This window comes from Bacillus sp. V59.32b (assembly GCF_003429085.1).
In the GTDB taxonomy this organism is placed as follows: domain Bacteria; phylum Bacillota; class Bacilli; order Bacillales; family DSM-1321; genus Peribacillus.
The window spans coordinates 1-57,671 of the sequence record NZ_QVTC01000042.1 but is presented as its reverse complement, the minus strand read 5'-3'; the positions used below and the strand labels follow the sequence as shown (position 1 = coordinate 57,671).

Genomic DNA, 57,671 nt, shown 5'->3' with positions numbered 1-57,671 from the left:
TCCTAACGATAATATGAACAAGGGGGATACGATGGATATAATTGAAGCAATCAAGACAAGAAGAAGCATTGGGCTGATGAAACCGGATCCGGTGCCCCAAGAATTAATTGAACAAATTTTAGAGGCCGGAACCTATGCTCCCAATCATTTTCGGACCGAACCGTGGAGATTTTTTGTCATCACGGGTGAAGGCAGAAATCGGCTCGGGGATGTTTTCGAAAAGATCACCACGGCAAAATGCCCCGATCCCCTCTCAGAGGAAGATTTAAAAAAAGTAGAAAAATCGAAGAAAAATCCTCTCAGAGCACCGGTTATTATTGCCGTTGGCGTAGAACCGACTGAAAAAAAGAATGTCATAAAAAATGAGGAATATGCGGCTGTGCACAGCGCGGTACAGAATATGCTGTTAACTGCCCATTCGCTTGGGTTAGGAGCGATCTGGCGCACGGGTGAAATTTGTTATCATGAAAAAGTGAGGGATTTTTTCGGTCTATCTGAAGCTGGTGAAATCCTAGCTTTCATTTACCTCGGATATCCTGATATGGAAGCACCAAAAGTGAAAAAAACTAATTTCAAAGAGTTGACGACCTGGATGGATTAAAAAATAGCTTATTAAAGAACCCTTAGTCCACCCGGACTAAGGGTTCTTTAAAACTATTACAGAGCACACTGAATTGAGTCAGTTATTTTTCATTTATTTTGCTGATTTTATATTGCTAGATGTATTGTGAACTGAGAGTAAATTGGCTCGCTTTTTATTTGTTGCGATGATGTATATTGCAGCTATAGCAATACCTGCGGCCACAAATGAACCGATATTGAAGATTCCCTTTTGTGAATACCACACAATCGAATATCCGACTGAACCTGCAAGCAACGCATAATAAGTGAAAGGAAATAACGTTTTACGAATAACTGCTCCTTCCTTGCCTACTAATCCTACCACAGCAGACGCTGCCACGACGTTATGGACACAAATCATATTTCCAGCTGCTCCCCCTACTGCTTGAAGAGCAACGATCCACGTAGGATTTACGCCAATTTGTGAACCAACATCGTATTGGAATAACGCAAACATCATGTTGCTGACCGTATTGCTTCCCGCGATGAATGCTCCTATTCCTCCAATGAAAGTAGCGAAGAATGGCCAGAATTCTCCTGCCAATGCAGCAGCTCCATTTGCTAATTCAATAGGCATATTTTCGTAGCCTGCAGCACCGCCACCTGTATTTGTGAAAACTTGGACCATAGGTACTGTAAATATTAGTGCTGTCGATGCTGCAAGCGTTGTTTTACCAGATTGTGCCCAGGCACTCTTGTATGCGCTTCCATTCATGCCGTGAATAAAAAATGTAATGAGTGATACGAGAATAAAGATCGTGCCCGGCAGAAATAGTGGCTGGAAACTTGCAGTTATTTCTGAACCAAAAATATTTTCAAACTTAACCGTCCAGGACTGGAGCCACTCTATAACTGGAAGCGATTTCAGACGGGAAATAACTAAAAACACACCCACTAAAACATAAGGTGTCCATGCACGGACCATGCTCATGCTTCCGCTTTTATGGGCAATGTCCTGAATTTCAAGTTTGCCGATCCATTCAGGATCCCATTTTGACTTCTCCTCAAAATCCCACATGTCCTCTTTTGGCGGCATAAGGAAACCCTTTTTCGCCGCATATACCACGATTGCCAAACCAACTAGGCCGCCGACCATTGATGGGAACTCAGGACCAAGCACATTGGCAACAATAACATATGGGATTGTCATAGCAAACGCCGCAAATAAAGCAAACTTCCAAACTTTAATTCCTTCGGTGAAGGATTTATTTTTACCAAAAAACTTGGTCATGAGAGCGACCACAAAAAGAGGAACCAGTGTCCCAGCAATCATATGCAGGATTGCAACTTGACCCGCAATCTCCGTTACTAAGGCCAAAAAGTCATTGGTAATGCTGCCATCAGCCGATAAGCCTGTTTGAACCCCAACCAACATAGGTGTCCCTACGGCTCCAAATGAAACAGGTGTACTCTGTATGACCATTCCCGCAACAACCGCCGCCATTGCCGGGAATCCCAAGCCAACTAGCAAGGGCACTGCAACCGCCGCGGGTGTCCCGAATCCGGAAGCCCCTTCAATGAATGAACCAAAAAGCCAGGCGATAATTATAACTTGAATACGGCGATCCTCGGAAATATCCGTGAAACCCTGGCGGATCGTTTTAATTCCACCACTTTCCTGTAGCGTATTCAATAGTAATATCGCACCAAAGATTATGTATAGAAGTGTACCTGCTACAACAAGTCCGTTGACTGATGCGGCTGCAACAGTGGTGCCTGGTACCTTCCACACATAAAGCGCGAGACCGATTGCAATTAAATAAGAAATCGGCATCGCTTTGCTTGCAGGCCATCTAAGACCCACAAGAAAAATTCCAACTGCTAGAATAGGTAGTAGAGATAATAACGCTAATACCCCAGTGCTCATAAGACAAATTCCCCCTTTTGTATTATATTATGAAACAATTGAATGAAATTGTTGCTGATTATGCAACATTGTTATATAACAATATCTTTATTGTTATATAACATATATCATTCTACATCTCATTATACGGATTAATTTCTCAATTTCAACATTTTTTAGAAAATTAAATATATTAAGAAACATAAAAAAATTTGCCCGATATATCTTTATTTAAAAGAATTCAAGCAAATTTTATGATCGTTTTTTAACTGATTCTGCTTTCGAACCCAAGCCTGGCTGAAATTTGTTTTCCGATTGGAATCATCCTTGTTTGAAGTTCCTTCAACCGTTCTTCCGTCATCCGTATCGTCGGCCCAGATACGCTTACAGCCGCAATCGCTTTTCCCAGATGGTCAAAGATCGGAACGGCTATGCAAGTGATTCCAGTTTCATTCTCCTCCAAATCAAGCGCGTAACCTCTTTGTTTTACTCTCGCAAGCTCCTTTAAAAATTCGGCTTTATCGGTTATTGTTTTTTCTGTATGCACCGACATGCCTTTTCGGTCAAGAATATCAATCACGATACTGGAAGGCAAATGAGCAATAATAGCCTTGCCTACCGAAGTGCAATGCATCGGAGCCCGCTTTCCGACCTTGGAATGCATGCGCAATGTTTCATTGCCTTCCAATTTCTCAATATAGACAACTTCCCCTTGATCATATACGACCAGGTGGATGACTTCATTCGTAAAGCTCTCCAATTCCTGCAAAAACGGCCTTGCTTCCGATCTTAAATCAATGGAATCCAGCAGCTTGGAACTAATCTCCAAAAATTTATAGCCAAGCTTATAACGGCCCGTCTCCTTATCCTGCTCCACATACCCATACTGGACAAGTGTAGTCAATATGCGATAAACGGAGCTCTTATTGATATCTATTTGGTTGGCTATTTCGGTTACACCCAAACCGCCCTTTTTGGAGCTGACCAAGGTAATAATATCCAATGCCCGGCTTACGGACTTCACCATATTCTCTCTTTCCATAATTGCTCACCTCGAGTGTAAAACTTATAGACTGAATTATAGCACAGAAAATGCCGGGCATTTGTTAGATGATTAATACGTTTTAGCGCCTTTTTGTGCTGTTGCAAATGTATTCCGGAGAGTCCCAATCTCTTTTATCTCGCACTCAATGACATCTCCCGCACCTACAAGCTCTGCTCCAATGGGGCTCCCTGTCAGGATTACATCTCCAGGCTTGAGTGTCATCACATTCGTCAAATAAGAGACCATTTTACGAATGGGAATGATCATCAATTCAGTTGCGCTGTTTTGTTTTTCTGTATCGTTCAATTTCGCTTCTACATTCACGTTAAAAGGATCGAGTTCGGTTTCGATTACAGGACCTAATGGAGTAAATGTGTCAAATGATTTCCCGATCGTCCAGTGGCCATCACTATGAAAAAATTGAGGCGCCGTAACGTCATTTCCGACCGTATACCCGAATATATAATCCAATACCTCAGATTCCGGGATATTTTTTGCCTCTTTGCCAATAACGATGGCTAATTCTGATTCGAATTTTACTTGATCGATTCCTTCCGGGATCCTAATTTCTTCTTCGGGACCAATTACCGATGATGTTGGCTTGAAGAAGAATACTGGAATTTCCGGAAGTTCTTGCGGGATATCTACCACTTTGGACACGTAATTGGCGCCGATTCCGATGATTTGGTTTGGCTCGAGCGGTGCCAGGAGTTTCACTTCACTCTCGGCGTACGTTTGGCCGGTATACTCCCAATCACCAAACATATCACCTTTAATTTCTCTTATCGTATCCTCTGTTATCACACCAGTATAAATGGCAGAGTTTGTTGTAAATCTTGTAAACTTCATCGTTTTTCTCCTCTCAAGCCAAATTTTCCAGTTCTGTTTTTTTGCGGGCGACTCCAGATTTAACGGCTGCATCAGCAACAGCATTGGCTACTGCTTCAGCCACCCTTTCATCAAAGGCATTTGGAATCACATAGTCATATGAAAGCTCATGCGGCCCGATTAAACCCGCTATCGCATAAACGGCTGCCACTTTCATTTCTTCATTAATCTCTGAAGCGAACACCTCTAGTGCTCCTTTAAAAATACCCGGGAATGCAAGCACATTATTTACTTGGTTCGGCAAGTCTGAACGCCCTGTTCCGACAACAGCTGCTCCTGCTGCCCTTGCAGCATCCGGCATGATTTCCGGAATTGGATTAGCCATCGCAAAGATGATAGCATCTTTGTTCATCGACTGCACCATCTCCGGCGTTACTGCATCAGCTACGGATACGCCGACAAACACGTCAGCTCCGTTGATGACTTCCTTTAGCGAACCTGTCACCCTGCTTTTATTAGTAATTTCTGAAACGGCTTCCTTCATCGAATTCATGCCATTCTCCCGGCCTTCGTAAATCGCTCCCTTTGTATCGCACATGATGATGTCCTGGACGCCCAGACTAATCAGCAATTTTGTAATCGCAATACCGGCAGCGCCTGCTCCATTTACCACCACCTTGATGTCTTCAATCCGTTTGTTCACTACCTTCAAAGCGTTGGCTAAGCCGGCCGCTGTCACAATCGCTGTTCCATGTTGATCATCATGAAAAACGGGGATGTTCATTTCCTTTTTAAGTCTTTCCTCAATGATGAAACAGTTTGGTGCCGAAATGTCTTCGAGATTGATTCCGCCGAATGTCGGTTCCAATGCTTTTACTATGGAGATAATCTCTTCAGCATCATTTGTGTTTAAACAAATCGGGAACGCGTCAATATCAGCGAATGCTTTAAATAAAGCAGCTTTCCCTTCCATAACAGGCATTGACGCCGCGGCGCCGATATTGCCTAGGCCTAGCACAGCAGATCCATCTGATACTACCGCCACCAGATTGCCTTTTATCGTGTAATCATAAATCTTCTCAGGATTTTGAAAGATTTCTTTACAAGGCTCTGCTACCCCTGGTGAATAGGCTAAACTCAAATCATATGCATCTTTTACAGGTACCTTGGCGTTCACAGTTATTTTTCCTTTAGACCGCTTGTGTAGTTCTAGCGATTCTTCCCGAAGGTTTCGCATAGCCTCAACTCCTCCAATCATTTTTATGGTTGTTGTTGAAACTGCTGTTCTTCGGCAAGGGGGTAGTCTCTTCATTTCAACAGGTAAAATAGAGTGATACACCGGAACATCCTAAAAACTAGAATGTTCCGGTAATTTAGTCTGGTTATTGATTAACGGCAAACTTGGCCTTTGCTTCAATACGGCGGCGGTGCAGGATTGGCTCAGTGTATCCGCTTGGCTGGTCATAACCTTCAAAAACCAAATCGCAAGCTGCCTGGAAAGCTACAGATTCTTCATAATTCTTGGACATCGGACGGTATCCGGCGTCAGCAGCATTTTGCTCATCGACTATTTTAGCCATCCGTTTTAAAGTCTCTAGCACTTGTTCTTTCGAAATGATTCCGTGGTGTAGCCAGTTCGCCATATGCTGGCTGGAGATTCTGAGTGTAGCACGGTCCTCCATAAGTCCAACATCATTGATATCCGGTACTTTAGAGCAGCCCACTCCCTGTTCCACCCAACGGACCACATAACCAAGCATCGTTTGACAATTGTTGTCGAGTTCCTCCTGGATTTCTTCAGGGCTCCATTGTGGATTTTTCTCGACTGGGAACTCCATGATTTCATTTCTGAGGTCTTTTGATTCTTTGATTTTCTCATTTTGCACTTTTTTAACATCCACTTGATGGTAGTGAAGAGCATGCAGTGTAGCAGCGGTCGGTGATGGCACCCATGCTGTATTTGCGCCGGTTTTCACATGGCCGATCTTCTGTTTCAGCATTTCCTCCATCATGTCAGGCATGGCCCACATTCCTTTACCGATCTGGGCCCGGCCCTGGAACCCACTCGCAAGGCCTGTATTAACATTGGATTGCTCATACGCCTGCAGCCATGTTGATGATTTCATTTCATTTTTGCGGATCATCGGGCCCGCTTCCATAGATGTATGGATTTCATCGCCGGTGCGATCAAGGAATCCGGTATTGATGAATACAACCCGGTCTTTAACCTGACGGATACAAGCTTTCAAGTTCAAAGATGTACGGCGTTCCTCATCCATAACACCAATTTTTAGAGTATTGCGCTTCAAATCAAGAATGTCTTCAACCCGGTCAAACAGCTGATTCGCAAATGCTACTTCTTCTGATCCGTGCATTTTCGGCTTTACGATATAGATAGAGCCCTTGGAAGTATTTTGATATGGCCCACTTCCTAAAAGCGTATGCTTGGCAAGAAGGCTTGTTAAGACTGCATCCAGAATTCCTTCCTGAATTTCCTCGCCTGCTTGATCCAATATCGCATTATTCGTCATCAAGTGTCCTACATTGCGGACAAACAAAAGCGAACGGCCTGAGAGTGTTAATTCATCTCCTGTTGGCGATGTATAGCTACGGTCAGGATTAAGGGTTCTCGTCATTGTCTTATTGCCTTTTGAAAAGGTGGCAGACAAATCCCCTTTCATCAAGCCTAACCAATTGCGATAAACGAGCACCTTGTCTTCAGCATCAACGGCTGTCACGGAATCCTCGCAGTCCATGATTGTCGTTGTTGCAGCTTCCATAAGTACATCTTTCACACCGGCTTCATCCGTCTTGCCGATTGGATGATTCGGATCAATTTGAATTTCAAAATGCAGCCCGTTATTTTTCAATAATATCGCTGCTGGATTTTCAGGTTGGCCTTGGAAGCCGGCAAATTTGCCAACGTGTTCAAGTCCGGTTTTGTCTCCGTTGCGAAGTTCAACAGACAATTTTCCGCCATCAATGCTATAACGCACGGCATCTATGTGGGAGGCTTGCTTTAAAGGAGCAGCTTGGTCCAGAAATTCCCTCGCAAATTGAATAACTTTCTCTCCACGGACAGGATTGTAACTGCCTTCCCGATGGGCGCCGTCTTCCTCACTGATCGCATCTGTCCCATAGAGAGCGTCATACAGACTTCCCCAGCGGGCGTTGGCAGCATTAATCGCATAGCGGGCATTATTAACCGGAACGACCAGTTGCGGGCCTGCCTGGACAGCAATTTCATCGTCCACTTCTTCTGTCGTGATTTGAAAATCTTCCACTTCCGGTTCCAGATAGCCCAACTCTTGCAAAAATGATTTATACTCTTCTGAATCGAAGCTCTCTTTATTTTCCCGATACCAGGCGTTTATTTTGTCCTGGATTTGATCACGGCGGGCCAATAATTCTTTGTTTTTCGGCGTTAAGTCATGAACCAATTTCCCAAAATCAGACCAGAATTTATCCCGATCCAATCCGCTTTCCGGCAGAGCTTCTGAATTGATAAAATCAAAAAGTTCCGTAGCCACCTGAAGATTCCCTGCTTTTACATAGTTTGTCATTGAAGAATTCCTCCTCTGAATCAATTGCTTCTTAAACACTTCTGTTTGTTATTACAAAACGATGTTTCAATAATAAATATAAAAAAATAATAGCATGGAATTCTGTATTTGTTAACAATTTTCATAAAATTTGTTCAATTAATCTTTAACATCCGTACAAACCGTGAAAAAAACAGGCAGACTGTCCGCTTAACGTCTGCCTGCCAACAGAAGTTTCTCTTTATGAAATAACCGTTTCTCTTTCTTTAAGGTCTCTCTTAATTTCCACACAACGTCCCGGCATTGGAAATAACTTGCCTGCATTTAGCAGATTATCAGGATTGAACACTTCCCGAATATTAGTCTGAGATATGATTTCTTCATCAGTAAAGACAAACCGCATCTCTTCTATTTTCTCAATTCCAACACCATGCTCACCGGTGATTGTACCGCCCACATCGGCACACGCTTGCAGACAGGCACTTCCTGCCGCCAATGCCTTTTCGCTTTCGCCCGGAATCCTTGCGTCAAAGAGGACTAACGGATGAAGATTTCCATCTCCCGCATGAAATATATTGGCGATTCGGAGGCCTGATTCTTCGCTGATTTGGTTGATTTTACTTAGCACCTCAGGCAGCTTGCTCCGCGGGATCACGCCGTCCTGCACTAAGTAGTCCGGGGAAATGGCTCCCATCGCTCCAAAACCTGTTTTGCGGTTCGCCCACCATCTGCCCCTTTCCAGTTCATCCTCGGCTACTTTCACTTCACGGACGTTTCTGCTGTTGCAGACATCAAGAATCTGATTGATCTGCTCATCAATACCAGCCAGGATTCCATCGACTTCGATAAGCAGGACTGCTTCAATATCCTTGGGATGTCCTACAGGAAACGCAGCCGCCTCCACCCCTTCAATCGCTGTTTTATCCATCATTTCAAGAGCGGCAGGAACGATGCCGGCAGAAATAATATCCGACACAGCCTGGCTACCGTCTGAAACTTTATCAAAATAAGCCAACACCGTTTGCTTCGCTTCAGGATTCTTTAGAATCCGAACCGTTATTTTGGTTACGATACCCAGGGTACCTTCAGATCCTGTCAACAGCCCTAGCAAGTCATAACCAGGTTCGTCTTGGATGCCATTTTTGCCAATTTCAACAATTTCCCCATTTGGCAGGACAACCTCAAGCCCAAGAATATGGTTTGTCGTGACCCCATATTTAAGGCAGTGTGCTCCACCGGCATTTTCTGCGACATTTCCGCCGATCGTACAGCACGATTGGCTTGAGGGATCGGGCGCATAATAATAGCCCTTGTCAGCGATCGAATTCGTCAGCTTCAGGTTGACAAAGCCCGGCTCAACGACCGCTCTCCTGTTTTCAAGATCCACGCTCAACAGGCGTTTCATCCTGACTAAGCTAATGATTACTTCCCCATTTAATGGAATCGCTCCACCGCTTAAACCTGTGCCGGCTCCGCGGGCAAGGAAAGGCAAATTATTTTCGGAGCAGTATTTTACAAGCTTCGCGACTTCCTCGGTGTCCTTCGGAAACACGACCGCTTTAGGCAAATGCTTATGCAAGGTGAACCCGTCGCAATCATAGGCGATCAGATCCTCGTGGTGATACAGAATGGATCGCGGTCCTGTAACAAGGTTCGCCAGGTTCTTAATATGCTTATCCTTCGTTTTGATTTTTAAAGCCATTACTCTCCCTCCTTTAGCTCGCCCTCTTTTTGATAAGCCCAGTCAAGCAGCTGGATCGTATGGACGACTTTTTGATTTCTTCCGTATTTTTGCACACCCATTGCCATCTGAAGCATACAGCCGGGATTCCCCATCGAGATCATTTCCACATCCTCAGGAACATTTTGCATCTTGCTCTCCAGCACGGCTCCAGCCATTTCCGGATTAGTAATATTGTAGATGCCCGCACTGCCACAGCAACGGTCCGCGTTCGGCATATGCACCATTTCTACTCCCGGGATATCAAGCAGGATATCCCGCGGCTCCTTGCGCACTCCCTGTCCATGTGCTAAGTGGCAGGCATCGTGATAGGTAATGCGATTATTCAGTTCCGCTTTTGGTTTTTCATAACCTGTATCATGGAGATATTTGGAGATGTCTTCCACCTTTGCGGCAAACTCCTCCGCTTTTTCATGCCACTCGGGGTCTTCGCGGAATAATTCCGGGTATTCCTGCAGCGCGCAACCACAGCCGGCCGCATTGACGATAACCTTCTCTGAATCCTTAAATGCTTCTATATTTTGCTTTGCAAGTTTCCTGCCTGTTTCACGATCACCAGCGTGGACATGCAGCGCACCGCAGCAAGTCTGGTTTTGCGGGATGTTAACGTCATTGCCGTTCCTGGTTAATACGTTAATCGTCGATTCATTGATATCACTGAACATGACATCCATGACACATCCGGTTAAGAACGACACTTCATGTCTCGTTTCTCCCTTTGCTTTAATGACCTTTTCGTTTTTGTATTTTTTTCGTACAGGCTCTTTCACTTCGGGCATGATCGCTTCCATTTCAACTAAGTGCCGAGGCATAACATTGATCAGCTTCGTTTTGCGGACAACCTTCTGCATGCCGCTCTTTTGGTAGAATTTGAGCAGGCTCCCCATTGAATTTAAGCGGGTTTGATGGGGGAAAATCCCCTGCAGAAACAGTTTGCTTACCGATCCTTTCCAGCCTGTTAATGGCATCGCCTGGCGAACCTGGCCGCGGGCTTCTTCAATGAGTCCGCCGACATCAACATCCGCCGGGCAGGCGGTTGTACACGCGCGGCAGTCAAGACAAGTAAAAACGGGATCCATAAACTGCTCATTCACTTCAAGCTTTCCTTCTGCGACCGATTTAATAAGATGGACACGGCCGCGGGGGGAATGCTGCTCCTGGCCGGTAAGCTCATAAGTGGGGCATGATTCCAAACACATTCCGCAATGCACGCAGTCGGCCCATTTATTTTCGTCGGGTGCGTCGCTCCAAAGATAATTGCTTAGGCTATTGGTCGTACAGGACGGGTCAAGTTTCAATGCCATTTCTTTTAGACTCACTACTAAATCCCTCCCACGAAACGTTTATTATTTAGAACTCTGTTCGGATCAATCTTCGCCTTAATCCCTTCTAATAAAAAGAAATGCGATGGTTTTTCTCCCCAAACATTGATTTTTTGACGGAGAGAAAAAGGCAAATGTGTAACAATTGAGTATCCACCCAGTTGCGCAACGGAATTCCTTAGGTGATTGATTGCGGATTCTATTTCCTCGGCAGAACCCTTTAGATTTACCTGGCACAATCCATGCCCCAATCCACCATGAGCTTCGATTGCCAGGCGTCCGGAATCTACTAAACTCTGACATTCTTTGATAACTTTAAGAACATCGAAATTGATCACACCTATTTTCATGGCGGCTTCTATTTCAGAGCCTTCAGCAAGCACAGCTCCATTTGGGCCAATTGTATAAAATTTATCCCAGAAGGCCTGTGCTTCTTTTTGTTGAAAAATCACCATATTTGTATGGAGAGGCTGAATATTTTTTACAAACTCCTCCTGATAGTGGACGGAGTTTTCGACATCTTCAAAGCTGATTGCCAATGTATACTGATTTTGCCCCGTCATTCTTTCCGCTAGAGATGGACTTAACAATTCAAGTGACGTTGGCTCCATTACAGAATCTAACAGTTTGGTTGCAAATGCTCGAATCTTCTCTACATCCCCTTCAGGAAAGGATAATAAGACTAAACTTTCGTACTTTGCCAGCGGCCGAAGCTTCACAGTCACTTCAGATACGACACCCAACGTCCCCATTGAACCGATAAAAAGCTTGTTCATGTCATATCCGGCTACGTTTTTTACTACTTTGCCACCGGAACGGTTAACACTTCCATCGGGATAGACCATTCGAAGTCCAATCACTACATCTCTCGAAGCACCATATCCTAAACGTTTGGGACCGCTTTCATTTGAAGCGATAATTCCGCCGACAGTTGCATATTCCGGCCACGCAGGATCGAGTGAAACCTTTTGATTGTGTTCCGCCAAATATTCCTGCAATTCCTTAAACGGCGTTCCGGCCTTTACCGTCAATGTCATGTCCCCAACCGTATGTTCAACAATTCCTTTGTATTTCGCTAAAGATAATAAGATATCTACGGACTCGGTCAGCCCGCCGAACCCTCTTTTTGTTCCGCCCGCTACGACAGCTATTTTTTTCCCATTGTCATTTGCATACTTTAAGACGTTTGCAATTTCGTCTTCGGATTTTGGATAGACGGTCACCTGTCCACTATTTCCTAGAGGATGGCTCGTGTTTTTCCTATCAATCAGTTGTTCTTCAGATACAATAGATTTTAAATCTGATAATAAATCTGTTGTGATCAATTCATAGCCTCCCCACTATTGTTTCGTAATAACAAACATCGTTTCTAATTTGTTTCGAAAAATAGGTTATTTAGCCTAAACCCTATGCATAATACTGCCTTGCATAAGCTCTTCCACATAATTTAAGTGTTCAATCATTGCCTGCTTCGCTTTTTTTGGTTCACCCATTTTAATGGATTCATAGATTTTGTCATGCTGTTCGCCAATCGTTTGAACGATCTGGTTATTTTTTTGGATATACCGGTGGAAGTCGATCATCGCTTTTTTCATCGTCGTTGAGATGAATTGTATTAACTCAATCAGAATTTTATTGCCTGTTGCTTGGGCAATGGCCTTATGGAATTCGTAGTCAGATTCCCAGCCGTTACTTAATGGAGTAGAAAGAAGTTTTTCCATTCCCTTCAAATCTTTCTTCGAACGATTGAAAGCCGCCATCTCCGCGATACCTGCCTCTAATACTTTTCGAACTTGAAACAGTTCAGTGATGTCCCCAGCAGCAGGCAGTAACATATGATTATTGAACAGTTTAGTGAAATCAAATTCACATATGTATGTTCCTTCCCCTTGTTTTACATAGACAAGGCCTTTTCCACTCAGCGTACTGATGGCATCGCGGACAGCGGATCGCCCGACCCCGAACAATTCGCAGAGTTCCCGCACGGAAGGGAGTTTTTCACCTGCCTGAAACGCACCGGACTCAATCATTTTTTCGATTTGTTCTCCAACTGATTCTGACAATTTTTTTGTAGAAATTTTTTCGACATTCATGCATTCGCCTCCTTCCCTTTCAGAAATCACATATCTGATAAGTGACAAAAGTTACTTTCATTAAATCATTGAAATTAATATTTATCAAGAAGTATTTAGAATTAATTGAATAATTAAAAAAATATAAGAAAAAGGACCAACGTCTGTGTTGGTCCTTTTGTACCAGTGAATGATAGATGTTCAGTTATTCATCCTACAAAGGGAATTTTCGCCCGGTAGCACCAGGTGATTTCTGACTGTTTTGATTGTCATTGTACCTGTGATCATTGATTCCCTGCTGCTGCGTTTTGTCGCCGCCGATATAACGGGATTTGTGCTTTTGTTGAATGCTATTGAATTTATCAAAATTCATGTTAACCATGATCCACCTCTTTTATTAAAGTGATCGATAAAATTCGTAAGTTAGTGTGTATTCGTTCCTTGTGCCGGAGCAAACCCATTTAGCATTTGGGCCATATCCTGCTCATTAAATTGCGGTACCTGATAGTAATGGTGCTTGTTTTGGTATAAGGAAAGTTCATACACCATTTCAACACAGTTTGGTACAGAATCCGCAAGCACGCGGCGCACGACAGGGTTTGTTGACTCCAATGCCGCCATTGTCTTCATGGATGCTGAAGATTTTTGGGCTCCAAGCAGGCAGCCGGAAACAGTTTGCTCATTCATTTCAGATGCAGCTTGGATCGGCGCTGCGGGTTGACCGGATTTCAAACCATAGATAAAGTCGTTATCCTGCTTCATTTTGTAGCTTTGAGTTGGCTTGGAAGGATCCTTCCCCGTTTTAAAGCATTCTACAGTAATGTTATACTCTTCCTTCATGAAATTATATTGCCTGTCCATTATATCAAGCAATTCTGGATCTTTTACGAACTGGCGCAATACGGTATATTGATTCATTGCCCCGATTGAACCCGTCAGCGCCTCACGAACATCAAGAACTTCATGGGCCCCATGATTAAATTGCTGTGATACAGGACCTGCGTGCATATTTTCGTGTGTATGTCCCTGTTGGTTTTCCATATGAAATTCCCTCCTATCGAGTTAGGTAGCACTTCACATTTTATTATGTTTTATTGAAGCGGAGTTATTCACATTCGAAAAATTTTATTTCGCCAGCCTTCTTAAGTAATTTACATTGTGATTGGGTAAATTACTTACATAACCCGGAATGATCAAAGGAGTAATGGAAATGAACCAATCGTTGGCATATGTAAGGGAAATTCTGGCCGGCCATACGGACATTGAACCAGTCGGCCAGAAAATATTTGATAAAATTTCGAATAAAGACTATCCTACTGAACGTTTATTTGTGAAAAATTTAACGGCAGATGAAATGTATTATCTTAACCGGATATTGGAGCAAGCGATAGAATATTCCAACCAGGAGCAAGATTATGAAAGGTCTAAGCATCTCAATGAAGTGTATGAGTTATTAATGATTTAGTGATTATAACGATTTCGGCTACTAAAATCCTGGTCCGCTACAAAATGGGAATTCCGGCTACAAAAGTCGAATCTGAAGGAGGTTCGCAATCCGTCAATTTTTCCTTTTTTTAAGATTGACGCAGAGATTCATAACGGGTATACAGACTTTTCAGCCCTCGATGACTCTACAATAGGAGTTGCCGAGGGTTTTGTGTAAGATGGGAGTACTTGCGATTCTCCAGTATTTCTTCCTGGAATTCCCCCATTCATATGCTTTGGGTTCGGGCACCCCTAACCCAACGAGTTTCCTAGTGCACCATCCGGTTAAATATTGATTAAGCATCTCAATCCTTTGTTCCATTGGATATGGTTTTGACCGCGAGGTGATTTCCCTCACCTTCTTTTTAAGACGAAAGATGCTTTCTTTCGCAATACACACCTTCGGTTCTTTATGCTTTATGGAATGTAAAACTGAAACTTCCTCTTCCAAGGTCGGTCTACTGCTGACTTATCTTTGTTTACTTTCAGTTTCAAGTCCTGCTCTATAAAGTTTGTTATGGACGCCATGACACGGTACCCTGCCTTTTCTGACCTTACATAGATATTGCAGTCATCTGCATAGCGCACGAATTTGCGTCCTCTCTTCTCAAGCTCCTTGTCGATTTTGTCGAGCACGATGTTCGATAGGAGAGGACTGAGAGGTCCTCCTTGCGGAGTCCCTTCTTCCGTGCTTTGGACTACTCCATTTAGCATGACTCCAGACTGAAGGTGTTTTCTGATTAGTTTCAGAAGGATCCGGTCTTGCAGCTTCTTGGCGAGGGCGCCCATCAGCTTATCGTGATTCACCTTATCAAAGAATTTCTCCAAGTCCATATCCACTCCCCAGCGGTAACCATCCTTTATGAATCCTTTTGCTTCCATACGGCGTCATGAGCCCGCTCGTTTGGGCGGAACCCATAACTATTTGTTGAAAAGCTCGGGTCAAAAATAGGATTCAACACTTGGGCAATGGCCTGTTGAATGAAACGGTCTGTCACGGTAGGTATGCCTAATAACCTTACTCCGCCGCTCGGTTTCGGGATTTCGACACGGCGAACGGAGGATGTTGATAGGTACCATTTCTTAAGGCTTCCACAAGGGAGTTCCAATTCTCATAGAGATGTCTGCGTAGGTCTTTTACGGACATTCCATCTATGCCGTGGCTTCCTTTGTTTCGCTCTACCCGTTTTAGGGCAGTTAAAAGATTTTCCCGTGACAGGATTTGTTCCATTAACATTTCGTTCATCCTTTTCTACGTGAATGAAGGCTCTCTTCATGTCAGTTCTGGCTCCACCCTCCTGAAGTCCCCCACGGGATTCACCGTTTCCTCCTTCAGGCAAGTCCTTTCGGATTGTCTGTGTTCGTCACAAGAACTGTATTCCAAGATTTCATTCTCTCTCAATAGTTCAGCCCTTCCTATTCTCCTCGAGTTGGCATGGTACTATGGCTTCTGCTGACTTCTGATTGTTCAGCTCTCCATCGCTGGATAGGTTACCAATACGAATTGGCATTACAATCAGATCTCCCCGGGTAAGAGTGCAGTCTTTCCCTCCATCTATCTGCTTCATTTACTCTGTATCACCTTCGGCAGTATGGACTTCGTCTTGTTTCGCAGACTCATCAATGATACCTAGCCTCGTTTTAGAAATAAAGAAAAACAGCAAGCACCAATCCAGGAGAATTAAATCGTTTTTTGCAAGCCAGGCAGCGAATGCTGCCCTGAGTCCCCTGTTTCGAAGAAACGGGGGCGAAAGCAAAAAAAGAACATAAGGGAAAACTGCTAGCATTTCATGCTAGAAACCGCAGTGCGGTTGGTTTTTAGGTGGTTGCACTTTTGATTTAATTTGTGCCTGAATTTCTCCGTTTGGCACACCCTATTTTTTGGAAATGCGCCAAAATCATTCTGATTGGCACACCATTTTATGGTGTTTACTCAAGTCTTTTTTTTGTATTTTTGGTACTAAACAGTACATCATTGTCAATCTTGTTTACATAATGGTTGTTATAGAAAAAAACTGACTTCATAATGAAGTCAGTTTTTTTAATTGATAACGGAGTTACTTTTTGTTTTTTTTGTCTATAAGAAAAAAATATAATATTTCTACCGTTAGACTAAGCGCGAATAAGAAAAAAGCTATGTACAAGACACCCCGGTTACTAGCAGATAATTGATTAGAAAACTGCGTGTAAATAGAGGAAAACAACCAACATAGAATAAATGTAAAAACATATTTAACAACTATAGCTATAAACTTATTTTTAGCAGTTGTTAATTTTCGGGACCATATTTCTGTTATAAGAGAAAATACAGCTGCGCAACCGATAAATTGTCCGACAAACCATAGATTCGATATGAAACTTTCATTATCGATTTTCACCTCAGGAAGAGAATCTAAAAATTTAAAACCAAAGAAAACTATCGAGAATGGTATTAGTAATATTCCTAATATAAGTAAGCCAACAGCAATCATAGCAAAGATAGCATCACCATAATTCTTTTTCTTATTATTCATCGTAACCACCATTTTCTAGAAAATTTAGTGTCTTTTTGTAAATTAAATTTGTAATTTTATGGTATTATTCAACAATGACATTATATGTCAGATTTCTTTTACATACAAATAATTTAAGGGAAAAGGAGACTCATTTTATGAAAAAAGAATTCGCCAAATTTGTTACAGTTGCTGTTGTTTCAGCAATAACAATTACCTCAATAACACCCCTATCCACTGCATTTGCAGCCGAAAAGGAACGTAATAAAATTGAGACCGTCTCTAAAAAACAAAAACAAGCAGATTTTGATGTACTTAATGAGTATGTGAAAAACTATGAAAAACAAAATCAAGATTCGGATATGTCAGATTTAGACACGACGAGAAATTTTCTTCAAGAAGGTGCTAATGATCCCTGGTTAAATACACAACTAGACTTACCCCTAAACCGGTCGAAGGTCAAATGCAAACCATGGGAGTAGTTGGTGTACATTGAAAGCAATTAAACTCTTCGGAGCCACATGTAACGTTGGGGGGAGAGCTTTAGCATTAGCTTTAAAATCTCTTTCTGCTTCAAAGGCAGCGCTAGTGAGAAAATATAGCGCGAAAATTTATACAGCCACTGAAAAGCTTGATACGGGAACTAAAGCTGCACTGGTTAAAGCATTAAGAAGTGTAGGTATTCCTTCAGACAGTGCTAGAGCCTTAGCAGACATTATTATGTGGTTAGTCTAAGACATTACCTTGAGACCCCCCACCTTTTTGTGGGGGGTTTTTGCAATATTTAATGACTAGTTTACATAAAGTAGATTTGCAAGGCCGGGTTTTGATCAAAATTAGCCGTTTTTACATACAATATGCATTCGAAAAAGAAGGTATTTCCCTCAAAGGTCAAACTCTGTTTTTCTACCGATTTCTTCGTTTTTCATATGCATACAAAAAACCCGAATAAGAGACTTTTTTAAGTGTCCATTATTCGGGTCATAGTTCAATGTGTGGGGGTGACTTTATTGATGTATTTTAGCCCGTTTTCTGCCAGCTGCTCCGCGTGATCGTTTACTTCTACTCAATGCAGAAGCAGCACGCCTTGCTGATGTAGCAGTAGCTCTTGTTGATGCTCCAATAGCTCCGGTTAATGCAGATGCTCCTTTAACGTTCCAGCCGGGAACCCGTTCTGAAATGCCGTGTGATGTTACGGTCTGTGTGTTTTTGATTAGTATGGAGAACAGGTATCTTATTCCGGTCTCGTAGGTAAATATATCCAGGCTTGCTAAAAATAAATAAACTCGTCGATTGACAACCTTTTCAGGCGAAGACAAAGTCGAACAAATGCTGAAATCTCTCTCTGCCAAAAAAAGCGTCCTTTTCAATATAGGGCGCTTCGTTCTTTTTATAACACAGCAAATTGCTCATTCGGTAAATCTGTAATGAACATATGTCCTGGTGCATGGGTGATCATAATTTCCGGCTTCACTTCCATTGCTACTGCTTGCGGCGTCACACCGCAAGCCCAAAAAACAGGAACCTCTCCATCTTTAATGGTAACTCTATCTCCGAAATCCGGTTTATGAATATCTGCTATCCCGATGCTCGCAGGATTGCCAATATGGACGGGTGCCCCATGAACTGAAGGGAAACGGCTGGTTACCTGAACAGCTCTGATTGCGTCTTTTTCTGGCATCGGGCGCATACTGACGACCATCGGGCCTTCGAATCGACCCGCTTTTACGCATTGAATATTGGTTTTATACATCGGAACATTACAATTTTCTTCGATATGCCTGATTGGAATCCCATTTTTGAGCAATCCCTCTTCGAATGTGAAACTGCAACCAATTAAAAATCCAACCATATTCTCATCCCATAGCGCTGTCACATCCGTTGTTTCTTCCGTCAAGATGCCATTTCGATAAACCCGGTATTTAGGGATATCGCTTCTGATATCAGCGTTAGGTGCTGCTAATGCCGGCACGCCTGACCCCGCTTCGGTAACGTCAATAATCGGGCATGGCTTCGGATTGCGTTGGCAAAAAAGCAGGAATTCAAAAGCCAACTCTTTTGGCAACACCGCTAAATTGGCTTGAATATACCCATTGGCAATCCCTGATGTCGGTTTAACCCAATCGTTGTTTCGAATCATTTCCCTGGCCTCGGCAGGGCTCATTTCTGTAATAGATGGCATGCTGTTTCCCCCGATCTTATTTAAATAGTTGCGGAATTCCATTGATCAATGAATAACCGCCCATATAAGCCATGGCAACCACAATAATCGCTCCAAATATCGTCATCCATAACGGATGCTTATAATCGCCGACAATTTTTGTTTTATAAGCCGCAACCAGCATTACACCTAATGCAATCGGCAGAATAAGACCATTTAACGATCCGACGAGAACCAGTATCTTTGCAGGCTGACCAATGGCAACAAACACCAAAGTCGAAATCGTAATAAATCCGACAATCACCCATTTCTCGTGTTTAGCTACTGTCTTACTCAATGTTTTTATAAAAGAAACCGACGTGTAGGCTGCTCCCACTACGGACGTAACGGCTGCTGCCCAAATGATCACTCCAAAAATCTTATACCCAATATTGCCGGCAGCATGTTTAAATATGGAAGCTGCAGGGTTTTTTGGATCAAGAGGCAGCTCTTGCATCACAACACCGAGCGTCGCCAGAAAAAGAAAAATCCTCATGATAGAGGCAATTCCAATCGCGCTGATTGCCCCTCTGGTGACCTCGGGAACGGCTTCTTTTCCTTTTAGTCCTGCGTCCAGCAATCGATGGCCCCCAGCAAATGTAATATAGCCGCCAACTGTTCCCCCAACAAGCGTGACAATTGCCACAAGATTGATTTCATCGGGAACAAAGGTCCTTACGACCGCCTCTCCATATGGAGGTTGTGCCTTAAACATTACGTAAACGGTCAGTGCAATCATAACAAAACCCATGATTTGAGCGAAACGGTCCATTGCCTTGCCCGCTTCTTTTACTAAAAAAATACCAATCGCCATAATTCCACTCAGTAAGGCACCCATTTCAGGAGAAATGCCGAACAAGACATTCATGCCAAGCCCGGTTCCTCCAATGTTGCCGATGTTGAACGCCAGTCCGCCCATTACAATCAGAACGGCCAAAAAATATCCCAGCCCTGGCAGTACCTCATTGGCAATATCCTGGGCGCGTTTTTCCGATACGGCAATAATTCTCCAAATATTCATTTGGGCGCCGATATCAATAATGATCGATATTAAGATGACAAACCCGAAGCTCGCAAGAAGGGTTTCCGTAAAAACGGTGGTTTGAGTCAGGAAACCCGGTCCGATGGCTGATGTTGCCATCAGGAACGCAGCTCCCATTAATATACTAAATCGTGAGTTCTTTTCCATACTTTTCTCCTAACATCAATGATGTAATTTAATAGTCACTTATTTTAGCCGTTGTAATGCCGGCGTTTTTTAACGCGGTGGAAATATATTTCGCAAAATCCAATGCATGCTCCCCGTCTCCATGAATACAGATCGTATCTGCCTTGATGGGGACTTCCACTCCTTGGAGGGATGTGACTTTGCTTTCTTTTACCATCGTGATCACCTGGCTAACGGCCGCTTCCTGGCTTTCAATAAGCGCATTAGCATTCCGTCTCGGGGTTAAGGAACCATCCTCCTGGTAGGTGCGGTCAGAAAATACTTCATTCGCGGTTCGGAGGCCGATTTTCTCCCCCGCTTTCACTAGTTCACTCCCAGCCAGTCCGAATAAAATCAGTTCCGGTTGAACCTTGTAGACCGCTTCGGCAATCGCTTCTGATAATGCCGCACTTTTAGCAGCCATATTATAAAGAGCACCGTGCGGTTTAACGTGCTGCAGCATTCCGCCTTCGGATTTAACAAAAGCATAAAGGGCGCCGATTTGGTAAACGATGAGGTCATACGCCTCTTGGGGCGTGATTTGCATCTCCCGCCTTCCGAAACCTGCCAAATCCTGAAGTCCTGGATGGACGCCAATTCCGACATTTTTTTCTAAAGCTAGTTTGACGGTCTTCCGCATGGTCGCCGGATCACCCGCATGAAACCCGCAGGCAATATTCGCAGAGGTAATATAATTAAAAATTTCTTCATCCCTGCCTAATTTGTAAGCTCCGAAGCTTTCTCCCATATCACAATTAATGTCTACAAAATGCACGACCTATACACCCCCTATCTGAATTTTAAGGCAATCCCCATTCTAAGCCGCTTTATTTGTGTCTCTCTTTCTAAGTACAGAGATTCGGCGTCTTCATGAGACAGTTCGGCAAAACGGATTCGATCCCCTGGTTTTGCTTGAGCCAATAATGGAAGATCGACCGTTGTAACTTGGCCAATTTTCGGATATCCGCCTGTTGTCTGACGATCCGCTAACAGAATGATCGGGTTTCCATCCGACGGGACTTGGATCGTGCCAAAATTAACAGCTTCTGAAATCATCTCTTGCGGAGTGTCAAGGGAAAGGGTTGGTCCTTTTAACCGATAGCCCATTCGATCTGACTGCGATGATATCTCAAAAAGATCCTTAAAAAGCGTGTCCTGGCTTTCTTCGGTAAATAAATCGAATTGCAGGCCTTTTATAACCCGTATAGAAGTGCTGTTTGCGTGGTTGGGAATTAAGTCTGAGGCTACTGACCACTCACTTTGAACAAAAGTATCGGGAGATAAATCCTTTTTTATATATTGAATGATTTTTGCTGAAAGATCACCGGGGGGCTTAAAGGAAACCTGGTCTCCTGCTTGAAGTGCCCTGCCATTAAATCCGCCCATTTCGGCCCTTAAATAGGTTGACTTGCTTCCCATAATACTTTTTACAGCATACCCGCCTGCGAGAGCGAGATAGGCCCTGCATCCAGACCTGCATTTGCCAAATTGAAGCGTGCTTCCTTTCTTGACAAAAACCGAGCGCCACATGCGAACGGGCTTTCCATCAATAACTGGAGATAAATCGCCGCCACAAATCGAAATAAGGGCATCCTCCTTGAATTCAATAGCAGGGCCAATTAAAGTGATTTCCATCGTCGGCGCACTCTCTTGATTGCCGACTAATAAATTAGCAATTCGATGAGAGAGCGGGTCCATAACCCCGCTCGCAATGACTCCGAATTTTTGAAAGCCGTACCGCCCAAGATCCTGGATACTTGTTAGCAGACCGGGCTTTGTGATCGTTAGCATCCTAATCGTTCTCCCATTCTATGTATTCCTGCCGGCTGATCGGTAAAAATCGAATCTTGTCTCCGGCTCTTAACAGACTTGGCAATTCATTCTCAGGGCGAAATAGTCGTGTCGGGGTCCGTCCGATCAACTGCCAGCCACCAGGTGTTTCGAGTGGATAAATCCCTGTTTGTTTTCCCGCAATTCCCACTGATCTGGCCGGAATTTTTAAACGGGGAGATTCTCTTCTTGGTGTCGCGATTTTCTCAGACATACCGCCGATATACGGGAACCCTGGCGCAAATCCGATCATATAGACCAAATAATCTCCGGAGGAGTGTATATGTATGACTTCTTCAGTCGTTAAGCCATTCACTCTTGCCACGTATTCTAAATCAGGACCGAATTCTCCTCCATAGCAAACTGGTATATCCACCACTCGTGATTCCACTTGAGTACCTGCCGTTAAATCTGAAAGCAATTCTTTCAGCCGATTACAAACGTATTGATAGGGGGAACGACCTTCCTCACTACCCGTTGAAATCCTGACCGGATCGTAAAAAACTGTGACTGTGGTAAACGCTGGTATGTATTCAATCATCCAAGAAGGTGGCTGCTCGTCCAAAAATGTAGTAATAACTTGAACCTTTTGCTGCGTTTTAACATTTATATCTTTATCTACTTCGATAATGACTGCATTATCGCCTAACGGATGGAAACTGTATTCCATACTAGCCCCCCAAACTTATTTATCATTATAGAAGTAAAACTGATCGGCTGATTCTTCATGAACACAGGCGGATTACTTCTTCTCGTTTGCTGTACCAATTCTTCATTTCCGGATGGGTATTTATTAAGGGAATGAATGTGCCGGGCTTTTGCTAGTTTGCCCCATATCGCGAGGATAATTTTTCTTTGGATACAGTTTATTTACCGAATAAATGATTTCCGAAACATCTTTTTCGATTATGTTGCAGCCTATTCTACCCGGATGGAAAGAAAAACCTTGCTCTTTCTTTATATTGCGAAAATTATCAATATGATTAACATCGTATTTCAGCAACCTGTCAGATGTCAATTAAAAAGACAAAAGACGCCTCCAAAGTGGAAACGTCTAATAAAATACTATTCAATTATTAGCTCACTCAAATATGCCTGTCCATCTGATTTAGTATTTGCGTTTTTATTTACGACCGTTCCTCTATACTCAGTTTTGCCTGTTTCCAGGTCCGCTACAATCACGGATGCATATTCAAGACCCTGTTCAGCCCCTTCATCTTCGGCAGCGAGTAGATACATATTGCCGTTGTTGAATATAGTTGCCAATGATATCATGCCGTTTTCTCCAAGCGGTACCTGCCATTGATTCTCGACTTTTTTCTGTGCGAAATCATATGTGACAACACGCACCTTTCCGCCCTTTGCTTCGGAGATATAGAGTTTTCCAGCATCATAATAACTCCAGGTTCCGTTTAATTGCTGCACTTCATTGGGAAGTTTTACTTCCTCCTCTTTTTTTTCTCTGAGATTATAAACAAACAATTCATTACCCTTTATGTCTTCGACAGTTTCCCCATTTTCATGCTGTTTTTGTTCAATGAATGTTTTGTTTATTACTATATAATTGGACGGTACCATGCTGTTTGCTTCGGACAGTTTTTCATAATCTGTATAGGTATTTTCTTTTTTGTCTGAGTCAGAAAGGATGACCTCTTCACTTAGCAACTTCTTGTCTAACAAATTAAAGGAATATAAATGCAGTTCCGTTTCCTGCCCAGCGTCATTCGTAGACAGATAATTTTTAGTGATTACATTTACCCTACCATCCGAAAACTGAACATCATCCAGCTGGACATTGGAGTATTTTTCCCCTTCAGGGAATGCCATTTTAAAAGAAGTTTCTTCATTGCTTTTTTTATCCAGGGCAGCGATATGGAAATCGAATTTCTGCCTGTTATCTTGGAACCGATACTCTATCTCGGCATATACAAGATTACGCTTATCTTCATAAAAGGAATTCTGCCCATTTTTTCCTCTCATAAAACTGCGGTATTTTCTTTTCAGATTCTCAATTTGTTCACCATCATCATCCATACTCTTTATTTGGCTAATAAAAGATTTTTCACTTGAATACTCGGAACCTTCCGATGAAATTTCGATCATTTCTGAGGCAGTTTCTGCTTTATTGCTATAGCCGCCTCTTATTACCAGCTGCTCGATAACCTTTGAATTTCCTTCCTGCTTTTTGATTATATATTCAGGAAGCTGTTTTGCTGAGTAAGCGGAATGAATATAATAACTGCTGATGCCCAGTAAGATAACGACGATGAGTGAACTTATTTTCCAATATCGTTTCATCATATGATTCTCCTCACACGGTTACTTTTTTGTTTATTAAGAAATTCCCAATCCAAATGGAGACAGCCATGACGATCACGCCCAAAAATATTTCTATTATCAGCAGTTCCAGAGGATAAAAGAACATATCATAAGAAAAAATGGCTGAAATCAAAATCGGCGAAAGAAAAACCGTCCCTGCAGCAAGACAGTAAAGTATCCCCATCACAACTCCTTTGATTCGGTAGCTTCTCTCCAGTAAAATTGCTGTGAACAATGTAAACACTGCCGCAAACCCAAGTCCATAGGATAAAAGGAATTGCATGAATGTCCTTGGAATAACGACCATTAACACACTGCTGTCAATTAAACTTCTCACACTAGTTACACTTCTAAAAACATCCGGTACAAGCGATTGAAAAAGAAGATTCTCCAACGGAAGCAGGATGATTTGCAGAGCTACTAAACCAAAGACCATAAGGAAAATGGCAGTGGCCTTTGCTAAGTAGACATTTAATCTGGATGTCGGCAGCATCAAGAGCCGGTAGATAAATGTATTCTTGCCGAACCAGTCACGATACCAGATTAAAAAAATGTAAAAGATAAGAGCAACGGCACAAATTGCAATCGGCCCTAAAAACCAAAAGCTGTTCATGATATGTGAAAAATCAAGCAACCCAACCTGTTCTACAAATTCGGCTTGGGTAATGGATTGTTGCGACATTGTCTCTCTTGCATCTTTTAAATAGCGGTTTGATTTCATAATAACGCCTAAAAATTGAGAAATGATTGTAATACCCAATAATGCAACGTAAATCTTAATAAAGCGATTGGTTTCGAAGTTAACCAGTTTCAAATAATTTTTCACCCTTGATACACCTCTCTCATCACATCTACTACCGATTTCCCCTCACTTGCCCGCATCCCCTCGGTACTAAATTCCTTCAACACTCTGCCATTGTCCATCAGCACGACCTTATCAATCAGATGTTCGATATCGCTTATTTCGTGCGTGGTAATCAGTACGCCCCGTTCCTCGATTAAGTGGCTTGAGAAAACATCGGCAATCTGTTCACGGCTAAACATATCAATGCCGGAAAACGGTTCGTCCATCAGCAAATAATCGACATCAAGCGCAAGCCCCAGGATAAGATTGACTTTTGCGGTGTTCCCTTTTGAAAGCTCGGCAATCTTGTAATCTTCTTTCAATTTGAAAAACGTTAATAATTCTGCGGCACGTTCCTTATTCCAGGCAGTATAGAAGTCTTCCATAAATAAAAACGCCTCTTTTATGGTCATGTTCGGAAGCATTGTTATCGCATCCGGGATAAAGGTTATTTTTTCATAGCTATCCTTGGTTAGCTTTTCTCCGTCAATAAGGATAGTTCCTTTATATGGCGTAAGCCCCATAATCGCTTTAAGGGTCGTCGTTTTGCCGACTCCGTTAATCCCGATCAAACAGGTAATCTCACCCTTGTTGGCTGTGAACGAAATATCGTCGAGCACCTTTTTGCGCCCATATTTTTTTTCCAGGTTCATTACCTCAATCATGGTTGATCTCCCCCCAATTTCTTTTCAGACACGTATTTCTCTTTTACCATTTCAACCACTTCGTCCAAGGAAACATGAATCGGTTTAATTGAGGCAATGAAGATATCAACTGCCTGCATGATCAGTTCCTCCCTGATTGAATTCAAGATTTGTTCATCTGTTGTGATCCGGCTTGGAAAGTTTCTTTCGGTATGGATCAATCCCTGTTCCTCCATTTCCTTATATGCTTTTTGGGCGGTATTCGGATTTATTTTCAACATGGAAGCAAGCTCGCGTCGGGACGGGATTTCCTGTCCGGCTTCCAATTGTCCGATGGCAATCTGTTCTTTAAAGTAGCGGACAACCTGCAAGTACAATGGATCGCGGTTATTAAAATTAACATTCATCCAAACAACTCCTATATTTTCCTTTCAAGTGTATGTATTAAGTGGTTCATACACCTCATATATGTACTATACCCGTAATACACCATGCCTGTCAAACTGATTTTTTAAAATATAGGCTCTGTTAAACGATAATGTTGTTTTTGGGAAGGGAATCTGCGAGACTCCTCGAAAATGCATACGCATTTTCTCGTGCGGTGTCTATTCAAGGATGATGAATCAACGTCCTGCGGAAAAACGGGCTGGCAAGACCCCGCAGCGAGGTACGAGTGAGGAGGCTTGCCAGTTCGTCCGCGGAAAGCGAGTAGATTCCATGACCATTTGAAAATCAACAATGGAATTTAACAGAGCCTAAATATAAAGAAAACCCCGAATAAATATAGCGGAAACCCTTTAAACTTCAGATAAAGAATTTGACATCAACAATTTCTTAAATAATCTCATGAAAAAAACAGCCATACCCCGCAAGGTAAGACTGCCTCCAATTTCTTTCCGCTGATTATTTGATCCTTATCTTCTCATTCTTTTCGACTTGAATGATTTTTCCATCCTGGATAACGAGAGTAATAGACCCGTATTTCATGGAATCCAGCATATTTTGAAGCTGGTCGGCCATTTTGGTGATCTGTTTGTGTTCCCCCATAATGAGTCACCCCCCTATTTAAAAACCCCATTTTTTTAGTTAATAGCTCTGTTAACTATCTCTGTTAATTTTATTCAGAGCTCGGTTAATAATAGTTTGTTGATTGAATTAGTCAGAATTTAATATACAGAATAATCTATCTCCCGGGTCTTGTAAAGATAATTTTACGTATTACTCTTTCGCAGGTTGACACAATGGATATTGTATAGTAAATTCAAAAGAAATTGAATTATTGATATTTCTTATCCAGAGAGGTCGAGGGAATGGCCCTAAGACGCCTCAGCAACCTTCCATGTATTTTCGTCATTGGAAAGGTGCTAAATCCATCAAGTTATTTGGAACTTGAGAGATAAGGAGAACGACTGCCCATGTATTTTCAAAAGTCTTCTTCTTATAGAAGGCTTTTTTTGTTTTTATCCATAATTTAAAGGAGAAGTGAGCCATGTATAAAATTGACACATTTTTGGCACAAATCGGAAACAGAAGTGAATCTGCAACAGGAACCGTGAACCCGCCTGTCTACTTTTCCACTGCCTATCGACATGAAGGAATTGGACAATCATCCGGATATGATTATGTAAGAACCGGCAATCCAACACGCCAGCTTCTTGAACAGGCCATTGCCGATCTCGAAGGCGGCGACCAGGGGTTCGCCTGCAGTTCAGGAATGGCCGCAATCCTAACTGTACTTTCTTTATTCAAATCTGGGGATGAATGGGTGATTTCCAAGGATTTATACGGTGGTACATATCGTTTGTTGGAGCAAGGCTTTAAAAAATGGGGTTTAGACTGTCGATACGTGAACACAAGCTGTCTAGAGGAAATTGAAGGTGCCATTACTCCTCAAACGAAAGCGGTCTTTATCGAAACCCCGACCAATCCCCTCATGGAACAAACCGATATTGCCGCTGTGGCTGAAATTGCCAAGCAGCATGGTTTGCTTTTGATTGTCGATAATACATTTTATACTCCTCTTCTCCAACAGCCCATCAAGCTGGGAGCAGATATCGTGATTCATAGCGCCACAAAATATTTGGGCGGACACAACGATGTCCTTGCTGGCCTGATTGTCGCAAAGGGTGCTGAGTTATCTGAATCACTTGCTCTTTATCATAACGGCACAGGAACTGTTCTAAGTCCGTTCGATTCCTGGCTGCTTATGCGCGGGATGAAGACCCTATCACTAAGGATGGATCGACACGAAAAAAATGCGAAATTATTGGTAGAGTTCTTACAAAACCATGATTATATTGACGATGTTCTTTACCCTGGCAAAGGTGGGATGATTTCCTTCCGCATCAGGGAAGAAGCATGGGTCAATCCGTTTTTACAAGAGCTGTCATTGATTACCTTTGCTGAAAGCCTGGGCGGAACCGAGAGCTTCATCACCTATCCGGCAACCCAGACCCATGCCGATATTCCTGAAGAAATCAGGACGGCCAATGGGGTTTGTAATAGACTATTGCGTTTTTCTGTCGGCATTGAAGACGGAGAAGATTTGATCCAGGATTTAGATAAGGCACTTGCGGCAGTCAACAAGGAGGCTAGAGTATGACGGGAAACAAAGCGTACTCATTTGAAACGCTTTTATTGCATAACCAGCATAAATTCGACAGTGCCACAGGGGCAGTTAGCGTTCCGATCCAACATGCCTCAACGTTCCACCAAAGCAATCCGGAGCAATACGGTAAGTATGATTACGCCCGCAGCGCCAACCCGACCCGGGAAGCGCTTGAGGACATCATTGCCGAACTGGAAGAAGGCACAAGAGGCTTTGCATTCTCTTCCGGAATGGCTGCCATCTCCACTGCCCTCCTGCTGCTGTCTGCCGGAGACCATATCATTGTTACGGAGGACGTGTACGGGGGAACCTACCGGATGGTGACAAGTGTTTTAACCAGGTTTGGAATCGAGCATACTTTCGTTGACATGACAGATGTGAATAATGTCAGAGAAGCGGTAAGACCGAATACAAAGGCGATCTATATGGAGACTCCCTCCAATCCGTTGCTTAAAGTGACCGATATCCAAGCAATCTGCACGCTTGCAAAGGAAATTGGGGCGTTAACATATGTAGACAATACTTTTTTAACACCTGCCTTGCAAAAACCGTTAAATCTTGGCGCCGATATCGTCCTTCATAGTGCCACAAAATTTTTATCCGGCCATAGTGATGTCATCGCGGGCCTTGCCGTCGTAAAAGACCCCGAGCTTGCCGATCGGCTTTATGCCTTGCAGAACTCGTTCGGCGCCGTACTTGGCGTACAGGATGCATGGCTTGTAATGCGCGGTCTGAAAACCCTGCATGTCAGAATGGAACATTCGATGAAATCTGCACGAAAGATAGCGGAATTCCTGCAGTCACATCCGCTTGTAAAAGCCGTGCATTATCCGGGCCTTGAAAATCATCCTGGCTACAGCCTCCAGGAGTCACAGGCAAGCGGAGCAGGTGCGGTACTTTCCTTTGAACTTGAGAATGAAGAGGTATTGAATGCCTTTGTTTCAAACGTGGAGCTGCCTGTTTTTGCGGTAAGCCTCGGCGCGGTAGAATCGATTTTATCCTATCCCGCTAAAATGTCACATGCCGCCATGCCTGAAGCGGAAAGACAAAAACGGGGCATCAGCAGCGGCCTCCTTCGTCTCTCGGCCGGTCTGGAAAATCCGGATGACTTGATCAAGGACTTTGCGGCAGCACTTGAAGAAAGCAGAATAAGCGTGAATCAATAATTCTAATAATCGATGAAAAAACCGCCTGGACTGTTTGCCTAGGCGGTTTTCTCATCGGTAATATGATCGATTGTTTATTATCTTCAAACGGTTCAGGTTTTTGTTCACAAGGAAGGCGAATAACCATCCAGCGACAAATCCGCCCAAATGACCAGCAAAGCTTGTACCGGGTATCACTAAGGTCGTGAGCCAGCCAATCGCTATAAGGGCCAAAATGACGTTGCTTGATTCTTTATCAAGGAAGTTCTTCTTAAAGACAACCAGATAAAAATAAAATCCAAATAAGCTGTAACCAAAACCGGATTCACCGACATCGAACTGGTAAGGGCCAGCAGGAATCAGGATGATAACGAGCGCTGCGGTCAATATTGAAAAGAAAAACAAAGTGATGAATTTGAGTGGTCCAAGCAACTTCTCAATGGCCGGTGCCGTTATGATAGTGAAAATCATATTCGTTAAAAAGTGCATCATTCCTCCGTGTATGAAAGCATATGTCAGCAACCGATAAAATTCTCCGCCGATAATTGTGCTTCGGTTTATTCCTCCCCATCTATACATCCAGTCACCAAGAAAAATAGACACAATCATCATGATGGTGTTCAGAAAAACGATCAGACTTGTAATCGGATATGCCGATAGGAATTCTCTGAAAGATTCCCTTCTTATAAAGAGCATCTACTCAATCCTTTCCTTAAAAATTTCTATACTGGTCATTTTTTCCTATACTTGTTAATATAAACGATAATACCGTATATGCAAAATGTATCGTTCTTACCAAAGAAAACCTCCTGAAATCACCATTGATCAGGAGGTTTTCTTTCTCATTATTTATTTAGCGCAAGCTGCCTTAATTTGTTCGTGGATAAGGTAATAGTACTTACTTTTGCCGGATAAGTACTTTGCAATTTATCGTCAGAATAACCGGTAAGGCTTCCTTTGAATAAAACGCCTAGTAACGGATCCTCAATCTCCGTGTATGTAAGAATGGTTCCCCGCTTTTCCAACTCGCCTTCTATTTGGCTTAAATCTGTCGACGTTACATCGCGAAAAAACAGTAACGTGGTATCTTCTTTTTGTCCTTCCCGTTCTGTTGGAAGATCCACCGACGCAAGTTTTCGAATCGGCATATTTTCTTTCGTTAAATAAAGCGAGATAAAATCCTCGATCACCGCACTTGCAGTCGGCTTTGCACCTGCACCTGCACCAATCAACGTCAAATCTCCCAACAAGTCCGTTTTGATTAAAACAGCGTTATTTACGTTTTCCACACCATAGAGCGGATGCTCTGAATCAACGAACTCCGGTCCTATCTCAACCGACAGGTCATCGTTTATCGTGACAAGATGCTTCACCCGGACCCCTAACTGTTCCGCTACCTGGATTTCTTCTATCTTAATGGCTGAAATTCCTTTTACCTTTACTTGATCCCAATCTGGCTGGTCACCATAAATCCATTCACTTAAAATCATCGATTTATAAAAGGCATCGAGACCTTCAATATCATTTGTCGGGTCCTGCTCGGCATAGCCTTTTTGCTGGGCAACGGCTAGCGCTTCCTCAAACGATGCCCCTTTTGTTCTCATCATGCTCAGAATAAAATTGGAGGTTCCATTCAAAATCGCTTCAAGACGCTCCACTTTGTTGATCGCCAATAATTCCCGAAGCGTCCGCAAGACCGGTATTCCTCCGGCGACACTTGCTTCATACACAAACCGGACTCCATTTTCTTTTGCAATCTGTTGAAATTCCTTGCCATGATGGGCAATGCAATCCTTATTGGCCGAAACGACGTGACAGCCATTTCTTAACGCATACTCAATATATGTGCGTGCGGGTTCAATCCCACCAATCGCCTCAATCACAACTTCAGGCTGTTTCCTGGCAATTATTTCTTCAAAGTCTTTTGAAATAAAAACATCCTCGTGAATATTTCTTGTTTTCTGCTCATTTTTTATTAACACACCCGCTAACTCAATCGTTCTTCCAATTAAAGACTCGAGCTGTTCTTTACGCTCGGTAATTGCCTCGAAAGCACCAAGCCCCACTGTTCCTAATCCCAATAGCGCAACTTTTAAAGTAGCCAATTTACATTTCCCCCTCCAAGTTCAACTAACAAAAAACAGCCTCTCTACCATGGAGATAGAGAGGCTGTTTCATCGTTATCCGTCTCTTATCTCGCAAAGCTAAAAACTTTGCAGGACTTAGCACCTTTTCAAACATCAGTTTGAAGGTTGCCGGGCTTCACAGGGCCATTCCCTCCGCCTCTCTTGATAAGACTATTCAATTTATTCTATTGTAGCAGAGTACCCCCTTGGAAACAACAACTATATGAGGGAAATTTATAATTTAAAAGCTGCTGCACCAATAATATTTTTGGCTCATTTAGCTCCAACTGCAAAAGGCCCGAGGAGAAAGCTAGCTTTCTCTCGGGCCTTTTGCAGTTGGAGCAACCTTTCAGCTTTGCTGAAAGGCATGTGACACTCAAGTGTCACATGAATGAGTCAAAAATCAACGATATTATTTAATAATTGCCGATTCTTTAGTTCACCTTAATAGCAGTTTTTCCTCCATTCCTATCCAGCCATCCCTTTTTGCTGTCCTTGCTGGAGTTCATACATTTGATAATACTTGCCTTTCAATGCCATCAACTCATCATGGTTCCCGCGCTCAACAATTATACCTCTGTCGAGAACAAGAATTTGGTCCGCCTTTTTGATCGTGGAAAGACGGTGGGCGATAATGAAGGTTGTTCTGCCTTTTTTCAATACATCCATCGCTTCTTGAATGATCGCTTCCGTCTCGGTATCGATGCTTGATGTAGCCTCATCCAAAATCAGAATAGCTGGATTGAAGGCCAATGCCCTGGCAAAAGAAATAAGCTGACGCTGCCCGGAGGAAAGAGTGCTTCCTTTTTCAATGACCGGCGAATCTATTCCCTTTTCCAGATGTCCTAACACATGATCCCCGCCGACATCCTTCAATGCCTTTTCAATCATTTCTCGGGTAATTTTTTCATTTTCAAGGCTGACGTTGGACGCTATTGTTCCGGTGAACAGATACGGGTCCTGTAAGACAATCCCCATATGCTGGCGCAACGTTTGGTGCGCCAGGTCTTTAATATCCATTCCGTCAATCGTAATGCTGCCTTCATTGCAGTCATAGAAACGGAAAAGAAGATTCATGATCGAGCTTTTTCCCGAACCGGTGTGTCCCACAAGTGCAACAGTTTCTCCCTGACTCGCAGAGAACGTAATATCCTTTAGGACATATTCATCTTCTTTATAGCCAAACGATACATGATTAAAATCGACATTGCCTTTATATCTTGGAATGCTTTCCCTACTTACAGAAATTCCTGGTTCATCCAGTAATTTGAATACTCTTTCACCGGCTACGAGTGCCTGCTCAAGATTAGCAAATTGATTGACGATTGCTTGGGCCGGATATAGCAAACGGTTGATAAAATCGACAATCGCATACAACATTCCAAGGGAAACCACCGACGTGGCGGTTAAAGACTGACCGCCAAAATACCAGATGAACGCAACAAAGCAAATGGTTTTTAAAACACCAATTAAATTATGGCCGGTCAAAGAATTCAAGCTGAGCATTTTATTTTGATACGAAAAATGTTCATAATTCAGCTTTTCAAACGATTCCTTCGATTGCTTTTCGCGTCGGAAAGCCTGGATGACGGTCATCCCCTGAATGGATTCGTTAATCATTGCGTTTATATCACTGACACGCGCACGGATGACTTGATTATATTTTGAAGCAAATTTCCGGTAAACAATCGTCCATATGACCAAAATCGGAATCAGCAGGAGCGCAAACATGGCAACCCGAGGATTAAGGATAAAGAGCGCAATGAATATGCCGAAGATCGTAATTGTGCTTGAAAAAAAATTCGCAAGCACGGTGACATATAATTCCCGGATCGCTTCTGTATCATTGGTAATCCTCGCGACGACCTTACCTGCAGGAAGATTGTCAAAATACCGGATCGGCAGTTTTGATATATGAGAAAACACATCGGTCCTCATTCGTTGCACAATTCGATTTGCCGCTTTTTGCAAATAAAATCTCTGCCCGTATTGAAAAATTGATGAAATGACAACAAGCACGAAGTAAATAGAGACCAGTGTTAAAATCCTCGAGATTTCCGGCTGATAAAAACGCATCAGCTCCTGACTATTTAATACTATGGCATTGTAGCTGGCCTTTTCCTCCCCTTTTGAAATGGTCAGCAAATCTCCAGAAAGCTCCCTGTTCCCATCAAAGGAAACAGACTGATCGACAAAGGTGAATTTTGTGCCAACCTGAAAAATTCTCACTTCTTTTCCCTTTTCTTCATTGCTGGAAAAATATTCATCACGTTTATATGATGCACCTTGGAACGAGACAGCATCTTCGCCTTTTTCGGTCTGATACCATTTCGATTCAATGCCAAGGATATGTTCATCAATAATTCTTTTCGCCACAAATGGTCCTGTTAAATCGGCTGCTACAGAAACGGAAAGCATGATCAGCGCTGCGATGATGATCGATTTATATAGGGTAGCATAATGATAAAGCGTCTTGACGACGTTCATGCACCCACCTCCGTTCCTTCTTCAATTTGCTGTCTTACGAATTGTTCTTTGTACCAGCCGTTTCGTTTAAGAAGCTCCGGGTGTCGGCCTTCTTCAATGATTTTTCCGTCATCAAGGACAATGATCCAATCAGCATGCTGGACCGCCGATAATCTGTGCGTCGTAATGATTGTCGTTTTACCGGATCGTTCTTTTTGAATATTTTCGATGATTGTTGTTTCTGTTTTTGCATCGACAGCTGATAAGGAATCATCGAGGATTAAGATCTCCGGGTTTTTGATGAGCGCCCTTGCAATCGAAATCCTTTGCTTTTGTCCACCGGAAAGAGCGACACCCTTTTCTCCGACGAGCGTTTCTAATTTATCAGAAAGCATTTCCAGATCTTTCTCAAAGTCAGCAAGACGAATGGCGTTGTTTAGCTCTTGATTCGACGCGTTTTCTTTTCCGAATAGGATATTTTCCCTCACCGATCTTGAAAACAGGAAATGATCCTGGGGGACATACCCGATCCATTTCCGGATATCTTCGATCGCGATTTTCTCTAAAGGTATGTCGGCGATTGAGATTTTTCCGCTTCCGAGTGGATATTCACGAAGCAACTGCTTCACGAACGTCGTTTTGCCACTGCCGGTTTTACCGACGACACCGAGGGTTTGGCCACGCTCAATCGATACTGAAACTTCATTCAGGTTCAGAGTTTTTGAGGACGGATACGTAAAATTGACCGCTTTATATGAAATATCCCCAGGTTTTTCCAAATGTATGGTTGATGCTTCGTTTTTCACATCTTCTTCATAAGAAAGGGTTTCCTGGACCCGATCTAGTGACGCGTTGCCCCTTTGCAGAATGTTAATCAATTCCCCAATGGCAATCATAGGCCATATGAGCATCCCTAAATATACATTAAAAGAGACAAGATCCCCGAGGGTTATCTGTTGCTGGAAGACCATATAAGCTCCATAGCCGAGCCCAATTAAATAGCTGATCCCAATCAAAACGGAGATGACGGGGTCAAACAACGAGTCGATCTTGGCAACCTCGACATTTTTCCGGTATACATCCTCTGTCATATCCCGAAAGCGTTCTTCATCTTCCCTTTCTTGGACGTAAGCCCTGATAACCCGCACTCCGGAAACTGATTCCAGGACTTTATCATTCAATTCCCCAAACGCATCCTGCGCTTGTGTGAATCGTTTGTGAATTTTTTTCCCTAATATTTGCATCATGATCGCCATGACTGGAAGCGGCAGAATCGCGGTGATGGTTAACTGCCAGCTAATTGTCGCACCCATGACAATCAGAATCGTAAACGTAAAGAGGATCGAATCCGCTAACGTTAAGATTCCGAATCCTGCCGTGTTGGAAATCGCTTTTAGATCATTCGTGGCACGGGCCATCAAGTCTCCGGTGCGATTCTTTTCAAAAAATGTCGGCGTCATCCTCAATAAATGGCCCATGAACCGGGAGCGCATCTTCCTTTCGACCAGGAAGGCACCACCAAAAAGCTGGTAGCTCCAAAGATATCCGAACAAATAAGTACCGACCCCCAGAAGAGCTATGTAGCTGATATACTCCACAATTGCCCCGCTCGTTAAATTACCGTTGTTGATATCGTCAATCGCTATTCCAACCAGCTTTGGTGGAATAACCTCTAGAATATTTACGATGGCTAAAAATAAAATAGCAAATGTATAGCGTTTCCATTGTTCTTTAAAGAACCAGGATAGCTTCTTAAAAATCGAAAACATGTTGTATCCTCCTTCTGTTTGTCAATACTATTTGACTACCCGCTGTCTGTATCCACTTCATAAATCGGCCTCACTTCAGATAAACATCTCATCATCATTCCTCCATACTTTACTTAGTATTTGATAAAAATAAAAAGCTCCGCAAACACATGCGAAGCTCATTTAAATGCGAAAAAATCACGCAAAATGAAAAAAAGTGCATGCTACGACCTATGTCGCAGCCTGCACTTAGCAGAACATTCATGATCGCTATGTTCCAAATCAGAACAAAGCAACAGGACAGGCTGCGTTATGTAAAATGTTAAGCTGCTTATTTCGCCTATTGATTAACATCATAACGTTCACCTTCCTTAGAAAAATTGGTTGATTCATTGTAAGATTACAATGATAAACAGAATTTGTCAATTTCCATTTTGATAAATTTGAAGACCATGGCATCGCAGGTTTCATGCCACGATCCAGTATATTTATCTTATTTAAAAGCCATGGCTGCTTTTACAGCTTTTTTCCAGCCATCATATAAAACTTCCCGTTCGTTAGCTTCCATGGAAGGTTCAAATGTCTTGTCAATCGCCCACTGTTCTGCAATTTCTTCCTTGCTTTCCCAGTATCCTACTGCAATTCCAGCGAGATAAGCCGCCCCAAGTGCAGTAGTTTCATTGATTTTCGGTCTTTCAACCGGGACATTCAGCATATCGCTTTGAAAGTTCATTAAGAAATCATTTTTCACAGCACCGCCATCGACACGGAGCGTCTTTAATTGGATCCCGGAATCAGCTTCCATCGCGCCAAGAACGTCATTGGTCTGGTAGGCGAGCGATTCTAGTGTCGCTCTGATAAAATGCTCTTTTGAAGTACCTCTCGTGAGGCCAAAGATTGCGCCGCGAACATCACTGTCCCAATATGGTGTACCAAGCCCGACAAATGCAGGTACAACATAGACACCATCGGTCGAAGGCACTCTTTTCGCGTATTCCTCACTATCCTTTGAATCCTTCAGCATACGCAAGCCGTCGCGCAGCCATTGAATCGCGGATCCCGCAACGAAGATGCTTCCTTCAAGAGCATACTCGACCTTGCCATCAATCCCCCAGGCAAGGGTGGTCAATAAACCGTTTTCAGAACGGACCGCGTTTTCACCGGTGTTCATAAGCATGAAGCAACCAGTTCCATACGTGTTTTTCGCCATGCCTTTTTCAAAGCAAGCTTGCCCGAACAAGGCGGCCTGCTGGTCTCCGGCAGCCCCGGCAATCGGGATTTCCTTACCAAAGAAATGATAATCCACTGTATTCGCGTAGACTTCAGAGGACGGGCGGACTTCAGGAAGCATCGACTTCGGCACTGTCAAAATCTCAAGCAACTCTTCATCCCATTTTAGATCATAAATGTTATACATGAGTGTACGGGAAGCATTGGAATAATCGGTCACATGCGCCTTGCCGCCTGATAACTTCCAGATTAACCACGTATCAATCGTGCCAAATAATAGTTCCCCGTTTTCCGCCTTTTCACGTGCACCCTCTACATTGTCGAGGATCCATTTAACTTTTGTTCCAGAGAAATAGGCATCAATCAATAATCCCGTTTTCTCACGGAACAAGTCATTATGCCCTTGTTCCTTTAAATCGTTACAGATATCGCTTGTCTGCCTCGATTGCCAGACAATCGCATTATAGACAGGACGGCCTGTTGCCTTTTCCCATACTACAGTCGTTTCCCGTTGGTTCGTAATTCCGATTCCCGCAATTTGCTCTGGTTTTACATTTGATTCAGATAAGCATGAAGCAATAACTGCAAGAATGGTTCCCCAAATTTCGTTTGCATTGTGTTCAACCCAGCCCGGTTTTGGGAAATGCTGGGTGAATTCCTTTTGTGCGATATGAACGATTTCACCCTTCTTATTGAAAAGAATCGCACGTGAACTAGTTGTTCCTTGATCCAAAGATAAAATATATTGCTCCATTTTCAACTCTCCTTTATCCAATTAATATACTGTACCATACCCACATATCGAGATTTCCAGACTTCGGCTTATTGCGCGTTTTTATGTTTCCTATTAATCTCAAGAACGGCCGGTCGTTTTCCAAATAGAGCAGCCGATATTAATACGATAGCAATTGCTGCCAATACAATCCAAAAATATTGATCTACTTCTCCGGCAAAGGTTGCTCTATAGAACACTGCTCCCTTGATTGAAAGCTGGGTTGACCCGGTTTTTCCGGCAATTTCCCATTCGTTCACCGCCGCGTTTTTTCCAGTTCCGTATTCGACGACACCTAGCAGCATCGCAGTTATTTGATCCGTCACAGCCTTTGTCGTCACCCTGGTTTTCTTTTCTTCCCAAGTTGCTACTTCTTTTCCTGTTGCATCCTCGATTTTTAAAATAGCGTGGGATTGCATTCTTTCACCATTATTGGCAAATGTAGAATAGGCACCTGCCATATCAAGCGGAGAAACCCCATCGAACCCCCCGCCAAGAGCAATGGCCAAATTCCTGTCCTCTTTATCGAGCGGAATTCCAAACCTTTCGAGCGCATCGATTCCTTTTCCAATCCCCATCTCGTTTAACAGCCATACGGTAGGTACATTCAAGGAATTCATAACTGCTTCATACATCGGCACTTCGCCTTTGTACTTCCCTCCGAGATTGGAAGGCTCATACCCGCCGAAGGACATCTTTTCATCCTTTAGCATATCGGTAATTTCATAGCCTTCCTCAAGTGCGGGCGCATAGACTGCAAGCGGTTTAATCGTGGATCCCGGACTGCTTTTTAACTGGGTCGCCCTGTTGTAACCAAGGAATTGATGTTCACCCCTTCCTCCGACCAGCGCTTGAATGCCGCCAGTCTTTGGATTCAATAAGACTGCTCCACTTTGCACCAGTTTATCACTTGTGCCTTTCGGAAAAATACTGTCGTCCTCGTACACTTTTTCCGCTGCCTTTTGCATATCCTGATTTAAAGATGTATAGATTTTATATCCGCCGGTCAGAAGCTCATCCATTTCGATGTCATATCTATTAGAAGCTTCAGAAAGGACATGGTCTACGTAATAAGGATACTTTCCCTTTAACGGATCGCTCGGCACGGTGTCATCCAAGACTACTTCTTCCTTAACTGCTGAGTCATATTCCTGATTGGTGATAAAGCCGTGCTCTTCCATCCTCGATAAAACCAAATTGCGTCTGTCGATAGACTTATTTAAATGCTCATAAGGATCAAGGGCCGACGGGACGTTAATGATTCCTGCAAGCATAGCAGCCTCCGCAACAGTGAGTTCCTCCACTTCTTTTGCGAAATATACTTGTGCTGCCTTATTAATCCCCCATGCTCCATGCCCGTAATAAATTTGATTGAGATACATTTCCAATATTTCGTCCTTGCTATATTCCTTTTCTACTTCCCTGGCCAGGAAATATTCTTCCGCCTTCCTCCTGAAGGTTCTGTCGGATTCGAGCAGGGCTATCTTCGTCAGCTGTTGAGTGATCGTACTGCCGCCTTCCTCAATCCCGCCAGCTTTGAGATTTGTATAAAACGCCCGGGAGATTGCTTTATAATCAATGCCATTATGCTCATAAAACCGGTGGTCCTCTATGGCGACTACAGCATTCTTCACATGGTCCGGCATTTCTTTAATCGAAATGCCCTCCGTTTTATTCGCGGTAATTTTGCTTGCCAGCTCCCCATTTTCATCGTATATTTCCGTTGAACGTTCTAGTTGATCTTTAAGATTGCTAATATTGGTTTCAGGCTTAAAGAACGTAAAAAAACCAACTGCAAAAATGGTTACAGCTGATAAAGAAATGAAGCTTCCTTGAATAAGCCAAGAGGGTATAATCTCTCTTATTCCTCTGAATCCTTTCATATAGACCCCCTAATTATCAAAAATTCATCTTTTGTCCATTTTTATGCATAAATATACCCATTTTTCTGTACCCCTATATCCTTAAACATAAACTAGTCCGGGAAGTACATTAATTTTTGATACAAAAAAACAACCACCGATTATTATCGAGCAGTTGTTTTTATATTCTTCTCTTTTCATTTTTCCCAGTAGCTGGTTCAGTATCCGCAGTTTCAAGCTTTTCTGAAGTCGAGAATTCCTGAATCAATGTTTCCATATACATATAAACAATTTGCCTTGTTTTATCGTCGGTTCCCAATATATCCAAATGTTTTAAGCATCGCTTAATCGTGGGGTGCATTTTTGTATCTGCTTGAAGCATACTAACCACCTCTTTTTCACTAGCATAATTTAAGATTATCGTATTTCTGGAAATGTTACATTAGACTTTTGACTCATTTCTATGAACTTCTAACAAAATGCTATTTAAATGAATGAGTATTTTTTCTCACTTATGAGGAGAAAGTGAATCATCCTTGAAGATTATGGCATAATTATATGAAAATTAGGGAAAACAGTAACTAATTATTTTAAATTTATGAGCACTAACGATTTCGATAACAATACAGTTAGGAGATGGGGAGTATGTTAGCGGAATTCAATCATATCATCGCTGCATTTGATTGCAGCGAAGGCAGCGAAAAAGCAGTTGAATGGGGCGCCAGGCTAAAGAGGTCTTTTCCTGATGCTACCTTAACGATTGTTCATGTCTTTAAAGAAAGGGTCGAGCAAAAGATGGTTGGAAATCCTTCCGGCAGGGGCTTTGCCAATGATGGAATGTATATCGACCCGGCACTGACACATCCCGTGATTACCACGGAACAAAATTCGATGAATCAAGGTGGAGAAACACATTCTATTGTTAAAAACAGCAGTTCGAAGGCGAAAAATAAAGCTTTTTCAATATTGGATGATCTCCAGGCAGAAGGACATTTTGAAATATTGGAAGGAAATCCAGCAGAAAGCATTTGCAGCTATGCAAAGAGAACAAACGCTGATATCATCATTGTCGGCAGCAGCGGTAAAACCGGTTTAAAAAAACTGTTTCTCGGAAGCACGAGCAGTAAGGTAGCCAACGAAGCGCATTGCCCGGTATTGATTGCTAAATAGACAAAAGCTGTCACAAAAGATATGTGACAGCTTTCTTATGGTTTATCAACCAATTTTACGAGCATGTGGGCTAACTTATGACGTTCTTCTTCAGTGCCGACTTTCCAAAGCTCCTGAAGAAGCTTTTCTTCACGGTTTTTCGGTTCTACCTTATCAGCAAGATAATCTCCCACTTTTTCGGCGGTACTAGCCAGTTGCTCTTCATTTAAACCGATCTTCTTGGCCACATCCAATCTCTTGTGTAAATAGGTTTTGAATTCGTTAAAATTCGATAAAATGTGGTCCATTCTTTCCGGATCAATTTTATCAAGGGCTTCATCCACATTTTCTGTGTTGACGTTCCCATCTTTTTGCACAACATGTTCTTTTTCCGCCAAGACGAGCTCCTCCTTCTTGTGTTTTCAAAATTTTCACTGCTGTATCTTATGTAATACCCGATTTTTGAAAAACTCAACCCTTGTCTTTTTACTGTTTGCTATGTTTGCTCAAATTATACTTTTGTGTTTTATTGGTTCCCACTGTCCTGTATAAGTTCCTCGAATCTTGCCTTTGCCTCGTCTTCTTCTAATGAGCTATAAATGCGGTAATCATCTTCATCCAATATGCGAAAATGCCGACTGATCATGTTTTGCTGTAAGATATAACCCGCTTCCCGTGATAGCTCCTTCCACCATACTTTTCCGCCGAGAGTTTTCTCTTTCCGGTAAACCATGCCTTCCCTGGTGATAGTCTCAATCAACTCCAATGGGTCCCCCCCAAAAGAGGACTGAATGACACCGCTTTCTCTAAAAAGCGCACAAACCGCTATGACCACGGTCCATCCTGGCATAATTCTGCCTTTTTCAATTTGGACAAGTGTCTTTTTCGATACACCAATCATTTCTGCTAACTTTTCCTGGGTATATCCCATCTCTACTCTAACAAGCTTCAAATTCTCAAAGATGATTTCGATTATTTCTTCCTTTGTCATATCCACTCACCGCTTCTGTTTTAGTGTAATTTTACACTATTTTTATTATTTTTCAAGCAATTGAAAAGCCGCTCCCGGAAAGGAGGCGGCTTAAGACAGAGAATAACAATTAGACGATTAGATACTTTAATGAACGATTATTTAGATTTATGAGCGTTCACCCGGCTTATATGAGCGATTCCCCTGATTTATGAGCGTTCATCCAACTATATGAGCGATTATTCAGATTTATGAGCGTTCACCCGGTTATATGAGCGATTTTCCAGATTTATGAGCGTTCAAACGATTATATGAGCGATTCCCCAAATTTATGGGCGTTCACCCGATTATATGAGCGATTATTTAGATTTATGAGCGTTCATCTAGATTTATGGGCGTTCATCCGATTATATGAGCGATTCTCCAAATTTATGAGCGTTCACACGATTATATGAGCGATTTTCCTGATTTACGAGCGTTCACACGATTATATGAGCGATTCCCCTGATTTATGAGCGTTCACCCGATTATATGACCGATTCTCCAGATTTACGAGCGTTCACCCGATTATATGAGCGATTCTTCTGATATATGGGCGTTCATCCAACTATATGAGCGATTATTCAGATTTATGAGCGTTCACCCGATTATATGAGCGATTCTCCTGATTTATGAGCGTTCACCCGATTATATGAGCGATTCTCCAAATTTATGGGCGTTCACCCGATTATTTGAGCGATTATCTGATTTATGAGCGTTCACCCGATTATATGAGTGATTCTCCTGATTTATGGGCGTTCACCCGATTATATGAGCGTTTCTCCAAATTTAGGAGCGTTCACCCGATTATATGAGCGATTCTCCTGATTTGTGAGCGTTCACCCGATTATATGAGCGATTCCCCTGATTTATGGGCGTTCACCCGATTATATGAGCGATTCTTCTGATTTGTGAGCGTTCACCCGATTATATGAGCGATTCTCCAGATTTATGGGCGTTCACCCGATTATATGAGCGATTACCCAGATTTATGAGCGTTCACCCGATTATAGGAGCGTTCATCTAGATTTTTGGGCGTTCATCCAAATTTAGGAAGCGACTAATACAGACTCAATTCGCATGATAGGCATTTTTCGTGAGCACCCCTGATGCCGTTGAATAAAGCAATACGACTACGATTGCTGATAGAATAAAACTAGCCAGCATATAAGTTCCGTTGTAGATGAGAGAGTAAAGTGCTACAGGCTGTCCCTCCGGTGCATATGAACCGAAGAACACGATACCTGTCGTATAATGACAAAGAAACCGTAGAAGACTGCCAATGAATATACCAAGAATTCCATAGGCAATTCCTTTGCGTTTATTTTCACCTTTGAATCCTTCGGTCACCTGTTTTGCGAATACTCCCGCAAACCCTACAACAGAAAATGCAATAAAATAATCAATGAAACCTTGTACGGGATGTAAGATAGAAGAGAATCCGATAACCACCTGCAATACCCCTAATAAAAACCCCGTTAACAGTCCGCCTTTAATTCCCCAGCGAAAAGCCATCAAGAATACAGGGACCATCGTGATCGAGACAGATCCTCCCTGCGGCCATATTCTTTGAAAGATAAGGCCCGAAACCAAATCCAGCAATAAAGCCAGTGCCGCAAAGATGGCAACCTCTACTAAAAATAACGTTCTTTTATTCATTTTCCCTTCCCCTTTCCTACTCGGGAAGCTTTCATGAGTCACCTGGCATCGTGGTTATTTCACATAAAAAAGCAATGCCAGGGCGGTAATGGATCATCCCAGCATTGCTCATATCCAAAACCACATCCCTACGCTAGCATTAACTAACAGGTTCTTAGGGTCAGAACTCACTCGCTCACTCTCAGCCATTTAAGGCTCCCCTTGTGGACGTATTTTTTTTTATTCCTCGGTAAGAATATACTACTAGTTTCATGAGAATTCAAGAAATATAAATTATTCATTTCCATTTGGTCTAAACCAACTTCTTTACCTTCGAACAATTGAAATGATAGAGGCCAATTTGTATGGTTGGGCACGACATTGTTTCTATAGACATACTTAAATATCGTTTGTTATCTTTATTTAGTGTTACCATTTGATGGAGGTAAAGTGATGTTGCGGAAAAATAAAATCAGCTCCGCGGAAAAAGGAGCATATATCAGTATTGTCGCTTATTTGTTTTTAGCGGCTTTAAAATTGACGATCGGCCATTACGGGAATTCACAAGGATTATGGGCGGACGGATTAAACAACTCAACAGACATTATCGCGTCTATAGCGGTATTAGTCGGATTGAAAATATCAAAAAGGCCACCTGATGATGATCATTTATATGGCCATATGAGGGCCGAAACAATCGCCTCACTCGTTGCTGCGTTTATTATGGTATCAGTTGGTTTACAGGTCATTATCGGAGCCGTCCAATCATTCATCCGGCCGGATCAGGAAACGCCTGGCATGTTAACTGCCTATACCGCCTTGTTTTCCGCGCTATTTATGCTCGGTGTCTACCTCTATAACATAAGGCTCAGCAAACGGATTAATAGTGCAGCGATTCACGCAGTGGCGCAAGACAATAAATCTGACTCTTTAGTGAGCATCGGTGCTTTTATTGGGATTATTGGAACAAAATTCGGGTTAGGTTGGCTTGATTCCGTGGCGGCATTAGCCGTGGGCCTGATCATTTGCAGAACAGCCTGGAGTATTTTCCGGGACGCTTCGCACACGTTAACCGACGGCTTTGATGAAGCCTTACTTCAAGAAATCAATGAGACAATCGCGAGTGGTGATCGAGTCAAAGCTACAAGCGATATAAAAGCTCGCATGCACGGAAATGAGATTTTTCTTGAAGCGACTGTCCACGTTGACCCACAGTTAACGGTCATCGAAGGTCATGATATCACGGAAGAAATAGAAAATACCCTTCAGGAAAAGCATCATATCAAACATGCCATCATACATGTCGAACCACACTTTATTACAAATAAGAATTGACGAGAAAAACGCGCTTGGATTTTCCCAAAAAATCCAAGCGCGTTTTCCTTCTCTCACTATCTCAACTGTTCATAAAAGCAGGAACATGTATCAAGTCCTTTTCGTTCCTTATGCTTCCTTCGGTCCGCTACCACTCCAAGAACTTGACCATGCCACACATAACGTTTCTATTAAAGAAGAGAGTGTTTTCCTTGTATTTTTACAACAAAGTAACCATTTCGACATACGAATCACATCCTGTCTAAACATTCTTCCAATAGAATCATTGTGTACCACACTTTTGGGATAGGAGTTGAAGAATTTGAAAAAGACAATGTTAGCAGGAACAAGTATTGCATTAATCGCTCTATTTAGTCCGCTTCAGGAGACATTTGCCGCGGAGAATAACGGAAAGGGCGAGGTCAGAAAAATCGACAATATCGCACACCGCGGTGCTTCAGGTTATGCTCCTGAAAATACCATAGCTGCTTTTGACAAAGCTGTGAAAATGAAATCCGATTATATTGAAATAGACGTTCAAAGGACGAAGGACGGTGAACTGGTCATCATTCATGATAATAAAGTCGACCGTACTACAGACGGCACAGGGTACGTGAAAGATTTAACCTTCGATCAAATCAGAAATCTGGATGCGGGAAGCTGGAAGGGGGAGGAATTTACAGGAGAAAAGGTTCCGACATTTGATGAAATTCTCGATAGATATCGGGGGAGAACCGGTATATTAATAGAATTAAAGAATCCAGAGCTCTATCCGGGGATTGAAGAAAGTGTCGCCCATGAATTAAAAGATCGTAACCTGGATAAACCACGAAATGAAAAGATCATTGTTCAATCCTTTAATTTTGATTCTATGAAAAAAATGGACCGCCTTCTCCCAAGAGTTCCGGTCGGCGTCCTTACTTCATCAAGATCACATACTACGGAACAGGCTCTAAAGGAATTCTCAACCTATGCTGAATATTTTAATCCGAATTACGGTATCGTATCGAAAGATTTGGTCGACCGTGTCCACTCGCTTGATATGAAAATCGCTTCCTGGACCGTGCGCAGCCAAGCAACTGCCGATTTTTTAGTGGATATGAATGTCGATGGGATTATTACTGATTATCCGGATTATGTAGATCCAAGAAAATAAATCTTTTTTTATGTACAACATTCAAGAAGCCTTGCTGCCATTTTTGAGCAAGGCTTACATTAGTTTTGTATGTGACTGTTGTCCTTCGTTTTTGATAACTGTTCATGATGGGCACGGCATTCTATTTTTCTTCCTTGTACACCATTATTGAAGAGAACTGCCGCCAGAGAATAAAAATAAAGCACACCCCGTTTTCAGTGTGCTTAGAATATTAAAGTTCTATAATTTTTTGTTCATCTGCTTGAACATTCCACGTGTCGGCTAGAGACGAAGATTGAATAAGTAAAGAAGGATCTGCCTGATAAACATTTGAAAAAACCTCATGGCGTGACTTTGTTTTTTCAATCTTGATTCCTTTGTCCCTGAATTTCATAATTAATTCATTCTCCAACATGTTCACCTCTGTTAGATTTTTATGTATTCTTACATTACCTACCCAAATTTTTTTGCTATGAAACATGTTTTTGATAAATATTTTTTTTAGCCGATTTGATCAGTTTTGTAGCCGGAAGTTTGGGTTTTGTAGCGGGAAATTTGTTTTTGTAGACAGTCTCCGCTTTTATAGCTGCAAATTCGTTTTGTAGCCAATTCCTTGTTTGTATGTAAAAGTTCCATTTTTGCATTTTTCTCATATCATTCACTTTTTTGCACTTCACTATTCATGTATGGTTGTTAGTGAGGTTAAGATCCCAACTATGATAATGGTTAGGCTGGAGTAGAAAAACGCCCCAATCCCAACGATCCCAATTCCTGATAAAATAATACATCCGTCAATTACAAAAATAAGCACCCCTACGTTTATCGCCGTCCTCTTAGAAATGATCTGAGCTATCAAATCTGTCCCTCCGGTGCTTGTTTCATACCTGAGCATTAATCCTACCCCTAACCCGATGATAACACCGCCGAGAATCGCACTTACAAAGATTGGCAGCTCCCAGCCTGTCTCAAAATTGGAAAACAGATCGATACTAAAAGAGGAAAAAAGCAGTCCATGAATGCTATGGAAAAAATATCGTCTTGCTGAATTCCATACATATATGTAAAGCGGAATGCTGATAATAATTGTCGTTAATCCAACCGGAGAACCAAAATAATAATGCATTAGAAGGGCAATCCCTATCATACCGCCATCCAATAAGTGGTATGGAGCCAGAAAAAAATTCACTCCAATGCCAACCGACAGGCTGCCAATCAAGATGGCTGTCATTTTTTCAAATATGCCGGTTCCCCCCTTGTCCTTTTCCTATAATAATAGATTATGGTTATTATCCTGATTTAGTATTAAATTTATCAATACATGGGAAACTGAATTCAAAAAATAATTTGTTCATATTGTTTAAGATCATTAATATACGGTAACTGATAACCATATATATTTACTAATCGTTATTCTTATCCACTTTTTAGGTGATTTGACTGGAGAAATTAGTTTTTTTATAATTAAGTTATTTAATGGATGTTAACCAGGGGTGATAAGATGGGGTATTAATATTGTTTCAAATAGACGGACAGACAATACAAACTAAAACCTCATCACCGTCTGTAGTTAATGAAAACTGTAAGAATATAAGATTTATCACTAAAAAGCTTTATTACCTTAGGAGGTGGATTTCCTTTATTCGTTATACTGACGGGTAAAGGAAGACTATTTGGACATATTAAACTTGGTTATGATAGCCATTTTAATTGCACTGACAGCATTTTTTGTAGCTTCGGAGTTTGCGATTGTCAAAGTGAGGAGTTCGAGGATCGATCAATTGATCGAGGAAGGCAAAAATAACGCCATCCCGGCGAAAAAGGTAATCGGGAGTCTTGATGAATATTTATCAGTCTGTCAATTGGGGATAACCATCACAGCCCTCGGACTCGGATGGATTGGGGAAAAAACCATAAACCATTTATTGCATCCTATACTGGTTACGTTGAATATTCCGCTGGCTGTTTCCCATATCCTTTCATTCGGATTAGCGTTTGCTTTCATCACGTTTCTTCATGTTGTGGTTGGAGAATTGGCTCCGAAAACGCTGGCCATCCAAAAAGCAGAAGCTGTGACACTGTTAGCAGCAAGACCCTTGATCTTTTTCTATAAGATTATGTATCCTTTCATCTGGGTTCTTAACGGTTCTGCTCGTCTTCTTACGAGAATGTTCGGTTTAAAGCCTGCTTCTGAGCATGAGCTTGCCCATACAGAGGAAGAACTTCGCATAATTTTATCCGAAAGCTATAGAAGTGGCGAAATAAACCAATCTGAGTTTAAATACGTGAATAAGATTTTTGAATTTGATGATCGAATCGCTAAAGAAATCATGGTACCCCGTACAGAGATTGTCACACTGTCACAAGAGGACACAATTGAAGATTTCCTTGATATGGTGACAGAAGAAAAGTTTACTAGATACCCGGTTATTGACGGTGATAAAGACCATGTCATCGGGATCGTTAACGTAAAAGAACTGTTTACCGAAATGATTTCGAACGATAGAAAACTCGATCAGTCAATTGAAAATTATATACGGCCGATTATTAGGGTAATTGACAGCATCCCGATTCACGATTTGCTGCTAAAAATGCAAAAAGAACGAATTCATATGGCAATCCTCATGGATGAATATGGCGGTACATCCGGTCTCGTTACGGTTGAGGATATTCTGGAGGAGATAGTCGGTGAGATTCGCGATGAATTCGATTTGGATGAAGTTCCAATGATTCAAAAGCTGGAAGACAACCACTATATTATGGATGCAAAAGTATTAATTAGCGAAGTCAATGAATTACTTGGACTTGAAATAGCTGACGACGACATCGATACAATCGGGGGCTGGGTCCTGACTGAAAACTATGAAGCACAGCAGGGCGATGAATTGCATCATGGCTCCTACAGTTTTAAAATAACGGAAATGGAAGAGCATCATATACGATACATTGAAATTTATAAAAAAGTAGAAGAACCTGAAGAATTTGAGGGAAATGTCCCGGTCGAAGAAAGTATTGAAACTGAAGATGTACGAATTCCTCAAAGTGAGGTTGTTTCCTAAACACCTAGCCGGCCCATTTCGTTTTGGCCGGCTTTTTTATGCTTCAATTGGCCCCCTGCCGCATATTATAAAGTAGATTATTTGATTATTTTCATATGTCTTTTTATTTATGTATGCCCGATGATCTTTCGGGAAACATACCATATAAAAGGAGGCATTTTAATGAAACTTATAGAAATCTGCCAGCATTGCGACGGAAAAGGAAAAACATCTTATCTCCAATTTTTCTCACGTCCTTGTACTCACTGCAGCGGCCACGGTAAAACAACGAAAAGTATCAGTGATATGAAAAAAGGCGTAAGAACATTTATTTGAAATGTCTTATGCCTTTTTTTCGTCAAATGATCATTTGGACCATTTTCAGATTCGGATGTTCAGTTTAATGACTCCAGCTTTTTTCAATGTTTCATAAACAATGACCAAAGCAGGACCCAGGAAGAGGCCAATGAAGCCAAGGATTTTAAAACCTAAATAAAGACTGATCAAAGCCGCAAGCGGTGTCAAGCCCATATTGGCGGAATATACCTTCGGCTCCACGATCCTTCTTATAATCGTAATGACAACAAACATGATGAGCAAACCAATCCCAAGTTGCTGATTCCCTTGAAAAAGGGCGACGACAGCCCAAGGCACCAATACCGATCCGGTACCGAGAATGGGCAGGATATCCACAAAAACGATTAAGATGGACAAGAGCAATGTATAAGGTACATCCAACAGCCAGAGGCCTGTGTAGGCCATTGTGAAGGTAATCAAGCTCAGAAACACTTGTGCTTTTAAAAACCCAACTCCCGCTTTGCTTAAATCTCGAAAAACTAGGGACATTTTCTGGTAAGTAGACTCTTTCAAGAATGCCCGGACCTTCAACTTGATTAAAGGAAATTCCAGCAAGATTAAAAACAAAGCAATTAAATAGATTAAGAAATCAATCAAAAATCCAGGAACGACAGTCACTAATTGGACAGTGCTTTCTACAAGATTCTGGGTAAACCGTTCCAGCGATGTAATTCCTCTTTCAAGCGCATCCTCCACGGACCTGATGACCTCGGAAGGCAGCGATTGTGAATATTTCTCCCATTCCCTTATAAAGGGCAGGATAACGGATGAATAGATTTCCCTTACAAGCCCGGGAGTTTTTTGAGAGAGATTTATGATTTGCTTTGTCAATACGGAGATGACGATAAAAGCGAGACCCAGCAAACCGCCAACATACACAAGGAATGCTATTAAGACAGACCAAAGCCGTTTTTTCAGTTTGAACGTATCGCTGATCGACGAGACAAGTCCATCCAGAAGCATCGCTGTAACAAGCGCGAAAATCAACGTCCAGGAATATGGTACAAGAAAAAATACTAACAGAAGGATGACAATCCTCCAAAACCATCGTAGAAGCATAGTGCCTGTTTCATTCCCATCCTTTGCTTATTTATCCTTATTCATTTTAAACGAATGTATTCAATATGTATCGTTTCTTTTACACTTTCATTACCTATCTATCATACATTTTTGTAAGGGCTCTTTCAAACGGCAATCTTAAAGAAAAGGATGTGGCCCTAAAAAATCCTATGCCGGCTATATAAGGCCGGCATAGGATTCTATTATTATTCAGCTAATCCCCTTTTTCCTCAGCTTTCTTTTTTTCATCCAGTTCAAGTTTAAACTTCTTCTCAATTTCTTTTTTGTTTCCATAAAGAAACACCTGATCTCCTTCATTTATTTCACTATCATACAAATCCCTGCGTATTTGGACCTTTCCCCGCTTGATAAAAAGAATGCTAATATCATCACCTTTAGAAATTATATCCTCAATACGCTTGCCAATCAGTTTTGAATCGTCACCGACAACTATGTCCGTGACCAGGTCATCTTCATTTAAATAAAGGACATCCTTAATAGGCAGCTCGTACATTTGATAACTTTTCTCAATCTTTCCTTCCATTATTGAAGCCCTATTCTTGACCCAAGGTGTATGTACGATCCCGAGTATTAAAGCTAACCCGATACAGATAAAAGAAAGCTCCCTGGTTCGTAAATCATCGGACAGGATACTGCTTATAGACGAAATGATGACCGCCAGGGAGAATACACCGAACAGCATCAGAAAGGATGCAATCCGCCTGCGAACCGGATGATCTATAACGACCTTTGCCTCATCTGTCGTAAATCCTGTAGCCGTGAGCATCGAGATAACCTGAAAGCGGGAAATCTTCGACTTCATCCCGGTGAAATTTAAAAGTACGACCGCTATCTCAATTACTAGAGCAATGATTACAAAATATAATGATATAAATAATAACTCCGTCTTCATCGACATCCCTCCCATACCTCCCTTCCATTTACCCATATTCAATGAATACAAAAACCAGTTCATTGTACGATATAACTATTATGGCTCAATTAGTCAGTTTCCATAATAAAACACCGTCCGAATTTCGAACGGTGTGTCATTATTCTTTCAAGCTTTCTAGCCTTCTTTTCTATACATCCTCGAATATCCGGCTAAAATTCGACTTTTTCAAAATGTTCGACTGTCGGGAATGGATCATAAAAATGATGCAATTGCCTTCTCCATTCCTGATATTCAGCCGATTGCCTAAATCCGATTGTATGATCTTCCAACTGCTCCCAATTAACCAGCAGCAAGTATTTCCCGTTCACTTCCATACAGCGCTGCAAGCTATGGGATATATAACCTTTCATGGAAGAAATGATTGTGGATGCCTCTCGAAAAGCATCTTCATATTCTCTCTCCATTCCTGGTTTGACTTGAAGCATAACCGCTTCCAAAATCATTCCCTCTCCCCCTCTGCACTTCACCTATATTGATTTAGACACATCGTTTAAAAGTCCTTTATTTTTTTCTTACATACAGCTCAGGCGTTTCACTTCAGGGCCAACAGGGAAATGAAATAAAAATGGTTATGGAGGGATGGCTACTATGAAAAACTCTGAAAAAGACCAGGTGCTTGAAGAACGAAATGACAAATCGAAGGCCTTTAAAGAAAACTGGGAAAAACAAAAAGAACGAGATCAAGTTGTTATGCCGATTGATGATCTGCCACTAGAGGACATTGAGATGGAAAAAGAGGAAGAACGGGATAAAGAAGACACAAAGGATCGATCATCGAGCGACAGAATATAAAAGAAGAAGATGCGCATAAGCATCTTCTTTATTATTTAACGATCATAACCGGGCACTGTACCCGCTTCGCGACCTTATGGCTAACGCTGCCCAGGACCATTTCCTGAAGAGAATTCAGCCCCCTGCTTCCAATCACGACCAAGTCAAATTGATTTTCATTGACATACTTAACAATGGAGGGGCCAGGGTCCCCTTTCAATATTTTTATCTCCGCCCTTATGCCCTTTTCGTTCAGGATTTCCTCTACAGGAGCTAAACGCTGCTTCCGCCTCTCATCAACCGCACCCCTGTCACCTTCAAGCAATACATCACTTTTTGATGTGGAGCTGTCAACTACATAAAAGACAGTAATCATTGCGTTTTCTAATTTTGCCATATAGGCGGCTTTTTCCGCGGCTCGCACCGCATTTTGGGAACCATCTGCAGCTAAAAGGATTTTATGAAACATAATCTAACCCCCTCCTATGTATTGTTAATTCTCATTTTACCATCAAAGGATAATGATTCATTAAAATTTTTCATTTTCATAGAGAGATAATCGATATGCCAGGATCGGTGAAAATTGACGATTTCAAGAGGAATCGGACAATTTATCCGCTTTTATGTGCACTTCAACGATTTATATAAACATGCTATAATCAATAGCATTGATAACGGGCCCGACTTTCATGAGAGTTGAAAGTCATTAAAAAACATAGTTTTAAAAAATATAAAGGGGTGTTCTTTTGAATTTACAGACAATTAAACAGGAGTGGTTTGGCAATATCAGAGGTGATGTTCTATCCGGTATTGTAGTGGCGTTAGCATTGATTCCTGAAGCGATTGCCTTCTCCATTATTGCAGGTGTTGATCCGATGGTAGGATTGTACGCTTCTTTTTGTATCGCTGTTGTCATTGCCTTTGTTGGCGGCAGGCCAGGAATGATTTCCGCTGCCACAGGGGCGATGGCGCTAGTTATGGTGGATCTGGTAAAAGATCACGGGTTGCAATATTTATTGGCGGCTACCGTTTTGACAGGTGTGATTCAGATAATCCTTGGTGTGTGTAAAATTGGGAGGCTACTGAAATTCATTCCCCGTTCGGTCATGATAGGATTCGTCAATTCACTTGCGATTTTAATTTTCATGGCCCAACTTCCCCACTTTGTTGGTGAAACATGGGTTATGTATGCGATGACTGCCGGAGCACTCGCGATCATCTATTTGTTTCCTAAGGTTACAAAAGCTGTTCCCTCTCCGCTTGTTGCAATTATCATTATCACAATTATTTCCGTTGTAGCAGGCACGCCCACGCGGACAGTTGGCGACATGGGAGAGCTTAAACAGGCTTTGCCCATGTTTATGCTGCCGGATATCCCGGTAAACTTGGATACGCTTTTGATTATCTTGCCTTATTCGATTGCATTAGCCTTTGTCGGACTGCTGGAATCGCTATTAACAGCACAAATTGTAGACGACTTAACTGATACAGATAGCAATAAAAACAAAGAAGCAAGAGGACAAGGAATCGCCAATATTATAACTGGTTTTTTTGGCGGGATGGCCGGGTGCGCAATGATCGGACAGTCGGGTATCAATATCAAATCCGGCGGCCGCGGCAGATTATCAAGCTTAGTGGCTGGTGTTTTCTTAATGGTCTTGATCGTTTCCTTGAATGGTGTACTCGTAAAAATACCGATGGCCGCTCTTGTCGGGGTAATGATTATGGTTTGTATCGGAACTTTCGACTGGTCATCGCTAACAAAGCTTCATCTTGTTCCTAAAACGGACACTATCGTAATGCTAGTCACAGTATCGACTGTCGTTTATACGCATGATTTATCTAAAGGTGTGTTTGCCGGCGTAGTCTTAAGTATGATTTTCTTTGCGGTGAAAATTTCCAAGGTTCAGGTTGATAAAAATATCGATCCAGCCGCTAAAAGAAGCACTTATTATGTAAAAGGGCAGTTATTCTTTGCCTCTGTTAGTGATTTCGTTTCTAAATTTGATTACAGAGAATCATCAGATGTGATTGTCATTGACTTTTCACAATCCCATGTGTGGGATGATTCAGCGGTGGGAGCTATTGATAAGGTTGTCATGAAATATCAGGATAATGGGAAGACCGTCCAACTGCTTGGTCTGAATAAGGACAGCTCCGCCTTAATCGAAAAACTCGCCGTTTATGATAAACCAAATGCCAAAATAGCGAATCATTAAATTAACTAAGCAAATAAAAAAATATATTCAGAAAAAGGCTTGGATATTTCAACTTATCCAAGCCTTTTTCCGATTCAAAATGATCGCCTACAAAAAAAATTTGTCTAAACGGGTTGAATTTTCCATGATGATAGATTACGATTAATACAGATTGATACTATATATTGATTCTAATGAATTAAACACAACTACATATAGGAACTGCAAATAAGGTGCCAGAAATGGCTGAAAAGGGAATCCGGTGAAACTCCGGAGCTGTCCCCGCAACTGTAAGTGTGACGAAATGAGGAAACCACTGTACTTCTTTAGTACGGGAAGGCCTCAAAGTAGGTAGAACACAAGTCAGGAGACCTGCCTTTATTCTTGCAAAAAGTTTCTTATTCTTCGGGGATTGGGGAGATGAAACGATGGTTTAAGAGCTTTCGTGTCTTTCTTCCTTTTAACCTGTCGTTTGATCCACTCAATTTCCTGAGTGGATCTTTTATTTTTAAGGAGGCAAACAGATGGTTGAACAAACAAAACAACTCACTTTTATTAACGATAATGGCACAGAGGAAAACTTTTCATTCGATAGATTGTTATCTTCACTCGATGAAATTCTTAATGATTTTCCTCACTTGAAAGCAGATAGCTACAAAGAGAGATTAATAGCATCCCTTTCTTATAGAGATTCTATTACGAATGAACAATTGACGAACCAGTTAATCCTGGAGGGCCTGGCGAATATATCGGAATTTGAGCCCGATTGGACATTTGTCTGTTCGCGGATTTACTTGCAAAAGCTCTATCGGGAAGCACAGCAAAACAGGATGCTCAATAGCTCTTTCCATGGACTAATAGAATCACTGACAGCTGAAGGGATATACAGTACGTTACTGCTTGACCGTTATTCCGAGAAAGAAGTGGAAGAGCTTGGTACTTATATTGACTTTAGCAAAGATGAGCTTTTTACGTACATAGGCCTTCGCACTCTTTCAGACCGATACCTTGCCAGAGACTATGGCAAGAGGGTTTATGAGCTTCCTCAAGAGCGGTTTATGATCATCGCGATGACGCTTATGTCCCAGGAAAAGAAGGAACAACGGTTACAATTAATCAAGGAAGCTTACTGGGCCCTTAGCAATCTCTATATGACGGTTGCCACTCCTACCCTTTCCAATGCCGGAAAAAGCTATGGCCAGCTATCCAGCTGTTTCATTGATACGGTAGATGATAGCCTGCAGGGCATTTATGACAGTAATACAGATATTGCAAACCTGTCTAAATCTGGAGGCGGAATCGGTGTTTATCTTGGGAAAATTCGCAGCAGGGGCAGCGATATTAAAGGCTTTAAAGGTGTTTCCTCAGGAGTGATTCCCTGGATGAAGCAGTTGAACAATACAGCTGTCAGCGTAGACCAGCTCGGTCAGCGAAAAGGAGCGATTTCTGTCTACCTCGATGTGTGGCATAAAGATATTTTTTCTTTCATCGATTCCAAGCTTAATAATGGGGATGAAAGATTGCGTACCCATGACTTATTTACGGGCATTTGCCTTCCTGACTTATTCATGGAACAGGTAGAAGCCCGCGCACAGTGGTATTTATTTGATCCCCATGAAGTCCGAAAGATAATGGGATTTTCATTGGAAGATTATTTTGATGAGGAACGTGGCAGCGGCAGCTTCCGGGAAAAATACTGGCAATGTGTCAACCATCCGCAGCTTTCTAAAGAAGAAGTTTCTGCGATTGAGATCATGAAAGGAATCATGAAAAGCCAACTGGAAGCCGGCACACCCTTTTTATTTTACCGGGATGAAGTGAACAGGATGAACCCGAATGCCCACGCCGGCATGATTTATTGCACTAACCTGTGCACGGAAATCACCCAGAACCAAAGCGCTACCGCTGTTGTCGAACAGTACACAGAAGATGGAAAAATCATTACAGTGAAGGAACCAGGTGATTTCGTTGTATGCAATCTTTCTTCGATTAACCTGGGCACGGCTGTGAGCAGTGGTGTTCTGGAAAGGTTAATCCCGATCCAGGTCAGAATGCTCGACAATGTCATTGATTTGAATACGATCCCAGTTCTGCAGGCTCAATTAACCAACCAAAAATATCGTTCGATTGGACTCGGAACATTTGGCTGGCATCACCTTCTTGCTAAAAGCAACATCAAATGGGAGAGCGAAGAAGCAATTAGTTTTGCGGATCATTTATATGAACGCATTGCTTACCTGACTGTCGAGGCAAGCATGAACCTGTCCCGTGAGAAGGGTGCTTACCAATTGTTTAAAGGTTCCGATTGGGAAAGCGGCGCGTATTTTTCAAAAAGAGGATATCTTGAAGGAAATTCCAGGCTTGACTGGACAGGGTTACAAAAAGATGTACAGAAACACGGGCTCCGCAATGGCTATCTTATGGCCGTTGCCCCCAACGCATCGACATCCATTATTGCTGGCAGTACCGCCAGTATCGATCCAATCTTTTTAAAGGTATATTCAGAAGAAAAGAAGGATTATAAGATCCCTGTAACGGTACCCGATTTGAACAGTGAAACGACATGGTATTACAAATCTTCCTTCCTGATTAACCAGCTTTGGAGCATCCGGCAGAACGCAGCCAGACAGCGCCATATTGATCAGTCGATTTCCTTTAATATCTATGTTCAAAATTCTATTAAAGCAAAGGACTTATTAAACTATCATCTCGAAGCCTGGAAAGCCGGATTGAAAACAACTTATTATCTTCGTTCCACTTCAAGCGAGATCGTCGAATGTGAGTCTTGTGCGAGTTAATTTAGTGTCTTGTAAGTAATGAACGACGACTAAGAACGCCACGTCGTCACTAGAATTAAGAAACGCTACTTAGAATTTACTGCGCAGCCAAAAGAATTTGTAGTCTTTATGCTCCTTGAATTGGATTCTGCACGACGAGTTGGATTTCTGTTAGTTGACTGAGTTTGTGCTCGATGCTTCGGATTTCTGCTCGATTATCCAGATTTGTGCTCGATTATTTGGATTTGTGCTCGATTATTTGGATTTGTGCTCGATTAT

53 protein-coding genes, 1 pseudogene and 4 riboswitches are annotated in these 57,671 nt (G+C 42.2%); of the genes and pseudogenes, 14 read left to right on the top strand and 40 right to left on the bottom strand.

What is annotated here, in order from left to right:
- Positions 1–31: 31 nt before the first annotated feature.
- On the top strand, positions 32–601 hold the full coding sequence (locus D0463_RS10435; RefSeq protein ID WP_117307348.1) for a nitroreductase family protein: 570 nt from the start codon (positions 32–34) through the stop codon (positions 599–601).
- Between the two features lie 93 nt (positions 602–694).
- Here D0463_RS10435 and D0463_RS10430 read toward each other — a convergent pair whose 3' ends face one another.
- From D0463_RS10430 to D0463_RS10385, 11 genes are all read right to left on the bottom strand, one after another.
- Complete coding sequence (locus D0463_RS10430) at positions 695–2,488, bottom strand: L-lactate permease (protein WP_117307347.1); 1,794 nt, start codon at positions 2,486–2,488, stop codon at positions 695–697.
- A gap of 244 nt (positions 2,489–2,732) precedes the next feature.
- Entirely contained in the window at positions 2,733–3,509 is a 777-nt protein-coding gene (locus D0463_RS10425; protein ID WP_117307346.1) for an IclR family transcriptional regulator, read from the bottom strand.
- A 72-nt stretch (positions 3,510–3,581) separates the two neighbouring features.
- Positions 3,582–4,361: a fumarylacetoacetate hydrolase family protein gene (locus D0463_RS10420; RefSeq protein WP_117307345.1), complete on the bottom strand. Its 780-nt coding sequence runs from the start codon at positions 4,359–4,361 to the stop codon at positions 3,582–3,584.
- Positions 4,362–4,374: 13 nt separating this feature from the next.
- Positions 4,375–5,577, bottom strand: coding sequence for an NADP-dependent malic enzyme (gene ystJ / locus D0463_RS10415; RefSeq protein ID WP_117307344.1), 1,203 nt, complete (start codon positions 5,575–5,577; stop codon positions 4,375–4,377).
- Positions 5,578–5,722: 145 nt separating this feature from the next.
- Positions 5,723–7,903 (bottom strand): malate synthase G, encoded by a 2,181-nt coding sequence (locus tag D0463_RS10410; protein ID WP_117307343.1) that lies wholly within the window; start codon positions 7,901–7,903, stop codon positions 5,723–5,725.
- Positions 7,904–8,123: 220 nt separating this feature from the next.
- On the bottom strand, positions 8,124–9,584 hold the full coding sequence (locus D0463_RS10405; RefSeq protein WP_117307342.1) for an FAD-linked oxidase C-terminal domain-containing protein: 1,461 nt from the start codon (positions 9,582–9,584) through the stop codon (positions 8,124–8,126).
- Positions 9,584–10,927 carry a (Fe-S)-binding protein gene (locus D0463_RS10400; protein WP_483295731.1) on the bottom strand — a complete coding sequence of 448 codons (1,344 nt, stop codon included), beginning with the start codon at positions 10,925–10,927 and terminating at the stop codon, positions 9,584–9,586. The genes D0463_RS10405 and D0463_RS10400 overlap by 1 nt, the downstream gene beginning before the upstream one ends.
- 17 nt (positions 10,928–10,944) lie before the next feature.
- On the bottom strand, positions 10,945–12,270 hold the full coding sequence (locus D0463_RS10395) for an FAD-binding oxidoreductase (RefSeq protein WP_117307340.1): 1,326 nt from the start codon (positions 12,268–12,270) through the stop codon (positions 10,945–10,947).
- 75 nt (positions 12,271–12,345) lie between these two features.
- Positions 12,346–13,038, bottom strand: coding sequence for a FadR/GntR family transcriptional regulator (locus tag D0463_RS10390; protein WP_117307339.1), 693 nt, complete (start codon positions 13,036–13,038; stop codon positions 12,346–12,348).
- Positions 13,039–13,231: 193 nt separating this feature from the next.
- Positions 13,232–13,399 carry a hypothetical protein gene (locus tag D0463_RS19385; protein ID WP_160118405.1) on the bottom strand — a complete coding sequence of 56 codons (168 nt, stop codon included), beginning with the start codon at positions 13,397–13,399 and terminating at the stop codon, positions 13,232–13,234.
- Positions 13,400–13,440: 41 nt separating this feature from the next.
- Positions 13,441–14,058 (bottom strand): spore coat protein, encoded by a 618-nt coding sequence (locus tag D0463_RS10385; protein WP_117307338.1) that lies wholly within the window; start codon positions 14,056–14,058, stop codon positions 13,441–13,443.
- Between the two features lie 169 nt (positions 14,059–14,227).
- Here D0463_RS10385 and D0463_RS10380 point away from each other — a divergent pair, with 169 nt between their 5' ends.
- A complete protein-coding gene (locus D0463_RS10380; RefSeq protein ID WP_117307337.1) occupies positions 14,228–14,482 on the top strand; it encodes a sporulation protein in 255 nt (84 codons plus the stop codon).
- 109 nt (positions 14,483–14,591) lie between these two features.
- Here the strand turns inward: D0463_RS10380 and ltrA are convergent.
- Together ltrA and D0463_RS10365 are read right to left on the bottom strand one after the other, a co-directional pair.
- Positions 14,592–15,739: pseudogene (gene ltrA / locus D0463_RS10375) on the bottom strand (group II intron reverse transcriptase/maturase).
- Positions 15,740–16,559: 820 nt separating this feature from the next.
- Entirely contained in the window at positions 16,560–17,015 is a 456-nt protein-coding gene (locus tag D0463_RS10365; RefSeq protein WP_117307335.1) for a hypothetical protein, read from the bottom strand.
- A gap of 137 nt (positions 17,016–17,152) precedes the next feature.
- Here D0463_RS10365 and D0463_RS10360 point away from each other — a divergent pair, with 137 nt between their 5' ends.
- Positions 17,153–17,476: a hypothetical protein gene (locus D0463_RS10360; protein WP_117307334.1), complete on the top strand. Its 324-nt coding sequence runs from the start codon at positions 17,153–17,155 to the stop codon at positions 17,474–17,476.
- 10 nt (positions 17,477–17,486) lie between these two features.
- Positions 17,487–17,729, top strand: coding sequence for a hypothetical protein (locus D0463_RS10355; RefSeq protein ID WP_117307333.1), 243 nt, complete (start codon positions 17,487–17,489; stop codon positions 17,727–17,729).
- Positions 17,730–18,001: 272 nt separating this feature from the next.
- Here D0463_RS10355 and D0463_RS19210 read toward each other — a convergent pair whose 3' ends face one another.
- The 11 genes from D0463_RS19210 to D0463_RS10300 all read right to left on the bottom strand — a co-directional run bounded on the left by D0463_RS19210 (position 18,002) and on the right by D0463_RS10300 (position 27,058).
- Positions 18,002–18,346, bottom strand: a complete 345-nt coding sequence (locus tag D0463_RS19210; RefSeq protein WP_133299570.1) for a hypothetical protein — start codon at positions 18,344–18,346, stop codon at positions 18,002–18,004.
- Between the two features lie 38 nt (positions 18,347–18,384).
- The gene (locus D0463_RS10350) at positions 18,385–19,176 is read right to left on the bottom strand and encodes a putative hydro-lyase (protein WP_117307332.1); all 792 of its coding nucleotides are present in this window, start codon (positions 19,174–19,176) and stop codon (positions 18,385–18,387) included.
- Between the two features lie 16 nt (positions 19,177–19,192).
- Entirely contained in the window at positions 19,193–20,383 is a 1,191-nt protein-coding gene (locus D0463_RS10345) for an NRAMP family divalent metal transporter (protein ID WP_117307331.1), read from the bottom strand.
- Positions 20,384–20,411: 28 nt separating this feature from the next.
- Positions 20,412–21,176: a LamB/YcsF family protein gene (locus D0463_RS10340; RefSeq protein WP_117307330.1), complete on the bottom strand. Its 765-nt coding sequence runs from the start codon at positions 21,174–21,176 to the stop codon at positions 20,412–20,414.
- Between the two features lie 14 nt (positions 21,177–21,190).
- On the bottom strand, positions 21,191–22,192 hold the full coding sequence (locus D0463_RS10335) for a 5-oxoprolinase subunit C family protein (protein WP_117307329.1): 1,002 nt from the start codon (positions 22,190–22,192) through the stop codon (positions 21,191–21,193).
- A 1-nt stretch (position 22,193) separates the two neighbouring features.
- A complete protein-coding gene (pxpB, locus tag D0463_RS10330; RefSeq protein WP_117307328.1) occupies positions 22,194–22,901 on the bottom strand; it encodes a 5-oxoprolinase subunit PxpB in 708 nt (235 codons plus the stop codon).
- A gap of 395 nt (positions 22,902–23,296) precedes the next feature.
- Positions 23,297–24,529 (bottom strand): hypothetical protein, encoded by a 1,233-nt coding sequence (locus tag D0463_RS10320; protein ID WP_117307326.1) that lies wholly within the window; start codon positions 24,527–24,529, stop codon positions 23,297–23,299.
- 13 nt (positions 24,530–24,542) lie between these two features.
- Complete coding sequence (locus tag D0463_RS10315) at positions 24,543–25,376, bottom strand: hypothetical protein (protein WP_117307325.1); 834 nt, start codon at positions 25,374–25,376, stop codon at positions 24,543–24,545.
- Positions 25,373–26,059 (bottom strand): ABC transporter ATP-binding protein, encoded by a 687-nt coding sequence (locus tag D0463_RS10310; protein WP_117307324.1) that lies wholly within the window; start codon positions 26,057–26,059, stop codon positions 25,373–25,375. Before D0463_RS10310 ends, D0463_RS10315 begins: the two co-directional genes overlap by 4 nt.
- Positions 26,056–26,445 carry a GntR family transcriptional regulator gene (locus D0463_RS10305; protein ID WP_117307323.1) on the bottom strand — a complete coding sequence of 130 codons (390 nt, stop codon included), beginning with the start codon at positions 26,443–26,445 and terminating at the stop codon, positions 26,056–26,058. Before D0463_RS10305 ends, D0463_RS10310 begins: the two co-directional genes overlap by 4 nt.
- A gap of 496 nt (positions 26,446–26,941) precedes the next feature.
- Positions 26,942–27,058 carry a YezD family protein gene (locus D0463_RS10300; RefSeq protein WP_483295730.1) on the bottom strand — a complete coding sequence of 39 codons (117 nt, stop codon included), beginning with the start codon at positions 27,056–27,058 and terminating at the stop codon, positions 26,942–26,944.
- Between the two features lie 266 nt (positions 27,059–27,324).
- Positions 27,325–27,441: riboswitch (SAM riboswitch) on the top strand.
- Positions 27,442–27,527: 86 nt separating this feature from the next.
- Between D0463_RS10300 and D0463_RS10295 the strand changes: the two genes are divergently transcribed.
- A complete protein-coding gene (locus D0463_RS10295; protein ID WP_117307321.1) occupies positions 27,528–28,640 on the top strand; it encodes a methionine biosynthesis PLP-dependent protein in 1,113 nt (370 codons plus the stop codon).
- Complete coding sequence (gene metC / locus D0463_RS10290; RefSeq protein WP_117307320.1) at positions 28,637–29,812, top strand: cystathionine beta-lyase; 1,176 nt, start codon at positions 28,637–28,639, stop codon at positions 29,810–29,812. The genes D0463_RS10295 and metC overlap by 4 nt, the downstream gene beginning before the upstream one ends.
- A gap of 51 nt (positions 29,813–29,863) precedes the next feature.
- On the opposite strand, the gene D0463_RS10285 is transcribed toward metC, so the two are convergent.
- The 7 genes from D0463_RS10285 to D0463_RS10255 all read right to left on the bottom strand — a co-directional run bounded on the left by D0463_RS10285 (position 29,864) and on the right by D0463_RS10255 (position 40,377).
- On the bottom strand, positions 29,864–30,487 hold the full coding sequence (locus D0463_RS10285) for a rhomboid family intramembrane serine protease (RefSeq protein ID WP_117307319.1): 624 nt from the start codon (positions 30,485–30,487) through the stop codon (positions 29,864–29,866).
- 149 nt (positions 30,488–30,636) lie between these two features.
- On the bottom strand, positions 30,637–31,896 hold the full coding sequence (locus tag D0463_RS10280) for a homoserine dehydrogenase (RefSeq protein ID WP_117307318.1): 1,260 nt from the start codon (positions 31,894–31,896) through the stop codon (positions 30,637–30,639).
- A gap of 83 nt (positions 31,897–31,979) precedes the next feature.
- Positions 31,980–32,089: riboswitch (SAM riboswitch) on the bottom strand.
- A gap of 296 nt (positions 32,090–32,385) precedes the next feature.
- Positions 32,386–34,404 (bottom strand): ABC transporter ATP-binding protein, encoded by a 2,019-nt coding sequence (locus D0463_RS10275; RefSeq protein ID WP_117307317.1) that lies wholly within the window; start codon positions 34,402–34,404, stop codon positions 32,386–32,388.
- Positions 34,401–36,152 carry an ABC transporter ATP-binding protein gene (locus D0463_RS10270; RefSeq protein WP_117307316.1) on the bottom strand — a complete coding sequence of 584 codons (1,752 nt, stop codon included), beginning with the start codon at positions 36,150–36,152 and terminating at the stop codon, positions 34,401–34,403. The genes D0463_RS10275 and D0463_RS10270 overlap by 4 nt, the downstream gene beginning before the upstream one ends.
- A gap of 472 nt (positions 36,153–36,624) precedes the next feature.
- Entirely contained in the window at positions 36,625–38,115 is a 1,491-nt protein-coding gene (gene glpK / locus D0463_RS10265) for a glycerol kinase GlpK (protein WP_117307315.1), read from the bottom strand.
- A 68-nt stretch (positions 38,116–38,183) separates the two neighbouring features.
- A complete protein-coding gene (locus D0463_RS10260; RefSeq protein ID WP_117307314.1) occupies positions 38,184–40,016 on the bottom strand; it encodes a transglycosylase domain-containing protein in 1,833 nt (610 codons plus the stop codon).
- A gap of 160 nt (positions 40,017–40,176) precedes the next feature.
- The gene (locus D0463_RS10255) at positions 40,177–40,377 is read right to left on the bottom strand and encodes a hypothetical protein (RefSeq protein ID WP_117307313.1); all 201 of its coding nucleotides are present in this window, start codon (positions 40,375–40,377) and stop codon (positions 40,177–40,179) included.
- Positions 40,378–40,640: 263 nt separating this feature from the next.
- Between D0463_RS10255 and D0463_RS10250 the strand changes: the two genes are divergently transcribed.
- Positions 40,641–41,165, top strand: a complete 525-nt coding sequence (locus tag D0463_RS10250; RefSeq protein ID WP_160118404.1) for a universal stress protein — start codon at positions 40,641–40,643, stop codon at positions 41,163–41,165.
- Between the two features lie 35 nt (positions 41,166–41,200).
- Here D0463_RS10250 and D0463_RS10245 read toward each other — a convergent pair whose 3' ends face one another.
- The 3 genes from D0463_RS10245 to thiT form a co-directional block, all read right to left on the bottom strand.
- Complete coding sequence (locus D0463_RS10245) at positions 41,201–41,542, bottom strand: DUF3243 domain-containing protein (protein ID WP_174234315.1); 342 nt, start codon at positions 41,540–41,542, stop codon at positions 41,201–41,203.
- Between the two features lie 128 nt (positions 41,543–41,670).
- The gene (locus tag D0463_RS10240; protein ID WP_117307311.1) at positions 41,671–42,135 is read right to left on the bottom strand and encodes a helix-turn-helix transcriptional regulator; all 465 of its coding nucleotides are present in this window, start codon (positions 42,133–42,135) and stop codon (positions 41,671–41,673) included.
- Positions 42,136–43,224: 1,089 nt separating this feature from the next.
- On the bottom strand, positions 43,225–43,812 hold the full coding sequence (gene thiT, locus D0463_RS10235) for an energy-coupled thiamine transporter ThiT (protein ID WP_117307310.1): 588 nt from the start codon (positions 43,810–43,812) through the stop codon (positions 43,225–43,227).
- A 108-nt stretch (positions 43,813–43,920) separates the two neighbouring features.
- Positions 43,921–44,024: riboswitch (TPP riboswitch) on the bottom strand.
- A 220-nt stretch (positions 44,025–44,244) separates the two neighbouring features.
- Between thiT and D0463_RS10230 the strand changes: the two genes are divergently transcribed.
- Positions 44,245–45,126: a cation diffusion facilitator family transporter gene (locus tag D0463_RS10230; protein WP_117307309.1), complete on the top strand. Its 882-nt coding sequence runs from the start codon at positions 44,245–44,247 to the stop codon at positions 45,124–45,126.
- 301 nt (positions 45,127–45,427) lie between these two features.
- Positions 45,428–46,261, top strand: a complete 834-nt coding sequence (locus tag D0463_RS10225; protein WP_117307308.1) for a glycerophosphodiester phosphodiesterase — start codon at positions 45,428–45,430, stop codon at positions 46,259–46,261.
- 211 nt (positions 46,262–46,472) lie between these two features.
- Here D0463_RS10225 and D0463_RS10220 read toward each other — a convergent pair whose 3' ends face one another.
- Positions 46,473–46,655 (bottom strand): hypothetical protein, encoded by a 183-nt coding sequence (locus D0463_RS10220; RefSeq protein WP_117307307.1) that lies wholly within the window; start codon positions 46,653–46,655, stop codon positions 46,473–46,475.
- Positions 46,656–46,916: 261 nt separating this feature from the next.
- Positions 46,917–47,468 (bottom strand): YitT family protein, encoded by a 552-nt coding sequence (locus D0463_RS10210; protein WP_174234314.1) that lies wholly within the window; start codon positions 47,466–47,468, stop codon positions 46,917–46,919.
- A gap of 442 nt (positions 47,469–47,910) precedes the next feature.
- On the opposite strand from D0463_RS10210, the gene D0463_RS10205 reads away from it, so the two are divergent.
- Complete coding sequence (locus tag D0463_RS10205) at positions 47,911–49,296, top strand: hemolysin family protein (protein WP_117307304.1); 1,386 nt, start codon at positions 47,911–47,913, stop codon at positions 49,294–49,296.
- Positions 49,297–49,458: 162 nt separating this feature from the next.
- Positions 49,459–49,611, top strand: coding sequence for a hypothetical protein (locus D0463_RS19380; RefSeq protein ID WP_160118403.1), 153 nt, complete (start codon positions 49,459–49,461; stop codon positions 49,609–49,611).
- Positions 49,612–49,656: 45 nt separating this feature from the next.
- On the opposite strand, the gene ytvI is transcribed toward D0463_RS19380, so the two are convergent.
- The 3 genes from ytvI to D0463_RS10190 form a co-directional block, all read right to left on the bottom strand.
- Positions 49,657–50,691, bottom strand: a complete 1,035-nt coding sequence (gene ytvI, locus D0463_RS10200; RefSeq protein WP_117307303.1) for a sporulation integral membrane protein YtvI — start codon at positions 50,689–50,691, stop codon at positions 49,657–49,659.
- Positions 50,692–50,905: 214 nt separating this feature from the next.
- Entirely contained in the window at positions 50,906–51,604 is a 699-nt protein-coding gene (locus D0463_RS10195; protein ID WP_117307302.1) for a TrkA C-terminal domain-containing protein, read from the bottom strand.
- A gap of 191 nt (positions 51,605–51,795) precedes the next feature.
- Positions 51,796–52,089 carry an antibiotic biosynthesis monooxygenase family protein gene (locus D0463_RS10190; RefSeq protein ID WP_117307301.1) on the bottom strand — a complete coding sequence of 98 codons (294 nt, stop codon included), beginning with the start codon at positions 52,087–52,089 and terminating at the stop codon, positions 51,796–51,798.
- A gap of 145 nt (positions 52,090–52,234) precedes the next feature.
- Between D0463_RS10190 and D0463_RS10185 the strand changes: the two genes are divergently transcribed.
- Positions 52,235–52,438, top strand: a complete 204-nt coding sequence (locus tag D0463_RS10185; RefSeq protein WP_117307300.1) for a hypothetical protein — start codon at positions 52,235–52,237, stop codon at positions 52,436–52,438.
- A gap of 31 nt (positions 52,439–52,469) precedes the next feature.
- On the opposite strand, the gene D0463_RS10180 is transcribed toward D0463_RS10185, so the two are convergent.
- Complete coding sequence (locus D0463_RS10180) at positions 52,470–52,886, bottom strand: universal stress protein (RefSeq protein WP_117307299.1); 417 nt, start codon at positions 52,884–52,886, stop codon at positions 52,470–52,472.
- A gap of 277 nt (positions 52,887–53,163) precedes the next feature.
- On the opposite strand from D0463_RS10180, the gene D0463_RS10175 reads away from it, so the two are divergent.
- Entirely contained in the window at positions 53,164–54,636 is a 1,473-nt protein-coding gene (locus D0463_RS10175) for a SulP family inorganic anion transporter (RefSeq protein WP_117307298.1), read from the top strand.
- A 193-nt stretch (positions 54,637–54,829) separates the two neighbouring features.
- Positions 54,830–55,009, top strand: a riboswitch (cobalamin riboswitch).
- A gap of 130 nt (positions 55,010–55,139) precedes the next feature.
- Positions 55,140–57,413, top strand: coding sequence for a ribonucleoside-diphosphate reductase subunit alpha (locus D0463_RS10170; RefSeq protein ID WP_117307297.1), 2,274 nt, complete (start codon positions 55,140–55,142; stop codon positions 57,411–57,413).
- Positions 57,414–57,671: the final 258 nt, after the last annotated feature.

Excerpts from the sequence above, each read along its gene's own strand:
- D0463_RS10435 (WP_117307348.1), top strand. The coding sequence starts at position 32 with ATGGATATAATTGAAGCAATCAAGACAAGAAGAAGCATTGGGCTGATG.
- D0463_RS10430 (WP_117307347.1), bottom strand. The coding sequence starts at position 2,488 with ATGAGCACTGGGGTATTAGCGTTATTATCTCTACTACCTATTCTAGCA.
- D0463_RS10425 (WP_117307346.1), bottom strand. The coding sequence starts at position 3,509 with ATGGAAAGAGAGAATATGGTGAAGTCCGTAAGCCGGGCATTGGATATT.
- D0463_RS10420 (WP_117307345.1), bottom strand. The coding sequence starts at position 4,361 with ATGAAGTTTACAAGATTTACAACAAACTCTGCCATTTATACTGGTGTG.
- ystJ (WP_117307344.1), bottom strand. The coding sequence starts at position 5,577 with ATGCGAAACCTTCGGGAAGAATCGCTAGAACTACACAAGCGGTCTAAA.
- D0463_RS10410 (WP_117307343.1), bottom strand. The coding sequence starts at position 7,903 with ATGACAAACTATGTAAAAGCAGGGAATCTTCAGGTGGCTACGGAACTT.
- D0463_RS10405 (WP_117307342.1), bottom strand. The coding sequence starts at position 9,584 with ATGGCTTTAAAAATCAAAACGAAGGATAAGCATATTAAGAACCTGGCG.
- D0463_RS10400 (WP_483295731.1), bottom strand. The coding sequence starts at position 10,927 with ATGGCATTGAAACTTGACCCGTCCTGTACGACCAATAGCCTAAGCAAT.
- D0463_RS10390 (WP_117307339.1), bottom strand. The coding sequence starts at position 13,038 with ATGAATGTCGAAAAAATTTCTACAAAAAAATTGTCAGAATCAGTTGGA.
- D0463_RS19385 (WP_160118405.1), bottom strand. The coding sequence starts at position 13,399 with ATGGTTAACATGAATTTTGATAAATTCAATAGCATTCAACAAAAGCAC.
- D0463_RS10385 (WP_117307338.1), bottom strand. The coding sequence starts at position 14,058 with ATGGAAAACCAACAGGGACATACACACGAAAATATGCACGCAGGTCCT.
- D0463_RS10380 (WP_117307337.1), top strand. The coding sequence starts at position 14,228 with ATGAACCAATCGTTGGCATATGTAAGGGAAATTCTGGCCGGCCATACG.
- D0463_RS10365 (WP_117307335.1), bottom strand. The coding sequence starts at position 17,015 with ATGAATAATAAGAAAAAGAATTATGGTGATGCTATCTTTGCTATGATT.
- D0463_RS10360 (WP_117307334.1), top strand. The coding sequence starts at position 17,153 with ATGAAAAAAGAATTCGCCAAATTTGTTACAGTTGCTGTTGTTTCAGCA.
- D0463_RS10350 (WP_117307332.1), bottom strand. The coding sequence starts at position 19,176 with ATGCCATCTATTACAGAAATGAGCCCTGCCGAGGCCAGGGAAATGATT.
- D0463_RS10345 (WP_117307331.1), bottom strand. The coding sequence starts at position 20,383 with ATGGAAAAGAACTCACGATTTAGTATATTAATGGGAGCTGCGTTCCTG.
- D0463_RS10335 (WP_117307329.1), bottom strand. The coding sequence starts at position 22,192 with ATGCTAACGATCACAAAGCCCGGTCTGCTAACAAGTATCCAGGATCTT.
- pxpB (WP_117307328.1), bottom strand. The coding sequence starts at position 22,901 with ATGGAATACAGTTTCCATCCGTTAGGCGATAATGCAGTCATTATCGAA.
- D0463_RS10320 (WP_117307326.1), bottom strand. The coding sequence starts at position 24,529 with ATGAAACGATATTGGAAAATAAGTTCACTCATCGTCGTTATCTTACTG.
- D0463_RS10310 (WP_117307324.1), bottom strand. The coding sequence starts at position 26,059 with ATGATTGAGGTAATGAACCTGGAAAAAAAATATGGGCGCAAAAAGGTG.
- D0463_RS10305 (WP_117307323.1), bottom strand. The coding sequence starts at position 26,445 with ATGAATGTTAATTTTAATAACCGCGATCCATTGTACTTGCAGGTTGTC.
- D0463_RS10300 (WP_483295730.1), bottom strand. The coding sequence starts at position 27,058 with ATGGCCGACCAGCTTCAAAATATGCTGGATTCCATGAAATACGGGTCT.
- D0463_RS10295 (WP_117307321.1), top strand. The coding sequence starts at position 27,528 with ATGTATAAAATTGACACATTTTTGGCACAAATCGGAAACAGAAGTGAA.
- metC (WP_117307320.1), top strand. The coding sequence starts at position 28,637 with ATGACGGGAAACAAAGCGTACTCATTTGAAACGCTTTTATTGCATAAC.
- D0463_RS10285 (WP_117307319.1), bottom strand. The coding sequence starts at position 30,487 with ATGCTCTTTATAAGAAGGGAATCTTTCAGAGAATTCCTATCGGCATAT.
- D0463_RS10275 (WP_117307317.1), bottom strand. The coding sequence starts at position 34,404 with ATGAACGTCGTCAAGACGCTTTATCATTATGCTACCCTATATAAATCG.
- D0463_RS10270 (WP_117307316.1), bottom strand. The coding sequence starts at position 36,152 with ATGTTTTCGATTTTTAAGAAGCTATCCTGGTTCTTTAAAGAACAATGG.
- glpK (WP_117307315.1), bottom strand. The coding sequence starts at position 38,115 with ATGGAGCAATATATTTTATCTTTGGATCAAGGAACAACTAGTTCACGT.
- D0463_RS10260 (WP_117307314.1), bottom strand. The coding sequence starts at position 40,016 with ATGAAAGGATTCAGAGGAATAAGAGAGATTATACCCTCTTGGCTTATT.
- D0463_RS10255 (WP_117307313.1), bottom strand. The coding sequence starts at position 40,377 with ATGCTTCAAGCAGATACAAAAATGCACCCCACGATTAAGCGATGCTTA.
- D0463_RS10250 (WP_160118404.1), top strand. The coding sequence starts at position 40,641 with ATGTTAGCGGAATTCAATCATATCATCGCTGCATTTGATTGCAGCGAA.
- D0463_RS10240 (WP_117307311.1), bottom strand. The coding sequence starts at position 42,135 with ATGACAAAGGAAGAAATAATCGAAATCATCTTTGAGAATTTGAAGCTT.
- thiT (WP_117307310.1), bottom strand. The coding sequence starts at position 43,812 with ATGAATAAAAGAACGTTATTTTTAGTAGAGGTTGCCATCTTTGCGGCA.
- D0463_RS10230 (WP_117307309.1), top strand. The coding sequence starts at position 44,245 with ATGTTGCGGAAAAATAAAATCAGCTCCGCGGAAAAAGGAGCATATATC.
- D0463_RS10220 (WP_117307307.1), bottom strand. The coding sequence starts at position 46,655 with ATGTTGGAGAATGAATTAATTATGAAATTCAGGGACAAAGGAATCAAG.
- D0463_RS10210 (WP_174234314.1), bottom strand. The coding sequence starts at position 47,468 with ATGACAGCCATCTTGATTGGCAGCCTGTCGGTTGGCATTGGAGTGAAT.
- D0463_RS19380 (WP_160118403.1), top strand. The coding sequence starts at position 49,459 with ATGAAACTTATAGAAATCTGCCAGCATTGCGACGGAAAAGGAAAAACA.
- ytvI (WP_117307303.1), bottom strand. The coding sequence starts at position 50,691 with ATGCTTCTACGATGGTTTTGGAGGATTGTCATCCTTCTGTTAGTATTT.
- D0463_RS10195 (WP_117307302.1), bottom strand. The coding sequence starts at position 51,604 with ATGAAGACGGAGTTATTATTTATATCATTATATTTTGTAATCATTGCT.
- D0463_RS10190 (WP_117307301.1), bottom strand. The coding sequence starts at position 52,089 with ATGATTTTGGAAGCGGTTATGCTTCAAGTCAAACCAGGAATGGAGAGA.
- D0463_RS10185 (WP_117307300.1), top strand. The coding sequence starts at position 52,235 with ATGAAAAACTCTGAAAAAGACCAGGTGCTTGAAGAACGAAATGACAAA.
- D0463_RS10180 (WP_117307299.1), bottom strand. The coding sequence starts at position 52,886 with ATGTTTCATAAAATCCTTTTAGCTGCAGATGGTTCCCAAAATGCGGTG.
- D0463_RS10170 (WP_117307297.1), top strand. The coding sequence starts at position 55,140 with ATGGTTGAACAAACAAAACAACTCACTTTTATTAACGATAATGGCACA.